Annotated in this window: 47 protein-coding genes (1 of these 47 running past the window's edge); 19 read left to right on the forward strand and 28 right to left on the reverse strand. The window is 41.8% G+C overall.

Translation table 11 applies throughout. From position 1 onward, the window contains the following. Window positions 1–777: 777 nt before the first annotated feature. The 4 genes from PASHI_RS09265 to PASHI_RS09280 form a co-directional block, all read right to left on the reverse strand. Window positions 778–3,321 (reverse strand): TonB-dependent receptor plug domain-containing protein, encoded by a 2,544-nt coding sequence (locus PASHI_RS09265; RefSeq protein WP_062564744.1) that lies wholly within the window; start codon window positions 3,319–3,321, stop codon window positions 778–780. A gap of 316 nt (window positions 3,322–3,637) precedes the next feature. After that, the gene (locus tag PASHI_RS09270) at window positions 3,638–4,288 is read right to left on the reverse strand and encodes a UPF0149 family protein (RefSeq protein WP_062564745.1); all 651 of its coding nucleotides are present in this window, start codon (window positions 4,286–4,288) and stop codon (window positions 3,638–3,640) included. An 82-nt stretch (window positions 4,289–4,370) separates the two neighbouring features. Continuing rightward, window positions 4,371–4,646 carry a sensor histidine kinase gene (locus PASHI_RS09275; protein WP_082710865.1) on the reverse strand — a complete coding sequence of 92 codons (276 nt, stop codon included), beginning with the start codon at window positions 4,644–4,646 and terminating at the stop codon, window positions 4,371–4,373. 30 nt (window positions 4,647–4,676) lie between these two features. Then, entirely contained in the window at window positions 4,677–5,345 is a 669-nt protein-coding gene (locus PASHI_RS09280) for a sensor histidine kinase (protein WP_062564747.1), read from the reverse strand. Between the two features lie 80 nt (window positions 5,346–5,425). Between PASHI_RS09280 and nosR the strand changes: the two genes are divergently transcribed. Together nosR and hemH are read left to right on the forward strand one after the other, a co-directional pair. Continuing rightward, window positions 5,426–6,733 carry a response regulator c-di-GMP phosphodiesterase, NosR family gene (gene nosR / locus PASHI_RS09285; RefSeq protein WP_062564748.1) on the forward strand — a complete coding sequence of 436 codons (1,308 nt, stop codon included), beginning with the start codon at window positions 5,426–5,428 and terminating at the stop codon, window positions 6,731–6,733. 78 nt (window positions 6,734–6,811) lie between these two features. Next, window positions 6,812–7,834 carry a ferrochelatase gene (gene hemH / locus PASHI_RS09290; RefSeq protein WP_062564749.1) on the forward strand — a complete coding sequence of 341 codons (1,023 nt, stop codon included), beginning with the start codon at window positions 6,812–6,814 and terminating at the stop codon, window positions 7,832–7,834. Window positions 7,835–7,894: 60 nt separating this feature from the next. On the opposite strand, the gene PASHI_RS09295 is transcribed toward hemH, so the two are convergent. Both PASHI_RS09295 and PASHI_RS09300 read right to left on the reverse strand, forming a co-directional pair. After that, window positions 7,895–9,043 carry a benzoate/H(+) symporter BenE family transporter gene (locus tag PASHI_RS09295; protein WP_062564750.1) on the reverse strand — a complete coding sequence of 383 codons (1,149 nt, stop codon included), beginning with the start codon at window positions 9,041–9,043 and terminating at the stop codon, window positions 7,895–7,897. 142 nt (window positions 9,044–9,185) lie between these two features. Then, complete coding sequence (locus PASHI_RS09300; RefSeq protein ID WP_062564751.1) at window positions 9,186–10,133, reverse strand: ATP-grasp domain-containing protein; 948 nt, start codon at window positions 10,131–10,133, stop codon at window positions 9,186–9,188. A gap of 195 nt (window positions 10,134–10,328) precedes the next feature. Here PASHI_RS09300 and PASHI_RS09305 point away from each other — a divergent pair, with 195 nt between their 5' ends. Then, complete coding sequence (locus PASHI_RS09305) at window positions 10,329–10,865, forward strand: hypothetical protein (protein WP_055199089.1); 537 nt, start codon at window positions 10,329–10,331, stop codon at window positions 10,863–10,865. A 1,042-nt stretch (window positions 10,866–11,907) separates the two neighbouring features. Here the strand turns inward: PASHI_RS09305 and PASHI_RS09310 are convergent. From PASHI_RS09310 to PASHI_RS09325, 4 genes are read right to left on the reverse strand one after another with little or no spacing between them, the layout of a single operon-like run. Next, entirely contained in the window at window positions 11,908–13,101 is a 1,194-nt protein-coding gene (locus tag PASHI_RS09310) for an alkaline phosphatase family protein (RefSeq protein WP_062565378.1), read from the reverse strand. A 12-nt stretch (window positions 13,102–13,113) separates the two neighbouring features. Next, the gene (locus PASHI_RS09315) at window positions 13,114–14,871 is read right to left on the reverse strand and encodes a hypothetical protein (protein ID WP_062565379.1); all 1,758 of its coding nucleotides are present in this window, start codon (window positions 14,869–14,871) and stop codon (window positions 13,114–13,116) included. Window positions 14,872–14,888: 17 nt separating this feature from the next. Continuing rightward, on the reverse strand, window positions 14,889–17,204 hold the full coding sequence (locus tag PASHI_RS09320; protein WP_062565380.1) for a PEGA domain-containing protein: 2,316 nt from the start codon (window positions 17,202–17,204) through the stop codon (window positions 14,889–14,891). Between the two features lie 10 nt (window positions 17,205–17,214). Continuing rightward, window positions 17,215–18,627, reverse strand: a complete 1,413-nt coding sequence (locus PASHI_RS09325; protein ID WP_062565381.1) for a glycerophosphodiester phosphodiesterase — start codon at window positions 18,625–18,627, stop codon at window positions 17,215–17,217. Window positions 18,628–18,845: 218 nt separating this feature from the next. On the opposite strand from PASHI_RS09325, the gene dgt reads away from it, so the two are divergent. Then, window positions 18,846–20,303 carry a dGTPase gene (gene dgt, locus PASHI_RS09330; protein ID WP_062565382.1) on the forward strand — a complete coding sequence of 486 codons (1,458 nt, stop codon included), beginning with the start codon at window positions 18,846–18,848 and terminating at the stop codon, window positions 20,301–20,303. 109 nt (window positions 20,304–20,412) lie between these two features. Next, a complete protein-coding gene (locus PASHI_RS09335; protein ID WP_062565383.1) occupies window positions 20,413–22,821 on the forward strand; it encodes a hypothetical protein in 2,409 nt (802 codons plus the stop codon). Window positions 22,822–23,195: 374 nt separating this feature from the next. On the opposite strand, the gene PASHI_RS09340 is transcribed toward PASHI_RS09335, so the two are convergent. From PASHI_RS09340 to PASHI_RS09350, 3 genes are all read right to left on the reverse strand, one after another. Beyond that, window positions 23,196–23,888: a hypothetical protein gene (locus PASHI_RS09340; protein WP_156426473.1), complete on the reverse strand. Its 693-nt coding sequence runs from the start codon at window positions 23,886–23,888 to the stop codon at window positions 23,196–23,198. Window positions 23,889–23,966: 78 nt separating this feature from the next. Then, window positions 23,967–25,277, reverse strand: coding sequence for a BamA/TamA family outer membrane protein (locus PASHI_RS09345; protein WP_062565385.1), 1,311 nt, complete (start codon window positions 25,275–25,277; stop codon window positions 23,967–23,969). A 75-nt stretch (window positions 25,278–25,352) separates the two neighbouring features. Continuing rightward, on the reverse strand, window positions 25,353–26,261 hold the full coding sequence (locus PASHI_RS09350) for a LysR substrate-binding domain-containing protein (protein ID WP_062565916.1): 909 nt from the start codon (window positions 26,259–26,261) through the stop codon (window positions 25,353–25,355). Between the two features lie 113 nt (window positions 26,262–26,374). On the opposite strand from PASHI_RS09350, the gene PASHI_RS09355 reads away from it, so the two are divergent. Further along, on the forward strand, window positions 26,375–26,680 hold the full coding sequence (locus PASHI_RS09355) for a hypothetical protein (RefSeq protein WP_062565386.1): 306 nt from the start codon (window positions 26,375–26,377) through the stop codon (window positions 26,678–26,680). 274 nt (window positions 26,681–26,954) lie between these two features. On the opposite strand, the gene PASHI_RS09360 is transcribed toward PASHI_RS09355, so the two are convergent. Beyond that, window positions 26,955–27,236 (reverse strand): putative quinol monooxygenase, encoded by a 282-nt coding sequence (locus tag PASHI_RS09360; protein ID WP_062565387.1) that lies wholly within the window; start codon window positions 27,234–27,236, stop codon window positions 26,955–26,957. Further along, the gene (locus tag PASHI_RS09365; protein WP_058584444.1) at window positions 27,233–27,454 is read right to left on the reverse strand and encodes a DUF2798 domain-containing protein; all 222 of its coding nucleotides are present in this window, start codon (window positions 27,452–27,454) and stop codon (window positions 27,233–27,235) included. Before PASHI_RS09365 ends, PASHI_RS09360 begins: the two co-directional genes overlap by 4 nt. Before the next feature lie 81 nt (window positions 27,455–27,535). Here PASHI_RS09365 and PASHI_RS09370 point away from each other — a divergent pair, with 81 nt between their 5' ends. Beyond that, entirely contained in the window at window positions 27,536–28,390 is an 855-nt protein-coding gene (locus tag PASHI_RS09370; RefSeq protein ID WP_062565388.1) for a LysR family transcriptional regulator, read from the forward strand. A 62-nt stretch (window positions 28,391–28,452) separates the two neighbouring features. Here the strand turns inward: PASHI_RS09370 and PASHI_RS09375 are convergent, their stop codons facing one another. The 3 genes from PASHI_RS09375 to PASHI_RS09385 all read right to left on the reverse strand — a co-directional run bounded on the left by PASHI_RS09375 (window position 28,453) and on the right by PASHI_RS09385 (window position 33,528). Beyond that, complete coding sequence (locus tag PASHI_RS09375) at window positions 28,453–29,178, reverse strand: hypothetical protein (protein WP_062565389.1); 726 nt, start codon at window positions 29,176–29,178, stop codon at window positions 28,453–28,455. A gap of 58 nt (window positions 29,179–29,236) precedes the next feature. Next, window positions 29,237–32,347 (reverse strand): SIR2 family NAD-dependent protein deacylase, encoded by a 3,111-nt coding sequence (locus PASHI_RS09380; RefSeq protein WP_062565390.1) that lies wholly within the window; start codon window positions 32,345–32,347, stop codon window positions 29,237–29,239. A 92-nt stretch (window positions 32,348–32,439) separates the two neighbouring features. Further along, a complete protein-coding gene (locus tag PASHI_RS09385; protein WP_082710928.1) occupies window positions 32,440–33,528 on the reverse strand; it encodes an HNH endonuclease in 1,089 nt (362 codons plus the stop codon). 462 nt (window positions 33,529–33,990) lie between these two features. Between PASHI_RS09385 and PASHI_RS09390 the strand changes: the two genes are divergently transcribed. Next, on the forward strand, window positions 33,991–34,251 hold the full coding sequence (locus PASHI_RS09390; RefSeq protein ID WP_062565392.1) for a hypothetical protein: 261 nt from the start codon (window positions 33,991–33,993) through the stop codon (window positions 34,249–34,251). A 61-nt stretch (window positions 34,252–34,312) separates the two neighbouring features. Here PASHI_RS09390 and PASHI_RS09395 read toward each other — a convergent pair whose 3' ends face one another. Further along, window positions 34,313–34,909, reverse strand: a complete 597-nt coding sequence (locus PASHI_RS09395; protein WP_062565393.1) for a class I SAM-dependent methyltransferase — start codon at window positions 34,907–34,909, stop codon at window positions 34,313–34,315. A gap of 279 nt (window positions 34,910–35,188) precedes the next feature. Here PASHI_RS09395 and PASHI_RS09400 point away from each other — a divergent pair, with 279 nt between their 5' ends. From PASHI_RS09400 to PASHI_RS09415, 4 genes are all read left to right on the forward strand, one after another. After that, on the forward strand, window positions 35,189–35,959 hold the full coding sequence (locus tag PASHI_RS09400; protein WP_058584440.1) for an EAL domain-containing protein: 771 nt from the start codon (window positions 35,189–35,191) through the stop codon (window positions 35,957–35,959). Between the two features lie 437 nt (window positions 35,960–36,396). Then, window positions 36,397–37,398: an alpha/beta fold hydrolase gene (locus PASHI_RS09405; protein WP_062565394.1), complete on the forward strand. Its 1,002-nt coding sequence runs from the start codon at window positions 36,397–36,399 to the stop codon at window positions 37,396–37,398. 324 nt (window positions 37,399–37,722) lie between these two features. Beyond that, window positions 37,723–39,321 carry an ABC-F family ATPase gene (locus PASHI_RS09410; RefSeq protein ID WP_082710896.1) on the forward strand — a complete coding sequence of 533 codons (1,599 nt, stop codon included), beginning with the start codon at window positions 37,723–37,725 and terminating at the stop codon, window positions 39,319–39,321. Window positions 39,322–39,459: 138 nt separating this feature from the next. Continuing rightward, window positions 39,460–41,385, forward strand: coding sequence for a hypothetical protein (locus PASHI_RS09415; RefSeq protein ID WP_062565395.1), 1,926 nt, complete (start codon window positions 39,460–39,462; stop codon window positions 41,383–41,385). A 718-nt stretch (window positions 41,386–42,103) separates the two neighbouring features. On the opposite strand, the gene katG is transcribed toward PASHI_RS09415, so the two are convergent. Continuing rightward, window positions 42,104–44,281: a catalase/peroxidase HPI gene (katG, locus tag PASHI_RS09420; protein WP_062565396.1), complete on the reverse strand. Its 2,178-nt coding sequence runs from the start codon at window positions 44,279–44,281 to the stop codon at window positions 42,104–42,106. A gap of 264 nt (window positions 44,282–44,545) precedes the next feature. On the opposite strand from katG, the gene PASHI_RS09425 reads away from it, so the two are divergent. Continuing rightward, window positions 44,546–44,803: a hypothetical protein gene (locus tag PASHI_RS09425; protein ID WP_062565397.1), complete on the forward strand. Its 258-nt coding sequence runs from the start codon at window positions 44,546–44,548 to the stop codon at window positions 44,801–44,803. A 64-nt stretch (window positions 44,804–44,867) separates the two neighbouring features. Here PASHI_RS09425 and PASHI_RS09430 read toward each other — a convergent pair whose 3' ends face one another. Further along, window positions 44,868–46,241: a GAF domain-containing sensor histidine kinase gene (locus PASHI_RS09430; RefSeq protein WP_062565398.1), complete on the reverse strand. Its 1,374-nt coding sequence runs from the start codon at window positions 46,239–46,241 to the stop codon at window positions 44,868–44,870. 303 nt (window positions 46,242–46,544) lie between these two features. On the opposite strand from PASHI_RS09430, the gene PASHI_RS09435 reads away from it, so the two are divergent. The 3 genes from PASHI_RS09435 to PASHI_RS09445 all read left to right on the forward strand — a co-directional run bounded on the left by PASHI_RS09435 (window position 46,545) and on the right by PASHI_RS09445 (window position 49,200). Beyond that, on the forward strand, window positions 46,545–47,402 hold the full coding sequence (locus tag PASHI_RS09435) for a tetratricopeptide repeat protein (protein ID WP_425272497.1): 858 nt from the start codon (window positions 46,545–46,547) through the stop codon (window positions 47,400–47,402). Between the two features lie 297 nt (window positions 47,403–47,699). Continuing rightward, the gene (locus PASHI_RS09440; protein WP_054553620.1) at window positions 47,700–47,999 is read left to right on the forward strand and encodes a helix-turn-helix transcriptional regulator; all 300 of its coding nucleotides are present in this window, start codon (window positions 47,700–47,702) and stop codon (window positions 47,997–47,999) included. Continuing rightward, the gene (locus tag PASHI_RS09445) at window positions 47,989–49,200 is read left to right on the forward strand and encodes a HipA domain-containing protein (RefSeq protein ID WP_062565400.1); all 1,212 of its coding nucleotides are present in this window, start codon (window positions 47,989–47,991) and stop codon (window positions 49,198–49,200) included. Before PASHI_RS09440 ends, PASHI_RS09445 begins: the two co-directional genes overlap by 11 nt. 322 nt (window positions 49,201–49,522) lie before the next feature. Here PASHI_RS09445 and PASHI_RS09450 read toward each other — a convergent pair whose 3' ends face one another. The 4 genes from PASHI_RS09450 to PASHI_RS09465 all read right to left on the reverse strand — a co-directional run bounded on the left by PASHI_RS09450 (window position 49,523) and on the right by PASHI_RS09465 (window position 53,295). Beyond that, window positions 49,523–50,341, reverse strand: a complete 819-nt coding sequence (locus PASHI_RS09450; RefSeq protein WP_062565401.1) for a nuclear transport factor 2 family protein — start codon at window positions 50,339–50,341, stop codon at window positions 49,523–49,525. Between the two features lie 71 nt (window positions 50,342–50,412). Further along, on the reverse strand, window positions 50,413–51,153 hold the full coding sequence (locus PASHI_RS09455; RefSeq protein ID WP_062565402.1) for a ferredoxin--NADP reductase: 741 nt from the start codon (window positions 51,151–51,153) through the stop codon (window positions 50,413–50,415). Window positions 51,154–51,364: 211 nt separating this feature from the next. Further along, the gene (deoD, locus tag PASHI_RS09460; RefSeq protein WP_036972525.1) at window positions 51,365–52,066 is read right to left on the reverse strand and encodes a purine-nucleoside phosphorylase; all 702 of its coding nucleotides are present in this window, start codon (window positions 52,064–52,066) and stop codon (window positions 51,365–51,367) included. Continuing rightward, complete coding sequence (locus PASHI_RS09465) at window positions 52,066–53,295, reverse strand: phosphopentomutase (protein WP_062565403.1); 1,230 nt, start codon at window positions 53,293–53,295, stop codon at window positions 52,066–52,068. The genes deoD and PASHI_RS09465 overlap by 1 nt, the downstream gene beginning before the upstream one ends. A 191-nt stretch (window positions 53,296–53,486) precedes the next feature. Here PASHI_RS09465 and udk point away from each other — a divergent pair, with 191 nt between their 5' ends. From udk to PASHI_RS09480, 3 genes are all read left to right on the forward strand, one after another. Further along, window positions 53,487–54,116, forward strand: coding sequence for a uridine kinase (udk, locus tag PASHI_RS09470; protein WP_054553619.1), 630 nt, complete (start codon window positions 53,487–53,489; stop codon window positions 54,114–54,116). 18 nt (window positions 54,117–54,134) lie between these two features. Next, window positions 54,135–55,358, forward strand: coding sequence for a NupC/NupG family nucleoside CNT transporter (locus PASHI_RS09475; RefSeq protein WP_054563193.1), 1,224 nt, complete (start codon window positions 54,135–54,137; stop codon window positions 55,356–55,358). A 157-nt stretch (window positions 55,359–55,515) separates the two neighbouring features. Next, window positions 55,516–56,247: a substrate-binding periplasmic protein gene (locus tag PASHI_RS09480; protein WP_062565404.1), complete on the forward strand. Its 732-nt coding sequence runs from the start codon at window positions 55,516–55,518 to the stop codon at window positions 56,245–56,247. Here the strand turns inward: PASHI_RS09480 and PASHI_RS09485 are convergent. The 3 genes from PASHI_RS09485 to PASHI_RS09495 all read right to left on the reverse strand — a co-directional run. Beyond that, window positions 56,244–56,939 (reverse strand): substrate-binding periplasmic protein, encoded by a 696-nt coding sequence (locus tag PASHI_RS09485; protein ID WP_082710930.1) that lies wholly within the window; start codon window positions 56,937–56,939, stop codon window positions 56,244–56,246. The two genes, PASHI_RS09480 and PASHI_RS09485, sit on opposite strands and share 4 nt — an antisense overlap. Before the next feature lie 171 nt (window positions 56,940–57,110). Beyond that, window positions 57,111–57,320: a cold-shock protein gene (locus PASHI_RS09490; protein ID WP_062565406.1), complete on the reverse strand. Its 210-nt coding sequence runs from the start codon at window positions 57,318–57,320 to the stop codon at window positions 57,111–57,113. A gap of 253 nt (window positions 57,321–57,573) precedes the next feature. Next, window positions 57,574–57,671, reverse strand: partial view of a hypothetical protein gene (locus PASHI_RS09495; protein WP_062565407.1) — the end only. It continues 607 nt past the right edge of the window; the window shows 98 of its 705 coding nt (coding positions 608–705); the start codon falls outside the window, past its right edge; the stop codon is at window positions 57,574–57,576.

Here is a 57,671-nt window from a genome sequence, read left to right on the forward strand (position 1 = left end):
GCGTGAAATTTATTTCGCGCGCCATGCAAGCATAACGCCTACGTAGCAGCGGCTTTATTCCGCGCCATTGGTGAGGGATGTGAATTATGAGATGAGATGTTCGAGGTGTTAGGAGCTAGGAGCTAGGTGCGAGATGCGTGGTGAGAGATACGAGATACGAGAGTAAACGCGATATAAATCTGATGCGTTCGTAGGAATGGCTTCAGCCATGAGCTCTCAAACACCACACCTATGTAAAACGATTAGACGTAGGCGTGAAATTTATTTCGCGCGCCATGCAAGCATAACGCCTACGTAGCAGCGGCTTTATGCCGCGACATTGGTGATGGATGCGAATTGCGAGTTGCGAGTTGCGAGAGTAAACGCGATATAAATCTGATGCGTTCGTAGGAATGGCTTCAGCCATGAGCTCTCAAACACCACTCAAATGTAAAACTAGTAGACGTAGGCGTGAAATTTATTTCGCGCGCCATGCAAGCATAACGCCTACATGGCTAGGTTCGAGAGAAACGCGATATAAAATCGCTGCTACAGACTCGTGTCTCGCATCTCATGTCTCGTATCTCGCACCTCGAAACTCGCTAACTTTCCCCTTTACTCTCGCTAACTTTCCTCTTTACTCTCGCTAACTTTCCCCTTTACTCTCGCTAACTTTCCCCTTGCAACTTTCTAATTAAAGACAGCTGTCATTAATTAGAGTGAAAAATGTCGAATACTACAATTAAGCAAAAAAATAGCGCCGTTAGGCGCTATTTAAGTTTCATATCAACTTAGGAATTAAAAACTAAAACTTAATTTTGCGTAGTAGGTCATACCATCAAAGCCATAAGGTAGTGCTCGAACAGGGTATTTAAAAGCTTTATTCGTAATAAAATCAAGCGCTTCATCTTCACCTAGCTCGTCTGGCGTTACATCAAAGATATTATCAATACCCGCCGATAGCATGAGTTCGTCTGTTAGCTGATAGCCCACGTTAACATCCACTAATACCGCTGATTCTACCGTGCTTGTGTCTTTAAACTCACCGGTAGGTGATAACTCATCAGGTAAACCAATGTGGTCATTACCAAAGTATTTAACGTCTGTTTCACCATAGTAGTTAAAGCGTAGCATGCTGTTGAAATCGCCACGATCGTATTCAAACGTTAGCGTTGCACGCTCACCAGGTTGACCGTCTGTTAAGAAACTACGTTGTAAATCATCAAGGGCGATTGACTCAGGAATCCCCTCAGGTGCATTTACATCATCAATTTCAGTTTCGTTAATGTTACCCGCAAAGGTTGCTGAGAAATTACCGTCATACAAATCGGTGCGGTACGAAGCAATAATATCAACCCCTTTGGTGGTTGAATCAACTGAGTTTGAGAAGTAGTTAGCTTGCTGTGCTCCTGTTGCATTAAGCGCGGCCACGGCCTCGGCACTAAATGAAACATCGTCCGCCGACATTAAGCTGCCAAGGGTAATTCTGTCTTTAATAGCAACATGGTAAAAATCAACGGTTAGCGATAAATCGCTAGTTACGTTGTAAACAAAACCTGCACTTAAGTTTTCTGAGCTTTCAAGGCCAAGGCTATCAACGCCAAGTGCTGATGGGAAATCAGAGCCCGCTGTTGCTGTGAATGATTGCAATAACACGCCACCAGCACCTAAGTTGGTGGTGTAGGCTGTATAGGCACTTTGTTGCAGTGATGGTGCTCTAAAGCCAGAAGAAATCGCACCACGCACGGCAAAGTCATCGGTAATTTCATAGCGCGTTGCTAGCTTACCAATGATGTCATCACCTGCATCAGAGAAGTCTTCATAACGAAGCGCTGTACTTACTTGCCATGCGTCCGTGATCAGCGTTTCGGCATTTACATAAAATGCATAGCTGTGACGGCTCTCTTTGTTTGACGCTTCAGGGCGTAAACCGTTATAAGCTTGGAAACCACACTCAGCGAATACGCTGCTGTCGTTTACCGCAGGGTATGAGGTATCTGAATTAGCTAAACCACATGCATAAGAGGCTTCTTCGCCCGGCACGATTTCATAATTTTCTTTACGGTACTCAGCACCCACAGATACGTATAATGGCTCGCTGCGACCAATATCTACAATACCATTAAGGTCTGCATTAACGGTTGTTTGATCAAATCTAAAGCCACCTGAGTATCCGCCTGAAGGGCCCGCATTAGCAGCAATATCAGCATCACTTGCATCTGGGTTATTCGCCACATATTCAGCAGCATACGACGCATTTAGAGTATTTTTTGAAGTGAAATCATAGCTATTCTCACCATATACGGCAGATACGTCATAGCTCCAATCTGGATTTAGCTCTCCGCGCAAACCAAGTGAAAACGAAATATCTTCGGCTTCGTTATCGATACGAGGTAAAAAGCCATCGCCATATACTTGCACAACGTTCTTCGCTGCTTGGTCAAAGTTACGGTAAAAACCATTACCTAGGGCAGTACGGTTTGAGTATCCGCCAAATGAGTAAAGCTCGGTCTCACCAAATGGTAATGCCATGTTATAAAACACAGAGGTAAATTCGCTATCAGCATTCCCCTGTCCCCAACGAACTTCGTCAGACAGCGTACCGGCTGGTACATCAACTGAGCCTCCAGTATCACGTTCAGCTCGGTTGGTGCCATCAGCATCACGGTATTCTAAAGAAAAGTTAATGAAGCCGCCTTCATCACCTAAATCAAAGCCACGGTTTAAACCCATTGAAATAGTGTCACCATCGCCTTCACCCGTGCTACCCGCTTGCACATAGCCCGTTGTAACACCCGTTGAATCGTTTAACGATAAGTTGATAACACCGGCTATCGCATCAGAACCATATTGCGCAGCAGCACCATCACGAAGTACTTCAACGCCTTTTAACGCAGTAAGCGGAATCGCATTCATATCGGTACCCGCAGCACCGGCACCTACAGTACCATTTAAACCAAAAATAGATTGGTTATGGCGGCGTTTACCATTTATAAGCACTAACGTTTGGTCTGGCTGTAAACCACGAAGAGTCGCAGGTCTAAATAAGTCAGAGCCATCTGACACTTGCGTACGAGAAAAGTTAAATGAAGGAGCCGTCGCTTGCAGACTTTGGCCCAGTTCAGTGAAACCACCTTTGTTTAAGTCGTCAGCATCAATCAAATCAACCGGCGATGTTGATTCGGTAGCCGTACGATTGGCAACTCGTGAGCCTAATACAGAGATTTGTTCGATGTTTTTATCTGCTTTCGCAGCAGATGCTTGCTCTGCTGCCTGCACTGAAGTCGCAGAAACAGCCACACTAACCGCAACGGCCAGCATACTTAAAGAATGTGTTGTCATGTGTATCCTGTTGATATTCAGGCTTTCCTTAAAACAAAAAGACGCCCCTTTTGGAGAAATTAAGAAAAGCACTAAGCACGTGTTGTTGATTTTAGAAATCACGATTTTTGAAAGTTAACTCAAGCCTGCGAGTTAACTCTTGCAAAACATCCTATCAACAAATACACAAAATGAAAGAAAAATCAGGTACGACTTAGGTATAAATTTTTCCATTTGTAGTATTAATGGAATTTTTACGGTTGGAATTATTCGTTTTTCAGTAGAAACAAGCAAAATAATGCAACTATCAGCTTATCTCTACTGAGGAGGAAAATGTTTACTGATCTTGCTCAAGCATCGCCAGCTTTTCATCTTCAAGCATTAACGCCATAGTGGCAATCTCAGATAAGCTCTCGTCTAGCGCATTAAAGAAGGTGACAAACCCTTCGCCTAGTTTTTCTGGTTCAGGATGATTTGCCAGCGCCTGATCCCACATTGCAAAAGTAGTAAGTAAATCGAGTGTTGCTTCAAAATTATCAATAAACAACTGGCCATCTTCGCTTTCGTTTTCTTGCTGCGAATCAGCCTTGAGTAAAAATTGTAAATCGCTGTGCCAAATATCTTGGTTCACAATGTACGCTGCAATATACCCGCTACAAAAGTCTTGTAGTGCTTGGCTTGGTTCATTGCTGTTAACTTCATTTGGGTATAATTCGGCTAAGATTTTCTTTTGTTCAACTTGTGCTTCGGTTACGTTGTCGAGCAGTTCAATCATTGCATCGCGCGGCTCTGAATCTGTCATTAAGGTGTTGAATACCGCTTCATCATTATCGGCAATATAATTTGCTAACTCTGACTCACCAAAAAACTCTGAGCAGGCTAACAAACCAGACATATAGCCAATCACTTGATCCAAGCTGACTTGATTAGTTTCTCTTTGACTAGCGAGGTAATTTTTAAATACATCCGAACTTTGTTGGTTAAGCATATTGAGCCTTTACATGTTGTTTTGGTAAGGGTGTATTCCTACCCTAGCGAATTCACAAATTTTTGCAACAACTGAAATACTGTCAGCTAGTTACAGTCTTCCTGACCTGACTTTGTACCGGGAACACGCAGCTAATTCGTGTGCCCATTCCTTCTGTACTTTGAATATCAATACATCCTTGATGTTCATGCACTATGGCATATACCATGGTCATCCCCATGCCGGTGCCTTCACCAACAGGTTTAGTGGTGTAAAAGGGATCGTATATTTTCGCAATGGTTTCTTCTGACATACCGGCGCCATTATCTTCAACATCGATATAAATATGCTGCTCAAGTTCATACACAGCAACGGATATTTCAGCTTTTGCGCTTAAATTATCACAAGCTTATTTGGCATTAATTAAGATATTAACAATCACTTGGCTTATGGCGGGTAAGTTACACCAACTTTGTGATATCGGGCTGTATTGGGTATGCAAATGGCAATTACGAAGTTGATTAGCAAGTAGTTTAACGGCACTTTTTACCGCCTCCGTCATATCGGCAAATTGCTTGTCGTGACTTTTAGGCCGCGAAAAATCCAGTAAATTAGCCACAATTTTACTGATCCTTTGCAAGCCTTGTGAGGTGTCGCTTATTAGTTCAGGTAAATCATCAGCCATAAAGCGAAACGAATGTACTTTATTAAGCTCTGTTAACTGCTTACAAAACGTGGCTTTATCAGTATCGTTGCAGGCAAATTCATCACATACAGCAAGTAACTCGCTAAAGTAATTACAGTAATTTTTTAAACAATCAACATTACTAATGCTATAGGCAAGAGGGTTATTTATTTCATGGGCAACCCCAGCACAAAGAGTGCCTAAAGTGGCCATTTTTTCGGCTTGAATGAACATAGCTTGATGATGCTCTAAGTCAGCAATTTTTTGCTCAAGCTCACTGTTTAATGCGACTAGAATACGGCTTTTGTCTGCGAGCAATTGTTCAGCTTCTTCTCTGGCCGCTTTTTCTAACAAATAGGCTTGCTTAAAGTCATCCATATTCATCTCAAACATTGTTTGTCTCTTTTAAAACCTAGCACAAGGCTTGATTTAAGGCTATGTTATTGATTAACGATGACTCATAGTAAAACGGTATGGCAGAACAAGTTAGCAAACAACATATTCAGGTTTTATGCATAGATGATGACGAAATCGTGCTGCGCACATTGTTACGCTTATTAGCAGCAAGCAACATCACTGCAAAAGCCAGCTCAGATCCACTTGAAGGACTAAAAGTTTTGGCCACTTATAGCTTCGATGTGATCATTTGCGACATGCGTATGCCAAACATGGACGGCGCCGACTTCTTTGCACAAGCACTTAATATAGACCCAGAACCACACCGAATTTTGCTAACCGGTTACTCAGATATCGACAACACCATTGCCGCTGTCAATAAAGGTAAAATTCATGCCTATATCCAAAAGCCATGGCAAAACGAATTACTGCTACGAAACATTAGTGATGGCATAGAAAAAACCTCATTAAAGCGCCAAAACAAGCAGTTAGAGCAAAAAATAAAAGCGCAAAACAGCCAGTTAAAAGAGCTAAACAACAACCTTGAGCAAATGGTAGAAAAGCGTACGTTACAAATTCGAAAAGTGCTCAAACAACTCGAAGAAGTCAACGAGCGTGAAAAACACGAGCACCGTACCACCTTCGAAATCTTATATAACTTTATAAACGCTAACCCCTACCTAGATGGTAACCAAGCGCAAAATATAGCCACAACTTGTAAGCAACTAGCACAAAGCCTTGGCTTAGAAAAACAGCGAATTGAAAGAGCAGAAATAACAGGTTATCTTGCACAAATTGGCTTGCTCGCTATGGAGCCTGAGCTTTATAAAAAGCCAACCAGAGAACTAACCGAAAACCAAAAAAAAATCTTTTACACCCATCCAAGTACCGCGCAGTTAATGCTCATGCCTGCTACCCATTTACATGATGTCTCGGAGGCTATTTATTACCAATTCGAACATTACAATGGGACAGGCCAACCTAAAGGCTTAAAAGGAAAAGAAATTCCGATAAAAGCTATGATATTAGCGGTAGCAAGAGATTTTTGGCTAGCAGTTGAACAATTCAAGAGCGCAGACGAAAGTGACTTTGAAAGAGCACGTGATCAACTACAGCTATATAGCGGAACCTATTATCACCCTAAAATTCTAGAAGCCCTTAACAACATAGAAATTAAGTGTGCCAGCGATCAAAAAGTCGGCACCATGAAAATTATCTCGGCTCAAGATCTTAAAAACGGCATGGTACTTGGGCACGCACTAAGAAGCTACGACGGTATTTTGTTATTACCTAAAGGGCATGTGTTTGGTGCAAAATCAATTGCAAAGCTGCAGCAGCTTGAAGCAAGAAAACCGAATCCTTTCAGGATCATGATCAAAAATTAGCGAATAAAGTGATCACATAATCAGCTTACTTCGTTACAATGTGATTTATATTACGATTACTTCATATAGGAGCACTCAGTGTCGCGATTTTCCGCCATTACCGATAAGCCTCATGACGGCCGATTCAACAAAAAAACGGGCATTTTACTGACCAACTTAGGGAGCCCAGACGCCCCTACTACCGCGGCACTTAGAACTTATTTACGCGAGTTTTTATCGGACCCTCGAATTGTCGAGATCCCACGCTTTATTTGGATGTTCATCCTTTATTGCTTTGTACTTACGTTACGCCCAAAACGCTCAGCAGCACTTTATAAAAGCATCTGGACTGAAAACGGCTCACCGCTCACGCATATTACCCGAGAGCAAAGCAAAAAATTGGCAGCCCTTTTAAAAAACAAAGGACACCACGACACTGAAGTGGTCATGGCCATGCGCTACGGAAACCCTTCAATTGAAGCGGGCCTTGAAGAGCTGCGCGAAAAAGGCATCACTCGCGTGATCGTACTGCCAATGTACCCGCAATATTCAAGCACTACTATTGGCTCAACGTTTGATGCTGTATCGAATGTTCTTCGTAAGTGGCGCTGGGTGCCTGAGCTACACTTTATTAATGGCTATCACGACAACCCAACATACATTGATGCCCTAGCCGCTAGCATTAGCGAAGATCTTAATGCCCATGGCACGCCCCAAAAATTGGTGTTTTCGTACCACGGTACACCTAAACTGTTTTTAGAAAACGGCGACCCTTACTATTGCTTTTGTATGCAAACCACCCGTTTAGTAGCAGAGAAACTTGGCTTTGAGAAAGACTTTGCTGTAACAACTTTCCAAAGCCGTTTTGGTAAAGCTGAATGGTTGAAGCCATACACAGACGCAACCCTTGAAAGCTACCCTGCTGAAGGGATTAAAGATGTTGCAATTCTAAGCCCTGCATTTAGTGCTGACTGTTTAGAAACGTTAGAAGAACTCGAAGGCGAAAACCGCGAAAACTTTGAACACGCAGGCGGTGAAAAGTACCGCTACATTCCTGCATTGAATACCCGCGATGACCATATCAATGCGATGTTTGAAGTGATAAAACCATTACTTAAATAACAAAAGGCCCTAGTTATTATATACAGTAACTAGGGCCTTTTTTAATATTTAAGCGTGTCATTAATCCTTACGTGTCATAACCAAAGTTACCGTGCCAGCAACAATCCCCCAAAACGCAGAACCAACAGAGAACAAAGTTAGGTTTGAAGCTGTAACTAAAAAGGTCACGATCGCAGCTTCGGTATAATACGCCTCTGTTAAGGCTTGCTGTAAGCTGCTCGCAATGGTGGCGAAGAGTGCAATGCCTGCCAACGCCAAAATTAATGCCTGTGGCAAACTTGCTACCAAACCGACCAAGGTTGCCGCAAGGAGCGCCATAATAATGTAAAAAACACCACCAGCAATGCTTGCCCAATAACGTTTGCTTGGGTCTTTATCGGCCTCAGGGCTCATACAAATGGCAGCCGTTATAGCCGCCAGGTTAATGGCATAACCACCAAATGGTGCAATAAATACATTTAAAAGCCCGGTTACATTTAACGCTGCCGATACAGGAGCTTTGTAATGATGTGCTTTTAAAACAGCAATACCCGGTAAGTTTTGCGACGTCATGGTGACAATAAACAGCGGCAAACCAACACTTATCATGGCGTTTAAGTCAAACTCAGGCGCAATGTAAGCAAACTCGCTCATTTTCCACTGCCAGCTAGAGGTATCAATCTGCCCAGTCACACCAGCCATTAAAAAGCCCGCAACAACCACTGCAAGCATAGCAAAGCGAGGAAAATAGCGCTTTCCACATAAATAAACAGCCACCATTAAACCAATGACTAAAGGTAGCTCACTCATAAAGTTGAACACATCAATACCAAAATTCACCAGCACGCCTGCAAGCATGGCACAAGCCAATTGGCTTGGGATCTTGTTCATCATTTTTTCGAACACGCCGGTAATACCAGACAAAAACACCAGCGCCGCCGAGAACATAAACGCGCCAACAGCTTGGTTTAAGCTATAACCTTGGGCACTTGAAATAAGGAGTGCCGCTCCGGTTGTTGACCACGCGATAAGAATGGGCACTTTGTAGTAATAAGACAACGCAATCGAGCTGACGCCCATCGCAAGACCAAGCATTAACACCCAGCTGGCAACTAAATCAGGTGTGCCACCTAACACCATAACAACCTGATAAATAAGCGCGATTGAACTGGTAAAGCCAATAATAACGGCCACTAATCCAGCGGTTGCTCGACTGATGAGCTGACTCATGTACACACACTCCTTGGCAATTAAAAATCTACCATATCCTATGATTTGCCAGATGGCACTGTACACTTTTGTAGTATTTTAAGATTTATTTACTATACAGATGACACAAAAAAGGCGTGTTATAACCACGCCTTTTGAAAGTTTAAACGGCCTCTAAACAAGGCTCTTCGACAACTTTTGGCTTATCAAAAATACCTAAACGAATGCGAATGAAGTGCAAAATCTCTTTGGCTACATCAATACCCAACGCACCTTCTAAGCCTTCAAAACCAGGGCTTGAGTTTGCTTCACAAATTTTAAAGTGCTGCTCATCAAACAATAAATCAATGCCAGCCACATCAAGGTTAAGTACGTTCGCAGTTTGGGTTGCAAGCCATTCGATTTCTGGCGTAATAGGAAATGACTTACCTGTACCACCAGCACTGACATTCGCTTTAAAATTTTTACCCTGTGAGTTACGTTCCATACACGCAACAGCACGGCCACCGATAGTAAGTACTCGCAAATCACGACCATGACTCGACTTAACAAACTGCTGTAAAATGATGTTTGCTTGTGGGTTTGCCGCTTCAATCAGCTGCATTAAGTCATCAAACTCTTCTTTTGATTTTGATAAGAACACGCCACTGCCCTGCGAGCCCGATAACGTTTTAATAACCACAGGAAAGCCAATTTGCTTTTCAACCAAATCAATATTCACCGGAAACTTAACCAACATGGTATTCGGCGTAGGTAAATTACATTCAGCAAGAATTTGCTGTGCAAACAGTTTGTCTTTCACTGTTTCGATTGATTGCGAGCTATTGACACAATAAACACCTAAACGCTCAAGATGGCGGATAATCGCCAGCGCAAAATAGGTTGTACTTGCACCCATACGAGGAATAACAAAGTCCGGTAATTCAACAGATTGACCATCAATTAAGATACTTTTACCGTCTTCACGAGTAATAGTTAGATCAAATTGATCTGGCGAGTAAACTTGTAAATCTATGCCCTCTTCTTTGGCTGCAGCAAGTAAACGTTCAACTTCATAGGTTTCTTGCTTTAACAAGCCTTGGCTATCTTTATAAATGATCCACCCGCGCATGGTAGGTACCTCTAGTCTTGGAGTTTCGGTGACAAAAAAACGCGGATTATGCTCAGCATTCAGAGCCGAGTAAAACAAATTAATTTTATCGACACGATAATAAAAACCACTACTTAGTGATTAACTATTGACCGAGTTGTTAACTTGAGGTAAAAACTAACAATGAGTTAACATAAAAACCCGTAAGAGAAACATGTGAACAGGACGCTTGCATTAATCTTCATTCTGCCACTTACAGCATTTGCACTGAATGAATGGCACATTCAAAGTGATGGTTTTAAAACAAAACCCAGCACACAGCAGTTTGTTGCCTCTTACAAAGCAGAAGCCGACCAAATAGCCCCACAGCCCATTGTGAACTTAACTGCGCCGCTTAATCAGCTATCTAATCACGCGCACGATTACCTATACAAACAAGGCCGTTTGCCTGACCAATTAGCAAACACCGCATTCAGCGAATTTGATTTAGACACCCTAAAAACCCTACAACCTGGCGATCACTTTATTTTAGTCATCGACGAATACCTCAGTTACACCGTCGAAATTAGTAACATCATCGAAGCCAGCAATGGCGATAGAAGTGTATTTGGCAAGGTCAATGATCATGCTAAAGCAGGCCATCAAGCCGTGATGACCCTCACAGAAAACACCCTACAAGGCCAATTTGATGCCGGTAATCAAAGCTACAAGTTTCAAAGCCATGGTGAATACGGGTGGGTAACGAAGTTGTAGGTAACGAGGTACGAGTTGTTAGCTACGAGTTGCTAGTTTCAAGGGGAAAGGGGAAAGGGGAAAGTTAGCGAGTTTCGAGATACGAGGAACGAGATACGAGATGCGAGATACGAGGAACGAGTTTCGAGTCTGTAGCAGCGATTTTACATCGCGTCCTAGAGTCTGAATCCTAGCACCTAATGTTTCCCCGTAGGCGTGAAACTTGTTTCACGCGTCTGAAGGCTGAAGGCTGACCGCTCTCATTTATGTTTGATTCGGCACTAAAGTACCTCCTACAAGAGCTCCTAAAAGGTTAAAATCGCTGAGAAGAACACACGACCTAATCAACCCCACTGATCGACTGACATCTAATATCTGACCTCTAACGACTAAAAGCCAGCGATTTTACATCGCGTCCTAGAGCCTAGTACCTAGCGCCCAACTCCTAGAACCGAATGTCTTAATTCGTAGGCGTGAAACTTGTTTCACGCGTCTGAAAGCTGAAGTCTGAAGGCTGACCGCTCTCATTTATGTTTGATTCGGCACTAAAGTACCTCCTACAAGAGCTCCTAAAAGGTTAAAATCGCTGAGAAGAACACTCGACCTAACCAACCCCACTGATCGACTGACATCTAATATCTGACCTTTAACGACTAAAAGCCAGCGATTTTACATCGCGTCCTAGAGTCTGAATCCTAGCACCTAATGTTTCCCCGTAGGCGTGAAACTTGTTTCACGCGTCTGAAGGCTGAAGGCTGACCGCTCTCATTTATGTTTGATTCGGCACTAAAGTACCTCCTACAAGAGCTCCTAAAAGGTTAAAATCGCTGAGAAGAACACACGACCTAATCAACCCCACTGATCGACTGACATCTAATATCTGACCTCTAACGACTAAAAGCCAGCGATTTTACATCGCGCCCTAACGCCTAGAGCCCAAAACCTAGAGCCCAAAACCTAGAGCCTAGCGCCTAATACCCAGCTCCTAGCGCCTAGTCCCTTTCCAACTTTACTCTTTCCCCTAGAAACTTTCCCCTAGAGCCTTTCCCCCGCTAACTCACACCTACTCCTCAATCGCGGGCCACAAACTTTCACCGTCGCTGTCGATTGGGCTTAAAATCTCAAGGCCTAGAATTTTGGCGATCAGCGGGTACACATCTAAATTACTTACTTCGTCTAAACGAAGGCCTTGTTTAAAGGCGGGGCCGGTGGCGATAAAGGTTGCGGCCATATCTTCGCTATAAGCGTAACCATGAGTGCCTAAATAACCGGCCATTTTACTGTCGGTAAACACCCGAGGCGCGTCGGTTTGTAAAATAATATCGCCAACGCGCGGGCCTTTATCATAGTGATAATCACGCTTTTGCTGCTCACTTAACACGATATAACGACCATCTGCAGCTTTAGCGAGCTTTTTAGTGAATCCGCTGATGTCTGCTTTGCTATCTGGTTTTGCATAATATAAAACCCGAGGGCCGGTGTTTTGCACAATGAAGTTTTGGTCTTGCGGCAAGCTATCAATTTTAATACTAAGGCTTGGTTCTACAGACGCCATACCGTGATCAGACACAATCACTAAGTTAATGTTTTCATCAAGCGCTTTTAAACGGCTCGATAAATCAGCCATTAAACCATCAAGCTTTTGCACTGCGTCATAAGTTTCTTTAGCATCAGGGCCAAACTCGTGCCCCATGCTATCGACCAACGAAAAATAACTTATCACTAAACGTGGGCGCTGTGCTTTTGGCAAGCTCAACCACTGAATAATTTGATCAACACGCTTTTGGTAATCGCTATGTTTCGAATAATGATAAAAGTAATCAGGCAGCATGCCGTTAAAGCGCGCATCTGATTCAGGCCAAAAATAGGTGGCGGCTTTTAAGCCTTGCATTTGTGCAAGGTTCCAAAGCGGAATGCCATTTACCCAAGTGCTATCGTCTTTCCCTTTACCCATTTTGTAGCAGTCGTTACGCTCAGTATCACAAAAGCGGTTCTCGACAATGCCATGATTAACAGGCAATAAGCCGGTTATAATCGACAAATGATTCGGAAAGGTTTTGGTCGGGTAAACAGGGCGCATTTTGTTTGCTCTCACGCCCTGTTCACTGATTGCTTTTAAGTGCTTTGCATGGTGTTTTTCAATGTAATCCCAGCGAAATCCATCTATCGAAATAAGTACCACAGATTGCTCTTGGTCCGCTTTTACAAGAGAGCTGAACGCTAATAAACCCGCTAAAACTAATTGCCAAATACGCATGCGAAACCCTTTTTAGTTCAATTTGTTAATTTGCTCAGAAACTTTACCAAACTGTTTTGAAAATTTTGTGATCATGCTTTCGAGCTTTTTCACACTACGCTTTAAACGTGAGCCGTTTATTTGGCTATAAATAAAGCCCCAAACGCCTGTAACCACACTTAACACAATAAACACAGCAACGGGTAGGCCATCTAAGTGTTCAACCACTTGCGGGTTATTATTGAGTAAATCAATGCCAGCATCTGGTACAAGTGTATTAACTAGTGGGTAAAAATCTTGGGCATCAAAGTACCACGCTAGCCCTACTGACGTAAGACCAAGCAATACCATACGGTTAAAGCCATGTACCATGCCAAAATTTCTGACAGAAGAGTTGTTGTACTTAATGTCTTTACTCACATTAACCGCATACTCACGGTAATACTCAGAGTAACGCTTAGTATCAACACTGCTGTAGGCGTAATACACCCAATCACCAATATCAACAGAGCCCAGTAAATCTTCACCCGCTTTAAAAATAAATGGCTCACCCGATGCGGTTTCGAGCATGATTTCACCTTTTAAAGTGGTGCTACGATTACGATAAACCTCAACGCGCTCTTTTACATCGCTACCAACATACATGCCACCTCGATAGGTGGTTGTGGTTTCTGTGGTGGTCACGGTTTGGCGGGTTTCATTGGCATGTGCGCTTTGCTCTTTTTCTAATACTTTGCCAAGCACTGCACGGTGATGAATAGTGCCTTTTTCGTTACGTGCCCAAACATTTTTATGCACATAATCGTTTTCATAAGCAAGGCTATACTCATCCATAATGGCATGCTCAAGCTGGGCAATACTGGTTGGTTTTGTTATGCTTGGCTCTAACGCTTTTTGAATGCTAATGGCTTGCTCATCATCTTTTGCAAGTGACTGTTCTTTTTCAGCAATCGCTTCAACGTGTTGCTTAGCGCCACAGCAATAACAATGTGCAGCATCTTGGCTAATACGCTGCTGGCACGAAATACAAATAACATCTGACTTACTTGGCGTTCTTGCCAGCATGTTATAACCCAATTGATTTAGGGTGGTCGATAGCATCACATCTGTTGCCGCTAAAATCGCATCATACTTTGCTTCTTGTTTGGCTTTGGCTTTTTTATGGTAGTTGTGCTCTGCCATAAACACCCCAATTGCCACAGGCAACGACGCAAGTAGCGCAGGCAAAAACTCAAGCTTTGCAGCAAACAACATGATTAAGAATGTAATAACACTTAGCACCAGCCACAATATCGTTCCGCCAGTGTAGTTTCGGCTAATGGTTTTGTCCCAGCTGCGATATTGTTGATCGGCAAAATGCACAATCACAACTGGCATAAAGCGGTCATTTTTAACTACCCGCCTAGCATTGCCATCAGCAATTCGATAATTAAGCGTTAACGGTGTTTCCTGAAAAGCAGTGATCACATTGCCCTTTTGTAGGTTAGCAATTACATCTTTTTCTGCATCAACACTAAACTCATGAATAATGCCGTCTTTGTCTTCTACTTCTAGCCACCAATAACCATATAGCATGTTGTCTTTATTGGTTTTATAGCGGCGCTTATAGTAATACATTGATTTCACAACGCCTGTGATCGTACTCGCTTGTGGCGCATAGTTTTTTACATCAACCAGCAAGTCAGGGCTGAGTTCTTCAACCGTGTGCATTTGTCTTTTTTGCTCAAGAGCTTCTCCACAATCACAACAGTGAAGATCGGTGGCATACACCGTATTTTGGCAATGTTGCATTTTCATTCCTTGCTTAATTAATTGCTTAAATCAATGGTTAATGTTTGTTCGCCAGCATCTACTTGGTGCCAACGTCGATACGTTTTATACCCAGGCGCCGACACTTGAATATCATAAGCGCCAGTTTTTAATGTCATGCCGGGGCGATATTTAGGGCCGATATTCATAATGCGAATAGTGGCGTTCGCCGGGTTTGTAGTAATGGTAAGTTTAGTTTTTTGCTCAACCAGATATTGTCTACGCTGTTGCTGCTCAGCACTTAAACTGGCATCGCCGTGGCGCAAAATATCAACCTTGGCTAAAGCATGGCTGAGCGGGCTAAAGCTCTCGTAAATATGCAGTTTTTCTTCAAACTTTAAACCAAGCGGATGCAGCAGAGGCTGCGCATGCAAAGTCCAACGAATCGCATAGCTAAACACCGGATTGCTCGACTCATCGACCTTGTCTAAAAAGTAGTTAACAGGGCTTTGATCGTCTTCGGTAAAGGTGTTATGCACAAACATTACTGGCACTATCAAAATCAGCGCAGGCATAATCAGCTTTTGCAAAACAGATACAGCAGTGGTTGGTTGCTTTTCTTGCTTAGGTTTAATCAATTGCCACAGTTTTAACGGCAGCTTGCTAAAGGTTAAGCAAATCAAAAACAGTGACAACGACATCGAGATAGGCGGAATAATCACCGAACGCAATGCTTGTTTACCGTACTCGGCATACTCGCCACCATCAGCAAATTTACCTTCGGAGCTATTGAGCATGGCAAGGTATTTGTCGGTGCGCTTTGCAATGTTTGGATCAAGCACCTTGTCTTTAAAGTTCTTTTTATTCCAATCGGCGCGAATGTTTTTTACGTATAAGTCACCCATTCTATCTGCAATTTTTGCTTGAATTTGTGGGTGTAGCTGAAACGCAACCCAGCTTAAGTTTGGCTTTAAACTCATGCCGCGTTTGCGCATTTCGCTTTGCCATTGTGCATTAGCTTCACTTGTAACCTTATTGGCTACAGCATTAGCAAATGCTTGGCGTTGATTCACATTCCAGTTGCTTTCAAGCTGTAACCCTTTGCTGGCAAAATGTGCTCTAAGCTTCTTTTGTGTTGTTTCGTGAGCACGAAACGCCATTAAGTTTTCGATTGTAAATGGGTAGCCCGTTTCACTCACAAACATCTTATGAAAGTTCGGGTGCTGTAAAAAACGCAGCTGGTAATGATCTGGGTCATCGGTGTATTTGTATCGCTTGTCTTTAAAGCCGCCATCACCACCGGTTGCTAAACTAGCAGCCTGTAGTGCGGTATAAACACCACCAGTAAGCACCCCCATTAAAATCGTGCCTGCAGCATTTTCAGCAACCGAAACATCTTCTTCAATAAGCCAGTAATCAGGCTCAATGTAGCCAATACCGGCTTTTAAAATATTGCTTCGGTAGTCTGCTGCTTCGCGTTCATAACAACGATTTCGGCGGTCTTTTTCGCTGCTTTTGTCATAACGCTCGCGGCATTTTGCAATGCTGTGGTGGTAATCATAAATCTTCGGGCCATACTTTTGTGCACGTGCTGACGCTTTTGCAATATGGGCTTTTTGCGCTTGCTGGTATTTGCTCCAACCACTATTGATCTCTTGCTCAACTTGCTGCCAATAACCTTGCTCGCGCTCACCGATACTTGCCAAAGTGCTGTTGTACTTTTTACTGCCATCAGCATAGGCTTTGTATTTAACCACCAGCTCATCATATAACTGGCTGTAGTTTTTATAATGTTTATCAAAATCTTGATACGCTTTTTTCTGTACAAAGGCAGCAATAATCTTTCGCTTATCTTGCTCTAAGTTGTCTGAAAGGGCGGCATCGCTATACAGTAAGCCACCAAACAGCGCCAAAAAGGTCAGGTTTTCTGAGCTATGTAATTGCTCAGGGTTGTAATCAAGGTCGTTCACTTTAATCGAGTTAATCGCCAGCGCGTCTCTAAGTGCTGCACTGTAGGTAGCAAACTGGCGCTGCTCTGCAGTTGAAGGCTCAATTAAGGTTTTTTCAATGGCATATTTTTGGCCAAAAAACACCACCGGCCAAACTAAGCACAATAAAGCGATAAACGAGATAATGCCACGGCCTACTTTGGCAACCATAGCTTTTGGTAAAAAGTCAGCTAACAGCAGTGCAACACCCACCCCAGAGACAGCTCGGCCATAAATTTCAAGGTGTTCAAGATCTTCTGCCGAAGGGGTACCTAAACCGACTAAAGAGACTAACTGGGCATTAAAAATTGCCTCGGGTAATAAATATAAAGTAGCTAAAACAAGTAGCAAACAGCGCCACCAAAACGGCTTTATTAAATCAGTCATAATTTTATTCTTATTGTTTTTTACGCAGTTCTAGTTCAACAGCAGGATCTGTTTCTAGGCTAAAATCTTCATCGGCTTGGCGAGTCCCAATTTCTAAATTAGGTGCTGAAGGAGTCGATGTTACTTTTGGAATATAAGTTTTTTCTTGAGTTGATTTGAGCGTGCCGCCCACCGCAGGGTAAAGCTGATTCCCTTTATAAGCATACAGCTCATCAAGGCGCTCTAAATCAAGGTCAGCAGGCATGCTGGCAATCAACTTAGCGCCTGCTTCATCGCTAAAATACGGCTGCATTTTTGGTAATTCAAACACAGAACAAAAGCCATAAACGGTATCGTCCATAATTACAGAGTCAGGGCGAAGAGAACGCGACTGCGCTAATAGGCTACGCTCATGATAGTCGTGGCCGTTAATAGAATAAGTGGCAATCATAATACCGCGCGCTTTAGCAACCGGCTTTAAGCGTGCTGCACTTTGCTTGTAATGACGAATATCAAGTACATAACCAAAGTTACGTTTTAGCTGTTTTGCTAATTTATCGAGCTTAACTGGGCTGTCGTAACGTTTTTCACGATGATAGCGATTACCAAGTGCTTGTAAGCTCTCAAGCTCTTCTTTGTTGCGCTCGTAAATTGGGTCGCTACCAGCGCCGCGTTTTAGGTCACTTGCTAACTTATTCATTGAGGCTTTTGCCGGCGACTGAATAAATGCCAAGTAAATATCTGGGTTAATATCGCGCATACGAGTCAGGTTGCGCATTTCTAAACTGCTAAAAAAGTAGTTACCACCGCCAACAAACTCATACGCTAAATAATCAAGCATTTTTAAATCGTTAACTGAGGCATTTGATTTTATCTCAATATTCAATTTTTGATGAGGCTTACGATAGCGCGCAAATGTGGCAGCAAGCTCTCTAAATGAAGGTGGCATATCATCAGTAAGTAACCCGGTATCTTGGTTACGATGACGTAAATAGCCCCACTCTTTTTTATAGCTCATCGACTCAATTTTGCGGCGCTTATTGTCAACTGTGCCTGTTTCGCGACCTGTACGGGCATCATGATGCACAACCCACACATCGTCACGGGTAATTCGCACATCAATCTCAACAACGTCAAAATTGTTGTCGATGGCATCAATTACCGCGTTAAGCGAGTTTTCTGCATAACGAATTGAGCCACGGTGGCTCTGCAAATTAAAGTTACTGCATTGCCTAGCAGAGGCGTAGTTGATATTACCAAGTTGGCTTTCATAAAACCCTCGTGCATATAGTGCACCCTGCTTGGCCTTGATGGCATTTTTTTCGGCCACCGTTAAGGTGCTTTCAGCGCTTGGCTCTGGGGTGCTCTTACAAGCCGTTAAACCAATACAACACAGAAGAATACTGGCTAGTAGCCATGGTTTTTGAGACAAAGTTTGCATCATTGCTATACAGCCAAAAGGCTTTCCTTTCTAATACAAGATAATGAAGAAGTGCGTAAAACTGAATAATATATGAATAAAGGCCACGATTTAAAGTAATAACTTTAATAAAAATGAATATTTTAATTTAAGATACAAGCTGTTAGATTTAATTTAATAAATGGCAAAATGTTGCTAACAAAACGCAAAAGCCCGATTTTACCGCTTTGTGGGAATATAAAATGATCGATTTTGGTAAAAAAATAACGCCTGCGCGCGAAATGCGCTCTACCAATAATTTACACACTGCGCTTGAAAGTGATCGGGGCCGCATTATTAACAGTGCTGCAATTCGCCGTTTGCAACAAAAAACCCAAGTTTTTCCACTCGAACGTAATGCTGCAGTGCGCTCAAGGCTTACCCACTCGCTTGAAGTACAACAAGTGGGCCGGTTTATTGTGCAAACCATTTTTAATAAGCTTAGTGATGCAAAACAAAAAGAATATGGCCTTGCTGGGCTTGAGCGCCCGCTAGAAAGCCTAGTAGAAATGGCGTGCCTAATGCACGACATAGGCAACCCACCGTTTGGTCACTTTGGCGAAGCAGCCATCAACCAATGGTTTGATAAACACTTAGACGCACTGACTCCTGAGCGCTGTAAAGGCATTGGTATTAGTGTGATCTTTAAACACCTAGCCCAAGACATAAGAAGTTTTGAAGGGAATGCCCAAGGTATTCGCATAATTCATTCATTACTTTCTCTAAACTTAACCTACAGCCAAAGTGCCGGAATTTTAAAATATACACGCCCGGCCAGCATGGCGAAAATAGACAGCCCGCAAGATAAAAACTACTTGATGAAAAAAGTGGGTTACTACTTCAGCGAAAAGCCGTTTATTGAAGCGCTGCAAACTGAACTCGAAATTGAGCAATACTGCCGTCATCCTGCTAGCTACATTATGGAGGCTGCTGACGATATATCGTATTGTTTGGCCGATATTGAAGATGCGGTAGAAAAAGGCATTATTAGTGTTGAGTCGCTTTGCGAAAAACTAAAAGAGCAATACACCCGCACACTCACAAACCTAACCATAGACGATACCAAACACAGCGACTTTGCCGAAAAAGCCATTGATTATGCGTTAAGTAAAGCGCAAGAGCAGCCGTACAATTTTAACAGCGAATTTTTTATCTACCTGCGCGTGACCTTGCTACACCCATTAGTAAGCTACGCAGCAGAGCGGTTTATTAATAATATTGAAGCCATTTACCACGGTGATTTTAATCAGGCTTTATTAGAAGATCGCAGTCACTTGCACGCCGTCACGCTCACCTTAAAACAAGTGGCATTAAAGCATGTATTTTGCCACAAAGAAGTAGAGCGATTAGAGCTACAGGGTTACCGTATAATTAGCGGTTTACTTGACTGCTATAAACCTTTACTAGCCCTTGATGCTGATGCTTTTAAACGCGTGTTAAAAGGCGACCAAAACTATTTAATTGAAACTCGTCTGGTTAAAAAACTATCTAATAAACATTTAAATAGCTACCAAAAAGCCATTGATGCCCTAAAAGCAGAACCGGATCATTTTGCCGCTTACGAGTTCTATTATCGCTGCCGCTTAATTCAAGATTACATAAGCGGAATGACTGACCAATTTGCTTACGACGAATACCGTGCGCTCATGGTAATTGATTAACCACTACGAATACGCTTAATTTGTTAACCAAATGTGGATAAATTACTCGTCTCAGCTTAGAATTAATTAACTGTTAGGTCATCGACTAAACCTTACTGGTCCGGAACTTATGCCAATTATAAAAACAACTTTTCTCTTATTACTCCTAAGCTTAAGCTTTACGAGTAAAGCGCAGTACAACGAAGCCATGTGTATTTTGTTAAAACAGCAAATGCATGAATACCGCTTTAACACCAGCAATAAAAACTATCGCTCAGCTGCCAGAAACTATGAGAAAAACTGCAAAAATCCAACGCCAGTAAACAATGCAGCTGCTTTCGAAAAACTAGAACAACAAACGAAAGAAACAGCCCCAGTTAATTCAACTGCAGCAGCTAACCCTAGAGTGCACTCAGGCGCTATTCAAGCAGAACCTGAAGAAACTACGGCACCAATTGCAGAGCAAACCGTTGAACCTATCGAACAGCAAATGCCAGCAATTGAGCCTGAAGTTCAAGAACCAGAGCCTGCCGAACAAACAAGTGCCTCTGCAGAACAAACCGAAATACCAGCAAAAGTTGACCGTATTACGATTTCTGATGCTCCTAAAGAGCCTGTAGTAGAATCAACTACTAGCCCTGCTATTCAAAATCAAGCCGCTGAAGTTAAAACCCAAAGTGCTGAGACTGCAACTGCTGAAAAACCAGCTGAACCTGAAGTAAAAGCAGAACAGGCACCAAAACCTGCGCCAACACCCGCACCTATGTCAGAACCTATTCCTGCAAGCAGCGATAGCTCTTCAAGCTCATTATTAATGCCAAGCTTAATTGTGTTGTTGGTATTACTTGTTGCAGGTTTAGTGATTGTGCGTATTCGTCAAAGCAAAAAAGCAGACGCCGATTCAGAACTTGAACAAAGCCTAATGCAAGCTAAAGCCCTTAAAGCAGCTGCAGAAGCACAAGCAGCTGCTGAAAAAGAAGCTGAGGAACTCAAAGAAGCAACAGCCGCGGTGCTGGCTGAAGAACAAGAGCACCCTCATGAAGACAGCTACCCGCTTGCCAACGATACATTTACTGCAACCGAAACAGATAATAATGACGAGCTTTCTGAGCTTATGCACTTTAGTGCTCAGCGTGATAAAGAAGAACAAGAGTCTGAAACTTCACCTGAACAACCACCAGCAGAAGACTTTGCTGATGCCCATCAATTTGAAGATCTTGAACTTGGTTACGACGAGAAAAATACAAACGACGCTGATGACGACTTTTTGGATGAGCAGCGCGGCCTAGAACAAGAGCTAAAATTAGCAAACCTTGATTCAACGTATAGCATCAACGAGGAAGCTGAGCCGCAAGCTGATGACGTTCAGCAAGACGAGCCTGAAACACAGCCGGAATCAGAAGAACCGAGTTATACTGCTTCGTCATCATTTGGCTTTGACGAGTACACAACCAAAGAGCCTGTTACTGAACCTGAGCCATTTGAAGAGCCGAAATTCGAGGCCCCTGAAATAACTGAACTTGATGAGCCAGAACTTGAAGAGCCAAGCTTTACTGCATCGTCGTCATTTGGTTTTGATGAGTACTCAACAAAAGAGCCGGTTGACGGCGATGACCCTGTTTTAGCTGAGATTGAAGAACTCGAAAAGCCGGAAATCGATGAGCTTGAAAAACCAGAAATCGAAGAGCCTAGCTTTACGAGTTCGTCATCATTTGGTTTTGATGAGTATTCAACTAAAGAGCCTATTGCCGACGGTGAGCCAGTGTTAACTGAGATCGAAGATCTCGAAAAGCCTGAAATAGATGACCTTGAACAGCCAGAAATTGAAGAGCCAAGCTTTACGAGTTCGTCATCGTTCGGTTTTGATGAATACGCAACAAAAGAGCCTATTACCGACGATGAGCCAGTGTTAACTGAGATCGAAGATCTCGAAAAACCTGAAATCGATGAGTTTGAGAAACCAGAATTTGAAGAGCCAAGCTTTACTGCATCTTCATCTTTCGGTTTTGATGAGTATTCAACTAAAGAACCTGTTGCTGACGATGAACCTGCTAAAGATGAAGTACCTGAATATGACTTATCGTCACTGATGGGTGATGATTTATCGTTTGCCGATCATTTTAATGAAGACGAGCACACAGTCACAACGCCAAACACCGCAGACGATAACGACGATATTAACGATGATGATTTAGCAAAAGCCTTACAAGCGCTTGAACAAGAGCTACAGGATGAGCCAGCTTCATTTAGTTTAGAAGAGTCAACACAGCCAACGGTAGAAACGGTTGATTTGTCTGGCGAACTGAGTGACGACGATAAGCTTGAAGAGATTGATAGCGACTCTGACAACGACGCAGATAAAGAGCCAGAGCAACAAGACGATAAGCCGAATAATCCATTTGCTAACTTATCACTTGATCCAGCCTGGGACCCAAATTCAGACGAAAAACCTGTGATAGAAAGCAAAAACAAACAGCCAAAATCACAAGCCTTAATTGACGCAGAAGAACGCGCCAAACAGTTTAAAACGGATGAGTGATTAAGTTACGAGGTACGAGGGGAAAGGTACGAGGGGAAAGTTGCGAGAAACGAGAAGAAAGCCCGTAGGACTGGCTTTAGCCGGGAATGGTTTGAGTAAGTAACGAGTAATGAGTTTCGAGGTGCGATCTCACATCGCGTCATAGCGCTAAAGCCCAGCGCCTATGTTTCCCCCCGTAGGCGTGAAACTTGTTTCGCGCGAAATAAATTTCACGCCTACAGTATCGTATTTTACCTAAGCAATGTGCTGGCACAAACTAACTTAAAGCTTAGAGTTTTCTTTCCACTTTCACTTTTACTCTCGCTAACTTTACTCTCGCTAACTTTACTCTCGCTAACTATACTCTTTCCCCTTTCCCCTCGCTAACTAAACACTCACTTAACCACTGACCGTGGGCGCATTAACCAATGGAAAATAAATATCAAACCAAAAAACACCGATACGGCTAAAGCACACAACACAATAATATTGGTTGGTAAAAACGAGTCTGTGCTGTAGCTGTAGCGTTTTAATTCTTGCTCAGCGCTTAACTTAGCTCGTTCGGCTTTGCTAGGTAAAACAAACTCATGAAACGAATCTGTTGGTTTTGCTTCTGTACGGGCAAGTTGCGCACTTTTTTGCTGCCATAACATATCAAATTGCTGAAACTGAATTTGCTTATTTTCAAGACACGACTCAAGGTTTTGCAGCTGTAACGAACGAGCAGCACAACGTGGCGGCATAACATAAAAGCGCTCCCATGCAGCTTGTTTGCTGATGTAGGCTTGCTCAGTTAATGGCTTTGCCAAGCTGTTTTCGAGTTCTGCAATGTCAGGGTTATACAACGACGATTTAAGCTCAGCAATTTGCTCTTCACTAAAGCAGGTTTCAGATATTCGTGCTGACAAGCTTTGAATGCGCTGTTTATAGGCTTCAATTTTGTCGAGAAGATTGGTTTTACGCAGGGCTATTTGTAGCTCGATACGTTCGGCTTGCATGCTTTGACATGCTTCTGAAGGAGCACTTTGCTGCGCCCAAGCAAAAGCGGGCAACAACAAGGCTGTTGTCATTAAAATCCGTTTAATCATTAATTTACGTCACTGTAAAAGTTAGAGGTACAGATTATCAGTTTCTAGTAAAACTGCAACAAATCTGAGCCAAATTCACTAAAAAGGCTGATCTATCATTACCCAAAAATTGGCCCCTTCTTTTGAATTAGCAAGCTCTGTTCGAACGACTAATCCCGACATCATAGCTCTTAACGAAACACCATAGTCATAATGGTAGTCTTGCAATAATGCATCAAAGGTTAAATGAGGTGCCACTCGACCCGCTTCTACAAAGCCAACTAACTGAAACCAATCCAGCTTCAAAAACTTTAACCAATTTACATCTGCTATTGGGTTATATTTAAGGGTATAGCGATATTCGAATGCCCCATAAATAGCGGCTTTGTCATGAAACCGATAAAAGTCATAACCCCGTAAACGCTTAAATCCTCCTAATGTAGCGCCTTCGTTATACGGTGCAGCATCAGAGATAAACTTAGTGCCATCAAGAGTGTGATTAACTTGCCAGCTAGGTGAATAAGCAGCCCAAAAATTAAATGCTAAAATACGCTGATGAGCAAACTCACTTGCCCCTAAAGAAATAAACTTACTGCCATTAAACTGCCACAAATCCCAATCATAAATATCGTCACTCCCTGGCATTGATTGGCTATAGGCAAGATACTGTCTGCTTCCGTAACTTGGGTTAGTTGCAAAATCGGTGTTGTCATAGAGCAGACCAAATTCCATTGCTGAAATACTGCCATCTTGTGTACCCTCATTAAATTCAAAGCTTTGCGAGCGCCTAAAATAGCGTGCAGTTGCAACCATTACTCCCGATTCCAACGGGTTCCACTGTGCCCCGCCCGATGGGTCAGAAACCAACAAGCCGTTTTTAAGCTGGTAACGCACCATACCTGTTTGCGATGTTGCGCCAAACGGTAAAGCGTATTCGATGCGAGCATCAAACCAATTAGAGCTACCATCGGCTTCTAAATAAACCTCGTTTGAAGAGTCATTACTACCGGGGAACACGGCGTTGTCTGCAATGGGCACTTTATGGCCTCCGGTATAAGCTCGCTGATCAGGAAAATATGCAGCCATGCCACTGGCACTAAAATACCAGCGTTCTGAATCTAACACCTTATAGTTAAACAGACCTGCCCACGCGCCTTCGCTCACATCACCTTTAAATGCAGTAGCGCCAACGGTCATTTGTGGTTGATGGTAACCTTTGATCATGCCACCCACACCAAAGTTAAGCCCCATGGTATCGGTGCTAAATAAGTAGGGAAGCACTAAAGACTCGTGCTTTTTATTCGCGCTCTCAACACGCTCAATACTTGCTTTTACACGGGAAATATCAGCATTGGCCGTTAGGCTTGCAGCCACACAAACGACACAAAAAATAACTTTAAAGTTAAGCATTACTAGCTCCTTTAGTAAGCGACTTAAATAAGCATAGCTGGTGCTTAAAAACTTTAAAATGATTTAACGCAAATGTTACTGATGAAGTTGATAAAACTGCTGATCATCTAAAGCAAATTGAGCAAGCAACCAATCTTTAAACAGCTGCACTTTTTGCCATTTAAAATGTTCGGGCGGCGCAGCAAGGTAGTACTTATATTGGCAGTGATACTCATAGTTTGGATAAATCTCTAGCTGACCAAGTTGCAGTTGAGTTTCGATTAAGCGCCGCCTTACCATTGCAATACCTTGCCCTGCTAACGTGGCTTGAATAACCAGTGCAGCGTTATCAATTTCAAGTGCGGGGAGCGCATCTGGGCTTACAGCTAATTGCTGAGCCAAAGTTAACCAACCGCGCTCTGCGTCTGGGCACACATCTTTAATTAGTTTTTGTGCCAGAATCTGCGGTTTAAGGGGTTTATTAACATCAATGGCACCGGGTTTATAAGCCAAAAATAGGCTGTCGTCGCTGATAAGCTCACTGTGCAAACCTGGGTAGTTTCCTTGACCAAATCGAATGCCTAAATCAACTTGCCCCGCTGAAAAGTCGGCAAGTTGATCGCTTGGCTCAATACGCACTTTGATATTGGGGTATTTGTTTTGAAAATCACTAATACGGCCCAGTAACCAACCACTGGCGAACGAAGGCAGCACAGTTAAGTTTAACGTATTCGGGTGGCTATCTTGGCTAACAGCCTGCACACCTGCCTGTAAATGACTAAAGCCCTTAAGTACATGGGGTAATAGCTGTTCGCCTTGGCGAGTCAGCTCAACATAACGGGTATGACGAGTAAACAAGCTGCAATCAAGCTGTTGTTCTAACAAGCGAATTTGTTGGCTAACCGCAGCTTGGCTAACAAACAACTGCTCTGCCGCAAGCTTAAAACTACCTAACTCTGCCGCGTGTTTAAAATACCAAAGGCTTTTTAATGGAGGTAACTGCATACGCATTTATAGTTAATAAAAACTTAAGCATAGGTAATTTTTAATCGTTTGTCAGTAGTAGCAACACGAGTAATACTCATATTGCCAACCGCGTTAAGACAAGGACAACCACCATGAAATACTTACTTATTTTATTACTTATATTTGCCTCAAGTTTTAGTTATGCCAACCAACCCGTAATTACTCAGCTTGATACCGATGAAGGCTACCCTTATAAAAACTTAATTAAAAAAGTAGAGCGAGTAGAAATTCGCTATGTAGAAAACAGCCATTCGGTGACCTGCAAAGTCAATGTGCAAACACTGCATAACCAATACATGGGCAAAGAACAAACAGTCTCAGCCAAGCTATTTGCAAAACGCCCAATGGCCGCGTGTTTAACCCGCGAAAAAGCTAAGCAAATCCTGCATATGCTGTAACCATTTCAACCTTGTGAAACTAGGCTACGAATAGCTGTACTTCCCCAGTAGCCTAGTTTTTTTAGCTGACGGCGTGACCTGTTTTGTCTAACGGCTGAACGCTCTTTTATGTTTGATTCGGCACTAAAGTACCTCCTACAACACCTCCTACAAGATTGTTATTGCAGAGAAGAACACACGACCTAACAACCCCACAGTTCGACTTTCCCCTAGCTCCTTTCCCCTCGCACCTCGTATCTCGCAACTTCCCCCTCGCATCTCGCAAACTTTTCTCTCAACACACCTCCACCTTCTCTACCTCAACTGGCTCCGCCAACGCATTTTCATAAAACGCGAACACCGCTTTGGTATAAGGCTGAGCATAATGTTCATCAAGGGCAGCTTGCGATTCAAACTGCTCAACTAAAAATAAACAACGCTGCTCTTTACTTGCAAACAGCTCAAAACGATTACAACCAGGCTCTGCGCGAGTGGCTGCTAAAATGCCCTGTAAACGCCCTTTACAGTCGTCAAATAATGCCGCCTTTGGGGTAATTTTTGCCACGATATTAATCATACTGACTCCTTACTAAATAACTTTAAAACCAATGCCCTAATTGGCGGGGCAACCGTAAAAGCCACCACAAACGCAGCAGGCCACGCATTAGCAAACGCCTTCATCCAACTTAGAAAAAATGTATCGCTTAGCCCTAAGTTGACATAAGTGACCCATGCCGAAAGTAAAAACGACATTAAAAACGAAAATGCCGCAGTAAAAGTAAAATGAATTTTCATATGTCCTCCTTGGCGTTACTATATTTGCATAGGCCAAGTGGCAACAGTCACGAAAATGCAAACTAAGATTGAGGGAGTCGTATGCTGGATGATCTGCATTTATTTATAGAAATAGCGCGCCGTAAAAACATGAGCCAAACAGCAAAAGATTTAGGACTGAATCTATCGACCCTATCAAGGCGTATTCAGGCGTTAGAAGAAAAACTCGCTGAGCCATTACTGCAACGCACAGCCCGAGGCATTGTGTTAACCGCCAAAGGCGAATCACTGTATAACGAGTTAGGCGAACAAGTGCTTGCTCTTAACAGCCAGCTTGAGCAACTAAATAACTCACCCACTGCAAAAGAGTTTTACCTTTTGTGCCCACAAAACATCATTGCGGGCCCACTGATGGGTGCAGTTAATCAGTTTGCGATGGCAAACCCTACGCTAAACCTCCACATTTACCCAAGTAATGCCAATAGCCAGCTAAGCCAAAAACGTTTTGACTTAGCTATTCGCATCGGCGAACAACAAGACTCAAGCTACTTTCAAAAGCGCTTAGGCATGATCGCAATAAAGCTGATTAAAAAGAAAGATGCCCCAACATCAAGGCTTATATTGCCCTATTCAGAGTCACAACTTCCCAGCGGTTTACTAAACAAATTAAAAACCGAGTATGAACACATAAGCTTTTGTTTTGATATTACAATCGCCAGAAAAATGGTTGAAGCAGGCTATGGCATTGGCTTACTACCCATGAGCGAAATTTGCTGTATAGACGACACCAGCGACTTTAGCTATATCGAATCAGCCCACAGTATTCCCGCAAGGCCAATTTACGCCCTATGGCCACATTCACGCACACCATCAGCGAATGCCCAGTTGTTGATAGAACAACTCCAAACCAGTATTGCAGACTCCCCTAGCTTGCAAGGAGAAATATTAGGGCTTTAGTTGCGAGTTGCGAGTTGCGAGTTGCAAGGCATTGTAGGTCGGGCTTTAGCCCGTCAAATAACTCAATCTTTAAACCAACGATAAAGGCCAAACACAAACAACATGGCCGCAATGCCAGCCAAGGCTAATTGCCAAATTTTAAGGTCATTCAACTTTGTTAATTGAGGACCAACACTCTCATTTAAAGGAGTTGAAGCTTGTTTATTGGGTGCTTCGATTATCGGGCTATTTATTGCAACTTGGCTTGTGACTTTGTTTGTATTTATTTCTGTAATGGTTGGCTTTACTGTAATAACAATATCTTTATAGTCTGCTTTAGCTTTACCACTCCAAGCAGATTCAAATAGCGCCTTTTGCTCAGCTTTATTTTCGCTACACCATACAAAATCAGCTTGCTGAATATTCTTCGCTCTACAGCGATCAGGTAATTGATAAAATTGCCCCCAAGCATGGCGCTTTTTATCGTCATTATATGAATTTGAATACACCGTAGAGTTATGTACTTTGGTGTTTAAAAGTGCGGTAGGGTTCGAGCGATACGTATAATTACCGCCATTGCCAGAGCTTCTCTTTGGGTGTTTGCAGTGTCTCGCCAGCAGCGTAAAAAGCTCATCTAAACGTTGATTCCACCGTTCACCTTGCCTAGCCGTGTAGCTACGATTCATTCTTTTACGAATGCTCTCGCGCTCAGCCTCAATGTTATCGCAGCGACTTTTTGAATATTGCTCTTCAGCAAGCGTGTTGAAACTCGCAAGCAAAGTAGCGAGTAATAAAATCCATTTATTCATAACATTACATCTGTGTAATTATTTTGACCTTCAAAAAGCAACTAATTAAAATTTCGCTCTAGTACCTTACTGTAACATCACACCCTACTGGACCTTTTAGTGTAAACCCCAGATTAAAATGTACTAATGAGCGATTAGTAACCTCCTCAAATTCGTCATCTCTAAAATAGCTCTTATGTGCAAAAACTGAAGCATTAAGGTCTGTTGAGTAAATGAAACAAAAACCTCCAGAAGAAAGATTCGTAACAGTTCCTTGATAAACGATTGGCTTACCTTCTGAGCCGTGCTGAATAGTCCTTACCTTTGATTTAAAATTTGGCGCTAACCTGAGAGACTTCAAATGAGCAAACATCTTTTCACCTTCACCTCGATCTCCGAAGATAAACTGTTGGCATGCATAATCAAATTGCGGATCTATATTATTATCTCCAGGGCTAAAGCTTCGCTTCAGATGAGTGACAATTAATTCATGATTTTTAGACCTGTTTTCATTTATCAATAATTTAGCTAACTTGTAATGAGGCCTTTTGATAAATGGGGAATTATCAATACAAAGTTGTAAATATCTCATTGCCTCTTCTTTGTTATCATTTTTGAGATAAAAGTCAGCTAACCTAGAACATAAAAACTCATTTCTTGGGTTTTTCTTAAACGCCTCTTTTAAAATTAATAAAGCGCTATCATGTCCTGATAAATAATTTTCCAACCTAGAGTTAAGAGTGAGTAAATGAGGATCATTTGGGAAGCTTTGCAGGCCATTAATCAATAACTCATCTATATCTTGTATTAAAGACTGAATAACCCTTTTATTAATATTTTCAACATTCTCTAGGTTCTTTGTAGAATCTTCTAGTTCATCAAAAATAATCTCAATCAGAGCATGGTAAGCGTGAGAAGCTTTAGAGGATCCCAGTTGTTTTTCTAATATAGCTTTAGCTTCGGCTCTAAAGTTTCGAACTTCAATATTAGTGTTAGCCAAATTAGCCTTTTGCTTAAAAATTAAAGCCTTGGTATGTTGAACAGCTCTACTATCTGGATTTTCTTTTTCTGCTCTTTGTATCGCAGAAAAGGCAGCATTTATATCACACCCATGGTGGTTTAGCTCAAAAACCGCTTTTTGATGATACAAGTAACCAATATTTGCGCCATCAACTTCAGCTGCTTCATAAATTTGATATACGAGACCTTTATCAGTAAAGCTCTCAGCGAGTCCTCTACCTCGTAGTAATTGTTGGAAGCAATCATTATCGCTCGAATAATCTAAATTCAAACTACCCACAATACGTAAGATTTGGTTTGCTTTATCATGAGGGTTTGATAGCGTTTGCTCAAAAACTATTTGAGAGATAATTTCATGCCTTGAAGTATACGCATAGTCTCTAGTGCGCGCATCATGGATAACCTTGATTACATGTTCTAAGGGCTTAAATAAACGCTCTTCAAATTGATGAAAACCTATCTCTGAAACTCTCGATATTAATCCTGCCCTTACGTTATATCCAAACCTATGTATACTACATATATCCAAGTACAATAATTGTGCTTCTCTTGAGTTTACCCTTCTATATTCATCTATAATTATTTCCTCAAAGGATCTACCAGAAGTAACTTCATGAAGTGCAACTAACAACTGCCTTTCAGCAGACAACTTGAAAAAATTTCTAATATCTTTTGAACTTTTACCTTCCAAGAAGCCTAATGAGTTATTTGTTATTAATTTATCTGTTAACTTACCTATCTCTCTTTCTGATAATGCCCCTAACTCATATTCTAGGTTAATATAGGGATCAATCTCTATACCACCAGAATTCCACTCATTACTTCTTGTCGTAGAGAATAGTGTTAGCTCTACTGAGTTCTTTCTACATAAATCTAATAGTTGTATTATTTCATTAGAATTTTTTAATATTTCATCGACAAATAAAAATATCCTTTCCTTAGATATTTTATATAGTTCAATAATTAGCTCGCATCTAATAATACCGCTAGAGTCCAAATAAAAACTATTTTTATTTAATGTCTTACCGACTTCCCAAGCGAGCCTTTTTAAAGCAATCGTTTTTCCAGAACCTGCATACCCCTTTAACAAACATGTTTTTACACTTTTTGTTGAGTCGTTTAATACAAATTCTAATATTATGTCATTTATAATATCTCTTTCAAAATCCAAAGATTGCTCAAATGCTCCCCAAGAATCATCAAGCCCTTTATAGAAGTGCTCAATTTTAACACCTGAATAAATCATATTTTGATCTATCAACTGCAGCTCATTTTCAATATAAGCTTTTAAATCCTCAGATGCTTTTTCTTGCGTTACATTTATACTCTCTAACCCTTTTATTTTTTTCCTTGATAGTTTCAAGAGCCTCTGATGTACAGGAATCTTAGAATCTATCGCATTCATAAACTCTTCAAAAGTGTTCTTGAATGAATCCATACGGTAGCCAGACCACATTCTCATTTCATATGTAGTTAAACCTGGATTTACAATCATGTATTTTGGTCGGCTTATACCTAAATCTGTTAAATCAAATAGAATTTGATGAATATTTGGATCGCTAATATCATAACCACAAAAAATAATAGGAAACTCCCTTCCCATCTCTTTTAAATGTGCAAAAAGTCTAGATCTGTTATTTTTATGTTTTGCATACTCTTCTGAAGTTAAAATTAATGGTACTTCACTATTCCTTACATCAGAAATACATCCATGAAGTTTAAAGTAGGGCAAAGAGTTTATATCTGATAAATGCTCTTGGAGCTTATCATCATCATGAGTTACTCTAACTAGTTTTTGCAAGCTATTTGAATTAGCTTCATATGCCCTTTCAATAATCAAATCATAATTAGTTGTAAAAATAGCCTTCCATCGAAAGCAACTTATTAACTTGTGGAACTCTGCGGGTTTAGCGGGTTCAAATATTTCTTTAATAAACTCTTGAACTGAAAAAATACCAACTTCATGTTTAGCGCACTCAGCTACTTTGACTAAAGAGTGGCTTTTTAGTTCACCACCTAGATATTTTTCACATAATTTTAATTTAAGCTTATCACCTGAAATATAAGCGTTACCAACTTGATATTTGGCGCCAAACGATGCGCCAGCTCCAAGAAAAAGCACAGCATTCCCAGACTTAATTGAATTTAAAAAAGTTTCACTTATATCCATATTAATTATCCCTTACTAAACTTTCAAAATCGATTTTTAACTGATATAAAAAATTACCAACTTTAGATTATAACCAAATACTAAATTTATTTTTAAATTATATATATTGCTTTTTCTTCCGCCACTAAATCAAGCTCATTATTTTGCTGTTGGTAAACAACACTTTCAGCAAATTCAAAACAATTTATGCCTGCCCATAATTTGGCGTTGTTAGCCTGTGCCACCTGGTAGGCCCAATCGCTTACTGAGCGTGACTTTTCAGCATCACAATTAAAATAATCGCTTAACTCATTTGTTATATGCTGATTATGAACAACTAGGTTTTGCTCTTGCCAACGCTCGCGGTGCTCTTGCGCGGCTAAAAAGTCACGTTTACTGTTATTGCATTTACTATGAGCTGCCACAAAGTTGTGGCCGAGATCGTTGGCGTAACGCGTAAACGGAATAAAGTGATCAACCTCAGTTTTGCTGTTTAGTGCCTTTTGACAATAAAAACAGTGACCACGTTGTAGTTCTATTAATACAGGTTTTGCTTTATTGAGTGCATTGCGATCAAAGCCAAATAAAAAGTCATGAAGTTGGCTCTGTGGACCGATTAGCGCTTGGTTGTATTTAATACTTTGAATTTTTTGTAGCCATGCATTTTTAGCTAAGTACACAACTAAATCGTAAAAGCGTCTAAAGCAACTGGCAATACCTGCATTTAAGGTGATGTATTGCAGCCCTTTAACATGAGGGTATAAGAAGCACTCTTCCTTGCCATTTAACTTCTGTAATAACCATAGCGGTCCATCTTTAATGGTTTGTAACGTTGTTCTGCGTATGTTTCTCCAATCACTGCACTTTTTTAATTGGCTAACTGAATTAATGTTATTTAATTTTGCATCGTGCAGTGTGGTGATTATTTTGGCTTGTTTTTTGGAGTTGGTATTTTGTAAAAGAAGCTGGTCTCTATTATTACCAATGGCACCAAATGGAGATGCTTGATGCCAATACAACGTAATAAACTTTTCGACTAATTCGTCAAAAGTTATTTGTAATTGCGCATTCGGATCTAATTGCTGTTTCTCAATACTTATATCAGCTAACGCATGCAACAGGGCAAACTTATAAGTGGCACTGAAGTCCCCTTCCACCAGCATACGTTGAATATATGCGATAAAGTCGAGCTGTTGTTGCATAGCCATATCCAAACTATGCCTTTACTGCAGACTTTGATAAAACGCTGAGTGCTTCTTTTAAGCGCATAAACTAAATCCTGTTACTGCGGCTTAAATGAATAAACCGCTCCATGGTTATTTCTTGATACTAAATGACGAGCCGTTAAGCCAGCATTAAGTTTAGGAACAATCTAGCATGAATAACCATGAAAAATATAGGTTTTTTCGATGAATGAAATAATAACTCTAATTTATTGAAGAGGATTTTAGTGCAGAAATGCACTGCAACGGGTTACAATCAATTTTCAAGTTTTGTTTTATCAGACTAAAGAACTATCTAAAACTTGAACTCTTTTTTATGATAACCACGTGTTATTGAGCTTTTAAGGATATCAAGCTCTATGCAAATACCTAATATTGAATTTCATCTCCCGATTAGGCGGTTACTGGAAGCAGTAGCCACTTCAAACGTGGAGATAAAATATGAAAAAATCGCGCTCATTAAGGCGTCATCATTACGCTAGATTAAAGAGTAAAGTTGTAAGCCAAACTTACTTTGGTCATAGCAAAAACGATTGGCGTTGTGCACTTGAAAACAAAATTGGTTTTTATGCTAACACTGCAAAGTGCACTTCTTCGGCACTTAGCTCAAACCCAAGAAACAATAAATGGAATTCAAAAAAACATCAATTAACGCTGCAAGAACGCAGAAGTGAACTTGATACAAAAGAGTTTAATTACTAAAGCTAAAAGGTCGGCAATTGCCGACCTTTTTTGTTATTTGCGCTAGAGTTAAGCAGCCAAACTACTTCATCGTTCTTCTATGCAGAATAGCGTTTAGCCATGTTTCTGTGGCGCGCTCTGGGCGTTGGTCGGCGCTTTGCCATGACTTGAGGATAAATAGGTCGGTGCCTTTAATAATGCTCTCAAGGGCTTGTTCGTTTAGGTCGGTAAATTCGCGACCGTTGTGTTCGCGCTCGCCGTCGCCGTATTTAAACGATACATACACGATGCCTTGTGGCTTTAATGCGCGGGCAAGGTTATTGAATGCGTCGGTTAAGTCGTTTTTTGCTACGTGAATAAGGCTCGCGCAGCACCAAATGCCGTCGTATTTGGCAACGTCGTTTAGCTCTAGAAAGCTGCTTACTGCTACGTATTGGTTTAAGTATTCTGACGCCAGCTTTGCCATCGCTGGGCTGATATCGAATGCATCTACGCTATAACCACGCTCTTTAAAGATGAAAGCATCGCGGCCAGAGCCACAACCGGCATCGAGTAAAGCACCTTTTTTTGGGATCAGCGGTAAGAATTCGTCGTAAAGTTCATTAAGGTCTACATCGAGTGTGGCATCAACAAATGCTTGCGCATTTTGGTTGTAGTATTCGACGGTTTTGGATGCCATTTTACTTCCTTTATATTGGCAAGATTGCTTGGCGCTAAAATACCATTAAAGCTAGGTAACGCAAAGGATGAAATGTGATTTTAAATGCTAAAAATCAACGCTTTTAAAGTGGACATTAGAAGTTAGTTGGAGGGAGGAAGAAGGTAGTAGTTACGAGGTGCGAGGGACGAGGTGCGAGATACGAGGAACGAGATTTTATACTTTTAACTCAACAACATTGCACAATTGGCAATTTACTAGCACTATTATGTATTAAGTAGACTTAAGTCTGAGGTAAGCATGCACGACAAGCAAACTCATTGCCAGCCAACAGGTTGTAATAACTGTAAAGACAAATTAGAACTTGGTTTTGATTTTACAATGGCTTTTCAGCCAATTATTGATTGCACCGATAAACATATTTTTGGCTATGAGGCATTAGTTAGAGGGCCCAATAATGAGTCGGCTTATTCTGTTATCTCACAAGTGAACGATGAGAACCGTTATACCTTCGACCAGCTTTGTCGTATTAAAGCTATTTCGCTTGCAGCTAAGCTGAAGCTTGATTCTATTTTGAGTATTAACTTTTTACCTAACGCGATTTACAAGCCTGAGCGTTGTATTAGAACAACCCTTGAAGCTGCTAAACAATATGACTTTCCGGTAGAACAAATTATGTTTGAGTTTACCGAGGTTGAAAAGGTTGAAGACAGTACGCACATCAAACGTGTTGTTGAGTATTACCAATCACTCGGATTTATTACCGCAACCGACGACTTTGGCTCTGGGTATTCTGGTTTAAATTTATTGGCTGATTTTCAGAGCAATATTATTAAGCTCGATATGGAGCTGATACGCGATATTCACCTAAATAAAGCACGCCAAATCATAGTGAACCATTGTATTGCTATGTTTGAAGAGCTCAACATCACCGCCCTTGCCGAAGGCATTGAAACAGTTGAAGAGTATCAATGGTTACGCCAAGCCGGCGTAAGTTTAATGCAAGGGTATTTCTTCGCTCGCCCAGGGTTTGAAAGCCTGCCAGAAGTTGATTTTAGTAAGTTGGATTAAGTACGAGTAACGAGAATCGAGTTGCGACAAAACAAGAGCGGTCAGCTTTCAGCCGTAAGCTCTCAGACGCATGAAGACATTAGGTGCTAGGTTTTGGGCGCTAGGACGCGATGTAAAATCTCGAACCTCGCATCTCGCATCTCGCACCTTTCCCCTCGTAACTTGAGACTCGCTAACTTAAAACACTTCCCGGCTAAAGCCAGTCCTACGCGGGAAACATCAGGTTCTGGGTTCTAGGATCTAGGCACTAGGACGCGATGTTAAATCGCTGCTACAGACTCGAATCTCGCACCTCGTAACTTTACTCTTTCCCCTTGAAACTTGAAACTTATAACTCGTACCTTGCTAACTTCTTCCAGTATTTAATCGTATTTGTATTATAAATTTTTATTTAGGATGCTAGGCTGAATATTCTTTAAGCATATTGAGAAAGGATAATGATGTTTTTACGCATACTGTTAGTCTCAGCACTTGTTTTATGGTCTTCTGCAAGCCTAGCCGCTAAAGAGCAGTCTCTTAGTTTTGATGCTGAGTTAAGCAATTATCAATACGACTTACCTGTACAGTTTTTTAATTTTTCGTCACAAAATACGCCATTAAAAATGGCTTACTCTTACCTTAAACCTAGTAATAATATGCCTACCGCTGTGCTCATGCATGGCAAAAACTTTAACGGCCATTATTGGACTAATACTGCCAAGTACCTTAATAGCAAAGGCTATGGAGTATTGATCCCAGATCAAATTGGTTTTGGTAAATCATCAAAGCCCGCCGATTATCAATTTTCGTTTGCTGTATTAGCCAATAACACTCATCAGCTAGTGTCATCTTTAAATATTGAAAACCCTATTTTACTTGGCCACTCAATGGGCGGCATGCTAGCAAGCCGTTACAGCCTGATGTTTTCTAGCCAAGTTAGTAAACTCATTTTGCTAAACCCAATTGGTTTAGAGAACTATTTAAATTATGTGCAATACAAAGACACTGATTTTTTCTTTAAAAATGAATTAGCTAAAACACCTGAAAAGGTTATTGCTTACCAGAAGAAAAACTATTACGACGGTAAATGGAATAGCTCTTACGAGCAATTAACCCATTTTATTAGTGGTCAAATTCAAGGCCCTGATCATAAGCATATGGCGTGGGTTAATGCTAAAACCTACGATATGATTTTTACACAACCGGTCATAACGGAGTTTGATCAGTTAAGCATGCCTGTGTCTTTAATTATAGGCACCCGCGACAGAACTGGTCCTGGCCGCAATTGGAAAAAAGCAAATGTTGACCATGAGCTTGGCCGTTACGATAAATTAGGCAAAGCCGCGGCAAATATGATCCCAAAATCGCAATTAATTGAATTAGACGATATTGGCCACCTACCTCACATCGAGGATTTTGAACGCTTTAAAGGTGCATTAGACAAAGCGTTATCATTTTAATTTTGGTCGCGCGAAACAAGTTTCGCGCCTACGTGTAGCAGCGGGTTTATCCCGCGTCATCAGATGCTAGGTTCTGGGTTCTAGGATCTAGGCCCTAGGACGCGATGTAAAATCGCTGCTACCTCGAATCTCGCACCTCGCATCTCGCACCTTTCCCCTTTACTCTTTCTAACTCGCTAACTTTCCCCTTGAAACTTTCCTTTTTTAATAGCGTTATTAGGGGCTGATCTGTATAATCCGCGGCCTATTATTTACCCTATTGCTTGTTTATTTTCGCAGTTGCTGCGCCCATAACCCTGTCAGTATTTTTCTAGGAACAATTCGTTGATTTCAACCGCAAATATCACCATGCAGTTTGGTGCAGAGCCTCTGTTTGAGAACATTTCAGCTAAGTTTGGTAACGGTAACCGCTATGGTTTAATTGGCGCGAATGGCTGCGGCAAATCGACCTTTATGAAAATTCTAAGTGGTGCGCTTGTGCCAACGTCTGGCAATGTGTCGATTGCACCGGGTTTAAAGCTAGGTACGCTAAGCCAAGATCAATTTGCATTTGAGCAATACACTGTGGTTGATGCGGTGATCATGGGTGATGCAGAACTATGGAAAGTTAAACAAGAGCGCGACCGTATCTACTCTCTGCCAGAAATGAGTGAAGAAGACGGCATGAAAGTCGCTGAACTTGAAAGCGTTTTTGCTGAAATGGATGGCTACACAGCAGAAAGCCGTGCAGAAGAAATTTTGATCCAAGCGGGTATTGAGCAAGAGTTTCATTATGGCTTAATGGCAAACGTTGCGCCGGGCTGGAAACTACGAGTGCTTTTAGCACAAGCACTGTTTGCAAACCCTGATATTTTGCTACTTGATGAGCCAACCAATAACCTTGATATTCACACCATCACTTGGCTAGCTAACGAGCTTAACCAGCGTAAGTGTACGATGATTATCATCTCGCACGACCGTCACTTCTTAAACTCGGTGTGTACGCACATGGCCGATATCGATTACGGTGAGCTACGAATTTACCCGGGTAACTACGAAAAGTGGATTGAAGCTTCAAGCTTGCAACGCGAACAGCTACTTGCTGAAAACGCAAAGAAGAGCGCCGAAATTGACGAGCTACAAGAGTTCGTAAACCGTTTTGGTGCTAACGCATCAAAAGCAAAACTAGCGAGTTCTCGTGCTAAGCGCATGGATAAAATTAAGCTTGATGAGGTAAAAGCGTCAAGCCGCATTAGCCCATCACTTCGTTTTGACGAAGGCAAAAAGATGTATCGCCAAGCATTAGAGCTTACCAAGCTAGGTCATGGCTTTGATGGCGAAACCCTGTTCAGCGGCGGCGAGCTACTACTTGAAGCCGGCGCTAAACTTGCTGTTATTGGTGAAAACGGTGTTGGTAAAACCACCCTATTACGTTGCCTAGTGAATGAATTACAAAGCAACGAAGGTGTGGTTAAGTGGTCTGAAAATGCCAGCATTGGTTATTGCCCGCAAGACAGCAGTAAAGACTTTGATAACGACTTAACTTTATTTGATTGGATGTCGCAGTGGCGCACCGCTAAGCACAACGATTTAATGGTGCGTGCTATGTTAGGCCGTTTATTATTCACCGCAGACGACGCTAACAAAAAAGCTCGTAACTGCTCGGGTGGTGAAAAAAACCGCCTATTGTTTGGTAAGTTAATGATGCAAGACATCAACGTGCTCATTATGGACGAGCCAACCAACCACATGGATATGGAAGCCATTGAAGCACTCAATAACGCATTAAAAGATTACCAAGGCACGCTGATTTTTGTGAGCCATGACCGTGAGTTTGTATCGTCTTTAGCGACTCGTATCATCGATATAAAAGATCAACAGCTTATCGATTTTCAGGGCACGTTTGACGAATATATGGACCATGTTGCGCAACAAGCGCAATAAGCCCTTCCTAGAAAAGGTGAGCAAGTTAGCTCACCTTTTTTGTTTACGTTCAGTTACATATTCACTTTACTGAATTACCCATTTTAGGTAACTTAAATTTCTGTGACTTCAATAGAACAATAAATTTAAGGGACCTAAATGAAAAAGCTCCTCAGCGTATCGGCACTGACTCTGGCTCTAACAGGCTGTGGTGGCGGTTCATCTACAGATAAAACGCCAGATGTAAAAGTAGAGCAAAATACTGCACCGACGCTTTCTGGCTCGCTCACTCTCTCAGCCAAAGCGCTTGAATCAACTAATTTAGTTGTTGATTTAAAAGATGAGCAAAACGACAGTGTGACAACAACGATTATTGATAAACCAGAGTGGCTGACTGTAACCACCAGCAGTAATCAAGTAACTTTTAGTGCAGAGCCAAGCTTATTCGAAGTAGCCAACCACGCTTTTACTTTAGAAGTCTCTGATGGTAAAGCGAGTAATCAATATACCCTAATCGTTAATGTCGCCGAAAACCGTGCAGCATGGCAACCTATTGAGCTTAGCAATAGCGAAGTGATGGGGAACTGGCATTCAAGCGATGGTAGTGTGCAGCTTTCGTTTGCCACTGAAGACACTGGTGTGATTGCTCAAAATGGTGAGTTAAGTCGTTTTGATTGGTCGAACCCTGATGTTATTGCACTAAATACTCAAGCGATTGATTGCTTGCATGAATGTAATCAACAAGCCCTTCTTGAAATGGAAGTATTAGCTAAGCGCGATGATGCTATTCGTGTTGAGCTTTTTAATGTTTCAACCGATAAAGGCGAAGTAGTTACCCTTTATAAATCAAATACAGAGCTTAGCTCTGCGTATTATGTTGATATGGACGACAATACTTTTCACATGGTGAATCATTTAAACACCGAAGGTGAAGAAAGCTATTTTGAAGTATCGATAGCAAGCTATATTCCAACAGCTTCAGGCAGTACCACATCATTCCCTTATGCAGAGTTTTCGGCGATCTTAGAAGGTAAAACGTTAGCGATTAATGGCGACAAATTTATTACGAACAGCTATGCAAATCAGCTAAATAAAGAAGGCTACGAGGTGAATGTAGAGTTTGACCTTAACCTCGTTAATGCCGAAGTGGTTGCGCAGTTCGATAATTTTTCGGTGCTAAAACTGCAACATGTTCTTAGCTATCATGATGAAGCTGACGCTGCGAATATTGTTGAATCAGAAGAGCTAACTGAAGCTATGAAAGTGCAAACGTCAGTTGTTGCATTACAAAAACTGACACCGATTGCGGTTCCTGAGCTTAAAGTGGGTAAAACGTATACTGGTCGCTTAAATAATAAAAATTCAGATACAGGTGAAGGATTAACGTTTCGCTATTTACCATCATATTTCACTATCACAGCAGCCGACACTGCAACGGTAACATTCAATACGCCTATAAGTACCGACTCGTTCAAGTGGCATTACAACTTAGACAATAATGGCGAAACCGTTAAGGTAACCGGCAATGGCCTAGATACCAGCTTACAATTTTTCACTCAACCTGATGGTAAAACTCTCATGGTGCGCGAGCGAAATAAAGAAGAGCGTCAGGCTCGCTTAGGGTATGAATTTTTGGAAGTGATTGATGATTCAACTATCACTCTTGATGACTATAAGCATCTATTTAGCTACTTACGTCAAGACTACACCAGCGGCAACCTGAAAACATACTGGTTTATAAATGATGATGGTAAAGGCAGCTTCTATTATGCTGATCAATATGGCCTTGAAAACAGAGCTAACTTTACGCCAAATACCTATTGGCAATTTGAAGCTGATAACAGTATTAGTTTTGCAATGATGTCTCAGTGCCCAAGTGCATTTGATTACGCTAGCTGTAAGGATGAGGTGTTAGGCGATGATGAAAATTTATATGCCTCTTTAATTAATTTTAAAATTATTCATAAAGAAGCAGATAAATTCATTTTCGACCGCCTGTTTTGGCAGCGTATCTATAACTACAGCGATAAAGAAGTTGAAGAAAACATATACCAAAACAGTTATTGGTTAGGGATTGAAAAGTAAAGGAGCTTGCAGCGGTCAGCCGCGCGAAACAAGTTTCAAACCTACATGTAGCAGCGGGTTTATCCCGCGTCATCGGCGAGTTCTTGGCGCTAGGATTTAGGTTCTAGGCTCTAGGCTCTGGGACGCGATGTAAAATCGCTGGCTTTTAGTCGTTAGAGGTCAGAAGTTAGATGTCAGTCGATCTGCTGGGTCGGTTAGGTCGAATTTTCTTCTCAACAAAAGTGCCTCTTATGCAACATTGTAGGAGGTACTTTAGTGCCGAATCGAACTTAAAGAAGAGCGGTCAGGTTTCAGGTCAGACGCGCGAAACAAGTTTCACGCCTACGAATGAAACATAGGCGCTAGGATCTGGGTTCTGGGTTCTGGGTTCTAGGCGCTAGGACGCGATGTAAAATCGCTGCTACAGACTCGCATCTCGTTACTCGCACCTTTCCCCTCGTAACTTGAAACTCGCTAACTTAAGACATTTCCCGGCTAAAGCCAGTCCTACGCGGGAAACACCAGCTGCTAGGTTCTAGGCGCTAGGCTCTAGGACGCGATGTAAAATCGCTGCTACCTCGTATCTCGTATCTCGTATCTCGTATCTCGCATTTCGTATCTCGAACCTCACATCTCGTAACTTTCCCCTTTCCCCTTGAAACTCGCTAACTTTCCCCTCGTAACTAAAAAAGGCCACACAGTTTAACTGTGTGGCCCTTGTACTTAACGGAATTTTAAATTAAATATCGAAGCGATCGGCGTTCATTACTTTCACCCATGCGTCGACAAAGTCTTTTACAAAACGTTCGTTGTTGTCGTCTTGTGCGTAAAACTCTGCGTATGAGCGTAGGATTGAGTTTGAACCAAACACTAAATCAACACGTGTTGCTGTCCATTTAGTTGCACCTGTGCTGCGCTCAACAATATCGTAAAGACCATTGCCTGTTGGCTTCCATGTGTAAGCCATGTCAGTTAGGTTTACAAAAAAGTCAGTGCTAAGTGTGCCTACATTATCTGTAAACACGCCATGCTTTGAGCCACCGTGGTTAGTGCCAAGTACACGCATACCACCAACAAGAGCGGTCATTTCTGGTGCTGTTAAGCCCATTAATTGCGTACGCTCTAACATTAGCTCTTCTGCTGAAACCACGTAGTCTTTCTTCAACCAGTTACGGAAACCATCGTGAATTGGCTCAAGTACGTCGAACGAGTCTGCATCTGTCAGCTCGTCTGTGGCATCACCACGACCAGGCGCAAATGGCACGGTTATATCAACACCCGCTGCTTTTGCAGCTTGTTCAACCGCAGCTGAGCCACCAAGTACAATTAAATCAGCGAGACTTACTGGTTTACTTAAACCCGCTTGTACAGATTCAAGTGCGCTTAATACTTTAGCTAAACGCTCTGGTTCATTACCTTGCCAATCTTTTTGTGGCGCTAGGCGAATACGAGCACCATTTGCACCACCGCGATGGTCTGAACCACGGTAAGTACGCGCGCTATCCCATGCTGTTGCGATTAAGTCTGCTTGGCTTACACCACAGTTAAGTAGCTTGGTTTTAAGTTCGCTAATTTCGCTGTCTGATAAGGTGTAATCAACCGCTGGGATCGGATCTTGCCAGATCAGATCTTCGCTTGGTACATCGGCACCTAAATAACGTGATTTAGGACCTAAGTCACGGTGCGTTAGTTTGAACCATGCACGTGCAAACACATCACTAAAGTATTCAAAATCATCGTTAAAACGCTCGATAATTTTACGATAGGTTGGGTCCATCTTCATCGCCATATCGGCGTCGGTCATAATAGGATTTAAACGAATTGATGGATCTTCTACATCAACTGGTTTGTCTTCTTCTTTAATGTCGATTGGTTCCCACTGCCACGCACCTGCCGGGCTCTTCTTAAGTTCCCACTCGTAGTTAAGCAGTAAGTAGCAATAGCCGTTATCCCACTTAGTTGGGTGAGTTGTCCATGCGCCTTCGATGCCAGACGTCATGGTATCGCGGCCAATACCACGTGAATTGTGGTTGTTCCAGCCAAGGCCTTGCTCAAATACATCAGCTGCTTCTGGCTCAGGGCCAACGTTTTCTTCGCTACCATTACCATGGGTTTTACCCACGGTATGACCACCGACTGTAAGCGCTGCAGTTTCTTCGTCATCCATTGCCATACGGGCAAATGTTTCACGAACTTGTTCTGCAGTTTTAAGCGGGTCTGGGTTACCATTCACCCCTTCAGGGTTTACATAAATTAAGCCCATTTGTACCGCTGCCAATGGATTTTCCATGGTGTCTGGTTTAGCTACATTTGAATAGCGCTCATCACTAGGTGCTAACCATTCTTTTTCAGCGCCCCAGTACACATCTTTTTCTGGGTGCCAAATATCTTCGCGGCCACCGGCAAAGCCAAAAGTTTTTAAACCCATTGATTCGTAAGCCATATTACCGGCTAAGATCATTAAATCAGCCCAAGAAAGCTTGTTACCGTATTTCTTTTTAATTGGCCAAAGTAAACGGCGTGCTTTATCTAGGTTAGCGTTATCTGGCCACGAATTTAATGGCGCAAAACGCTGATTACCTGTACCACCGCCACCACGGCCATCTTCTAAACGGTATGAACCCGCTGAGTGCCATGCCATACGGATCATTAAACCACCGTAATGGCCCCAGTCAGCTGGCCACCATTCTTGGCTTTCGGTCATTAAGTTTTTTAAATCGGTTTTAACGGCTTCAAGGTCAAGAGATTTGAATGCTTCTGCGTAATTAAAGTCTTTGCCGTAAGGATTCGTTTTGCTGTCGTGTTGATGAAGAATGTCGAAATTGAGTGCGTTCGGCCACCAGTCGGTATTTGATTGAGCGGTGACAGTGTTACTACCATGCATTACCGGGCATTGGCCCGTTTTTCCATTACTCATTATATGCTCCTCATAAGCTAAAAATATGACGAAACGCTAAAAAGTCGCTTTTATCCCTTTCGTCATAAAGAGAGATTTTCTAATAGTTATGAATAACTAATAGCGAATAAGTTCCTGTTGTTTAAAACTATAGGAGCTGTATATGAATAAAGCTAGATCCAGATCATAGTTTTAAATCGATTGCACCGATAGAAAAATCTGATTTGATTCATTTTATAAAACCGTCCATTTTATAAGGGTATTTTTAAACAGCGAGTAGCCCTTATGAAAACCATTAATCCTGACGTTGCTAGACAACTAAGCATTAACTTTTTTATCGCCAACTTACCTATTTTGATGTTAACAGGGCTGGTAGTCGCATCGCTTGTGGGGCTAGCCTTTAGAAGCTCGGTGTTGTTTTGGCTAGCGCTGTTAATAACGCCTTTGAGCATTAATTATTTATATTCTAAAAAACGTATTAAACAGTTTTGCAAAGACAACAAATGCACTGATATTTCTTGCCTTGCTAAGCAAACTGATTAATTTTTAATTTTATTACCCAGTCACCAGATTATTTAGCCAACAACTTGTATAAAATATTAATTAGTTATGTGAGCTTTTGCGGCAATTTGAAGGTGACAGTAACGCCGTTATCAGGTTTGCTATCGATGCTCACTTCACCTTGCAGCGCTTGCGTTGCAAGGTTATAAACTATCGACATACCTAAACCACTACCGCCATTGCCTCGCTTAGTAGTGAAAAATGGCTCAAATACCTTGTACATTACATCTTCGGTCATGCCATGACCGTTGTCTTTATAGGTTATGGTGTAACTATTGGTGTCGTTATCGATACTTACAGCGATATCGATGCGGTTTTGCTCACGGCCAACAAATCCGTGCACACAGCTGTTATTTACAAGATTTAAGAATATTTGGCTAAGCGCCCCCGGAACGGTTATAAGCGAAAAGTCATCAACACAGTTGATGTTTACTTCAACATTATGACTTCGTGTAAGTGGCATTAAGCTATGTAAAATATTTTCAAAGTAATCTTTAATGTTGGTTTCAAGTAAATTAAGCGATGATTGATCAACCGCCGTTTGTTTAAAGTCACTGATGAGCTTTGCCGCCCGTTCAAGGTTGGTAAACGATATTTTGATACACTCGTTTAAATGATTCATGCCTTCAAGTAGGGCTGCTTTTGTTAAGGTATTTGAATCTATGTGTTTATTAAGCGTATTTAGCTTATCTTTTGCCGAGCTATTTGCTGTGACTGCGATGCCGATAGGCGTATTTACTTCATGGGCAATCCCCGCAACAAGATTACCTAGTGAAGCCATTTTTTCGGCTTCAATGAGTTTTTCTTGCATTGCGGTCAGTTCAGATAAGGTTTTTTCAAGCGTACGAGTACGTTCTGCAACACGTTGTTCTAGATGCTGATTAGCACGCTCAAGTTCAGCATTGATACGTTCGTTTTCTTGTGCCGAGAGCGCTCTGCCATAAAGATCAGCCAAAGCACCGATGAATGAGCATTCATCTTCTGTCCATTGCCGTTTACCACCTATGTGCTCACAGCAAAATATTCCGATCATTTTTCCTTTATAGCGAATTGGCGCATCGAGCATTGCACCTATGTTAAGAGGTGTTAAGTAACTTTCGCTAAATTCAAAGGTGGCAGGGTCGGTATGAGCATCTACTGCGGTAATCGTACGTTGGGTGTCGAGCGCTTTAAAATAGGCAGGGTATGCATCACGAGGGAGCACTAACATTTGAATTTCTTTGCCGTTTTCTCTATCAAGTAATAAACGGCATTCAATTGCGGTGTTTTCTTCATTTAACAGCCAGATCCCAGCTCGGCCAATTTCTAGGCCATCAAGTACAGCATTCAGAATTAAGCGTTCAGCTAATTCAACATTGCCACTATCAAGATCAGAAGAAATCGATACTTCATACAGCAGTTGGACTAGTTGTTGGCGCATACTCTCACCTTTTAGTTTTACGACTCCTTAAGTCTAGACGAACATTGTGATTCTGACAGAACGAATATAAGTTTTTAAAAACTCATTAAGTATTAAGTAGTTGTTCAGATTAAAATGGGTATATTGTACCTAACTCCTGTTGATACCCCTTACGACTTTATGTTGTTTAAGCAGTTTGGCCAGCTCTCCCCCGAGCTGGTTTTTTTTGCCTAGTCCACAATGCTCACGCATGTTACAGTTACCTCAGAAATCACTAAAAATTAATATGTCATGCGTTATACCTTAATTTTAATCACTTTTTTAATGAGCTTTAGCACATTTGCAGCAGCTCAAAATGAGCCAGAAAACCGCCCAGGTTTAACCGAAGCAGAGCAACAACAAGCTCTCAATAAGCTTCAAGAACCTATGTATAAGCCATTGTTAGAGCGCTATATTCTTGATGAATTAAAAGCTGTGCGCCAAGATCAACAAAAACTGCGCGAAGATGTGACAAAACAAGTTGCTCATACGCAACTTGATACTGCCGACCGTGCATTAACTTATACAACAGATACTATTAATAATGTGTTTTTCATTATTACGATTACCGCGTCAATTTTGGTTTTAGTCGGTTGGAATTCACTGCGTGATGTTAAAAACAAAGTAGAAGATATTGTTAATACACGCGTCAGTGCGATTACAAAAGAATATGAAGAGCGCCTAAAAGTACTTGAAGAAAAACTACGTGAGCGATCTGAAGAGATCCTATTAAACCAACAAAAGATCTCAATCACCAATGAAGTTCATTCTTTATGGATGCGTGCCAATTTAGAAAGCGATGTTGCGAATAAGATTGAGATTTTTGACGAGATCTTAAAACGTAAACCAGAAGACGTAGAAGCCATTGCCTACAAAGCAGATGCACTGTTAGAAATAAACGAAACAGGTGAAGCTATCGAGCTTTGTAATCAAGCATTAGAAATTGATAGCGACTACGGCTATGCATACTGGCAACGTGCTTGTGCATATGCGTTACTGCACAAACACGCCGATGCAATGGCTGATATTCGTATGGCCCTTGAGTATTCTCCTAACCTACGTAACGAGCTATTACACGAAAGTGCATTTGCCAGCCTACACGACAACGACAGCTTTAATTCGTTGCTAAACGAAACGGCTTAGCCGAACCCCATGTAGCAGCGGGTTTATCCCGCGTCATTGGCGCTCGGGTTTAGGTTTTAGGTCCTAGGCTCTAGGTCCTAGGCGCTAGGACGCGATGTAAAATCGCTGCTACAGACTCGCACCTCGTTACTCGCACCTTTCCCCTCGAAACTCGCTAACTTTACTCTTTCCCCTTGAAACTCACTAACTTTACTCTCGCTAACTTTACTCTCGCTAACTTAATCCCCCTCTATTGCAAAAACACCAAATACCGCTAAACTAATCATTAAATACCTAATGATTATAAAAGTAATCAATATGCGTTCTGAACAGGCTGCAAAAATGGCACAAAAGCTGGGAGATTTGATTCGCCAGCACCGAACTCTTCATTATACGCAAAGTACATTTGCGAAAATGATTGGGGTATCACGTTCGACTGTACAAAAGTTGGAGCAAGGTGATGTTGTGAAAAGTGACATTCTTTTTGAAGCGCTGGTAGTACTTAACTTACAGGGATCGCTTCTCGATGAAATAAATGAATTAGCGGCCGACGTAGGTGGATACAATGCTCGCCAACGCAAACGAAATTCACCACAGGAAATCAATGATGACTTCTGAGTGCTATATTTTTATAGATGGTTTAGAAGAAAAACCCGTTATCTGTGGTTACTTTAAATTAGATAATCAATCAGGTCGAGGTGAGTTCAACTATGGTAAGAGCTATTTAGCCCGAGACGATGCCTTTGCTCTAGATCCAATACATCTGCCACTAAAATCGGGGGTTTTCAGTTACAGCGCAAACAGAGGTGTATTTGGCGTATTGAGTGATGCCGGAGCTGACTCGTGGGGACGTAAGTTAATTCTTTCGCTTCATAATACAAAACCTAAAAACGAGTTAGAGTTTTTATTAGCTGGCTCTGGGTATGGTGTCGGAGCTCTTGTTTTTAGCCTTTCGCGAAGTGCCTCAAAACATAAAACTAACAAAAACACCTTGTCTGATTTAGCCTTGCTAGATCAAGCTAAAGATGACTTGCTAGCGAATAAAACAATTTCAGATGAAGCTAAGAAAGCATTTGAGTTTGGCCAAAGCATGGGGGGAGCTAGGCCAAAGACCTCTATACAAATTGACAACAAACTCTACTTAGCAAAATTCAATCGCCAAGATGACTTATTCAATCTAGTCAGAGCCGAGCATGCTGCAATGAAAATGGCGGAACATCTTGGTATTCGAACGGCTCCTACCTTTATTCATAAAACACATACCGGTGATGTGCTACTTGTTGAGCGGTTTGATGTTAGTAATGGGTTACCAACACACCACTTTTTAAGTGCAAATAGCTTACTGCAAAAACCCAAAGTTGCTATGAGTGATCTTTCAAGTGACTACTCATATGGTCAGTTAGCTGAATTTATTAGGCATCAAACGATGCAAAATGCAGGTGATGCTGAAGAGTTGTTTAAGCGAATGGTGTTCAATGCGTATATTGGTAATACAGATGATCACACTCACAATCATGCATTCCTATATTCATTTTCACAAAAAAATTGGCGATTAAGTCCAGCCTATGACATCACTCCAATCAACAACTCAAAACAACATGGTTTGGGCTTTGGCGATGATGGGCGTTATGCAAGTAAAAGCAATTTTTTATCTCAGGCTAAGCGATTTGGACTAGCAACTTCAGCAGCAAAAAAGATCATTAAAGAGATTGAAGAATATTGCAAAGATTGGCCGATTCACTTTAAACATTTTGCAGACGTTAGTGATGAAGATATCACCCGTTTAAAAGGTGTAATTCCTGAAATAAATGAAGAGTAATAGCGCGAAACAAGTTTCACGCCTACGTTTTATCCCGCGTCATAGGCGCTAAGCTTTGGGTTCTAAGACGCGATGTAAAATCGCTGCTACCTCGAATCTCGTTACTCTCACCTTTCCCCTTGTAACTCGCTAACTTAAGACAATTCCCGGCTAAAGCCAGTCCTACGGGGGAAACATTAGGGTTTAGGTGCTAGACTTTGGGCTCTGAGACGCGATGTAAAATCGCTGCTACCTCGAACCTCGAACCTCGCATCTCGAAACTTGCTAACTTTACTCTCGCTAACTTTCACCCATAAAAAAAGCAGCTGGGCTGCTCTTTTTTCTAACGGAAGAATAACACTTTGGTTATTTTGCCATTTTCTATTTTGTAGCTGGTAACGAACTCAGAGCGCTTGTCGACGACTTTAGGGTCTTGTGTACAGGTTTCAGAGAGTTCGTGATCAATCACGATGTTGCCAAGTACAATGCGTTTAATTGGCGATGATTTAATGCACTTTAGCTTTTTAAACATGATGCCGTATCGTGCAATGAGTTTTTCTTTACCGGTGAACATCAACTCATTCGGGAATGTATAAAACTCAACGTTTTCATCGTACATCTTAATAAAAGCATCAATGTTACGAGCATTATAAGCTGCAATCAGCTGTTCAATAACCGCCATCGATTCACGTGACTGACGTGCTTTTTCTTGCTGCTTCGCTGTTAGTGCTTCTTTAGCTTGGTTAACGGCTTTTTCTGCTTCTGCAACGGCTTGCTGTTTTTCGGCAACTGTTTTTGGTTGCTCTGCAGGTGCAGGGGTTTGTGTACCGAGTACTTTGCTATCATCAACTTCTGCAACCGCTTTTAAGGCTGCGGCTGTCGCTTTTTGTTCGTCGTTGCTTGCGGTTGTTTCACTCGTTGTCTTCGCAGCTTCTTCAGCTTTTTCTCCTACTTGAGCGGCTTCTACAGTCGCTTTTTCAGTTTCAGACGCTGATTTTTGCTCTGTAGCTGGCTTTTCTTCAATAAACTCTAAGCTAGGTACGTCCTTCTTTTCGGCTTTTTGTTCATTGCTTGTTTGAGGTTGGGTTTGTTCGGTGGTTTCGTCACTTGCAATTGACTGCCAAGAGAGTAATAAACTGATTGCAAAAAATAACGGTTTCATACTTTTCCTAAATGCATCATTCCTGATTTGAGGCGCTAAGGTAGCAAATTCTAGCTGTTTGGCATAGTTTTTTACCAATATTGCTCTACTGTGATCTGCCCTGGTTCACGGCGTCTGTTGCGGCTAAAACCAAGCTCTAACAAAATAGCCGTAGTATCTTTTACCATTTGTGGGTTACCGCAAATCATAAATTGTGCGGTATCAGGTACAGTTGGGCGCCCTATTACATCAAATAAACGATGATCTTTAATTACGTCTGTGATCCGGCCATTAAAACCGATAGTGGCTGACTCTCGGCTGACTACAGGCGAATAGTAAAGATTTGGGTACTGCAGCTGTAGCGCTTTAATGCGCTCTTGATAACTTAAGTCCTCGTTAAGACGCACTCCATGCACTAAATGAACATGCTCAAACTTTTGCCACACTTCGCCCTGCTCTAATATTGAAATAAAAGGGCCAAGCGCAGTACCTGTACTCAGCATATAAAGCTGCTCACTGCTTGGTACTTCATCAAGGGTAAAAAAGCCTGTCGCGCGGCGCTCTATAGTCACTGAGTCACCCGGCTTTAATTGTGCGAGTTGCTGAGAAAGTTGTCCGTCTTTCACATTAATAAGATAAAATTCGAGGTCGGGATTGTTCGGCGCATTTACATAAGAATATGCACGAGCTACACGTTTATCACCCACTTGCATCGCAAGCTTTGTAAACTGCCCCGCCGTGAATGGCTCGACATCGGCATTAACGATTAAGCTAAATAATGAGTCGGTCCACCATTTAACGTCTTTTACCTTAGCTTCAACCCAATTAGACATACACATCCTCAATTGTTGTTCCTCTATTAAAGGTGGCAACAATTGCTTGAATTTTCAAGTTTTAAGAGGCGGATGCGAGATGCGGACAGGATTTTACGCGAGGTAAATAAGTAGCTATAAAAAAAGCCGCATAAATGCGGCTTTGAGGTTAGTCTCACTTCACTTTGGGCGTGTTTCCAAATTTCAGTGAATACGTTACCAAGGAACTTATTTAAATTGATTCTAAAGCAATTTTAACCATTTCGTTAAAAGTGCTTTGGCGCTCTTCACTTGGTGTCGCTTCACCAGTGATTACGTGGTCACTCACAGTAAATAGTGCCATCGCTTTTGCGCCGTATTCAGCGGCTACGCCGTACATGCCAGCTGTTTCCATATCAACAGCAAGTACGCCTAGCTTGTCTAATTCTTGATAGAATGTATTATCTGCTTGGTAGAATGTATCTGTTGTAAATACATTACCTACCTTAGCTTCAATGCCTAATTCTTTTGCTGCGTTTACGCCGTTAAGTAGTAAACCGAAATCAGCAATTGCGGCAAAGTCGTAACCACGTACACGCGCACGGTTTACGTTTGAATCTGTGCTTGCACCTTGTGCAAAGATAACGTCACGAATTTTGATATCGCTACCAATACCGCCACAGGTACCAATACGAATTAGATTTTTAACGCCGTAACTAACGATCAATTCACGGGCATAAATTGACATTGATGGAATACCCATCCCAGAGCCCATAATACTCACTGGTTTACCTTTGTAGGTACCGGTAAAACCATACATATTACGAACGCCTGTTACTTGTTTTGCGTCATCTAAAAAGTTTTCAGCAATGTATTGAGCGCGAAGCGGATCACCCGGCATTAATACCGTTTCTGCAAATTCGCCTACATTGGCGCTGATATGAGGAGTACTCATTATTGGTTTCCTTTTTTGTTCGCTAATAGCTTGTCGTTAAAACTATCACCGTATTCAAGTGCAGGAAGATTAAACCACTGGGCAAGGGTTTGACCTATGTCTGCAAAACTAGCTCGTTCTCCAAGCGGGGTGTTTGTCATTCCCGGTTGGTATGCAAGTACTGGCACGTATTCACGTGTATGGTCAGTGCCTGCTGCTGTTGGATCACATCCGTGATCGGCAGTGATAATTAACACATCATCACTATTTAGCTGATTTAAGATAGTCGGTAGATAATCATCAAACTCTTTTAATGCTTTAGCATAGCCAACTGCATTACGGCGATGACCGTACTTTTCATCAAAATCAACTAAGTTTGTAAAAATCAAACTATGGTCAGGTGCGCTTGCAATTACTTCTGAGGTTTTCTCAAGTAAGTTCATTAGCCCTGGCGCTTTGTGTTTTTGGGTGATGCCTTGGTGCGCATAGATATCGGCAATTTTACCAATACTGATCACTTCACCGCCGTCTTGCGATAATTTATCAAGCAAGGTTGGCGACGGTGGCAGCACCGAATAGTCACGACGATTGCCTGTACGGGCAAAATCGTCACGGCTCGAACCCAAAAATGGCCGCGCAATCACTCTTCCTATGTTCATTTCATCAAGCAGCGCCCGTGCGATTTCGCAAACCTGATAAAGTTTCTCCAGTCCAAATGATTCTTCGTGCGCGGCTATTTGAAACACGCTATCAACTGAGGTGTAGCAAATCGGCATACCGGTTTGCATGTGTTCTTCACCTAGCTGTTCTAAAATGGTTGTTCCTGAGGCATAACAGTTACCTAAAATGCCAGGAATCTCAGCGCGAGCAATTAGCTCATCAACAAATTCTTGTGGAAAACACGGCTGTGTATTAGGGAAGTAACCCCAATCAAATAACACAGGTACACCGGCCATTTCCCAGTGCCCTGAAGGCGTGTCTTTACCACTTGATAACTCTTTAGCGTAACCCCATGCGCCAATAGGTGCTTGGCGGTCACTAACTAAACAAGGCTCTTTGCCTGCGGCTTCGCATGCATCAGCTAAACCTAAACGGGTAAGATTAGGTAGCGATAAGTGCTCACCTGTTTCTTCTGCATAGGCTTTAAGTAAATGAGCAAAGGTATTTGCGCCTACATCACCAAACTTCTCTGCGTCAGGTGCTGCGCCAATTCCTAGGCTATCTGCCATTAAGATGAGTGCTCTTGCCATGGGTACCTCGTTATCAATATGTGAATACTTTATATGCTCTTCGAATTTTTGGTACAGGACATAAGTCCTGTTTCATAAAACAGAAACATTATAAATTTGCATCTCTAAGCGAAGCAAAAGAGATTAATCGTGTCTTTTTTGCTATTGTGATCTACCTAACAATGTTTCCTTCTGTGTGGGCGAGAACTTTAGTGACACGAACAATTATAGCTATTGCTGGCGCATCTGCGTCGGGCAAGTCTCTTTTTAGCAAGACAATTTATAACGAATTAGTCAATGAGCTTGAACCGGGCGCGATCGCAGTGATCGAAGAAGATGCTTATTACAAAGACCAGTCGCATTTGCCGTTTGACCATCGAACGCAAACCAATTACGACCATCCTGATGCTTTCGAGCATGAGCTTTTGCATGAGCACTTACTTCAATTGCGCGCTGGAAAATCAGTAGACGTACCAACTTATGACTATGCAATGCATACCCGTAGCGATGAAACGCGTCGAGTGGCACCTGCAAAAGTACTTATCGTTGAAGGTATTTTGCTATTGAGTGATCCGGCACTTCGAAAAGAATTTGATATTAAGGTGTTCATTGATACACCGTTAGATATCTGCCTTATGCGCCGTATGCAACGAGATATGGAGCAGCGTGGCAGAACATTACAGTCCGTTGTTGATCAATATCAAGCGACAGTGCGACCTATGTTTTATCAGTTTATTGAGCCATCAAAGCACAAAGCTGATCTCGTAGTCACACGCGGCGGTATGAATCGCGTTGCCATTGATATAATTAAAAGTAAAATAAAATATTTACTGCAACAATAACAACGGGAAACAGTCAGTATGACAACATTTATGAGCTTAGTAGGCATTGTTGTGCTACTAGGCATTGCTTTTGCGGCTTCTACGAACCGTAAAGCAATTAATTTAAGAACTGTAGGCATCGCCTTTTTACTTCAAGTGTTAATTGGTGGCTTTGTCTTGTTCTTTGAAGTGGGCAAAAACGTACTGGCAAGTATGTCGCGAGGAGTCTCATCAGTTATTGGTTATGCCAATGACGGGATTAGCTTCTTATTTGGCTCACTGGCATCGCAAGATACTTTAGGGTTTATTTTTGCGATTCAAGTATTGCCCGTTATCGTGTTCTTCTCAGCACTCGTAGCTGTGTTGTATCACATCGGGGTGATGGATTGGATAATCAAGATTCTAGGCGGTGGCTTACAAAAGCTATTGAAAACCTCGCGCCCTGAATCGCTTTCTGCAACCGCCAATATTTTCGTTGGCCAAACAGAAGCACCATTGATTGTTAAACCATTTATCGCCAGCATGACTAAGTCAGAGCTATTTGCGGTAATGGTAGGTGGTCTTGCTACCGTGGCCGGGTCTGTTATGGCAGGTTACGTAACAATTGGTGTAGAGCTTAAATACTTAATTGCAGCCAGCTTTATGGCAGCACCAGGTGGTTTCTTAATGGCAAAAATGATTGTGCCAGAGACCGAAACACCGAAAGAAGATTTAGCTGATTTAGACGTACAAGAAGAAAAACCGGTTAACGTAATTGATGCAGCCGCATCAGGTGCCGCAAACGGTATGCAACTAGCACTGAACGTAGGTGCGATGTTACTTGCTTTCGTAGCACTTATTGCACTTCTAAATGGGTTATTAGGCGGTATTGGTGGTTGGTTTGATCATCCAACATTAACGCTACAAGAAATTTTAGGTTACGTATTCGCTCCAGTTGCATGGTTATTAGGTGTACCGTGGAACGAAGCTGTAATCGCAGGCAGTTTTATAGGTCAGAAGGTTGTAGTTAACGAATTCGTTGCTTACCTCGACTTTATTAATTATCGCGATACGTTAAGTGCGCACACACAAGCGATTGTCACATTCGCGTTATGTGGGTTTGCTAACTTATCATCGATAGCAATTTTACTAGGTGGATTAGGCGGTATGGCGCCTAGTCGGCGAAAGGATATCGCACGCTTAGGGCTCAGGGCAGTGTTAGCAGGATCTATGGCTAACCTCATGAGTGCAGCAATTGCAGGTTTTTTCCTCTCGCTAGCTTAGAAACTTAATGAGATGAGCCGTAGTTGCAAAACAATAGGATAGGACTTTAAGGGGTTAAAGGTCTATCTGACTTGAACGATACTTCACCAAGGGCCGCAAGGCCCTTTTATCGTTTTATGTGCTAAGATTTAATTACTAAGTCCTTTTAAGTACATAAATGAACTATTTACGACTTTATTTACTAATTCTTTTCTTTAGTTGGCCAGCACTGAGTAAGCCGACCCTAACCGTTGTGACTGAACTGTCGCCACCTAATCAAACTCTAATCAATAACCAAGTTGCCGGTGAAAGCACCAAGCTTGTGAAAGCCATTTTTGCTAAAGCTAATTTGAACGCGAATATAGAGCTTTACCCTTGGGCCCGTGCTTACAATATGGCACTGAAGAAACCGAATATCTTTATTTACAGTATGGCGAAAACCGCTGAGCGCGAAAAACACTTTCATTGGATTGGTGAAGTGGCAACCTACCAAATGGGCTTTGTTAAGTTGAGCTCTCGCAGCGATATAAACATCACTGAAAACGAGCAAGCTAAGCAATATAAAATAGCGGTTCAGCGTCATGACCTAGCGGCGCAGCGTTTAACAGAGCGTGGTTATACAGTGGTATATACCTCTGATATCAATAAATCGTATCAGCTGTTGATGTCGGGCAAGGTTGATTTAATTATTGATGATAAGAACTATATTGCGGCCATGGCTGAGCAATTAGCACTGGATGAAACTCGTTTCAGCTTTGCTCATGCAATCGACTTTTTAACCATGAAAGGCTATCTTGCCGCAAATATTAATACCGACCAACGTTATGTCGATGCCTTAAAGGCTGCGTTTAATGAGGTGGTTATGACACCAAGATACAATGCAGTGATGATGCTCGCGCAGCGACCTTAATTCGCTTTGTATTGCTCAATATAAGTCTCTAATAACCCTTGTTTACTGAGCTTGTCATAACTTGCCTGTAATCGGCTTACAAGCTCTTCGGGTAAGGCCTTATTTAAGGCTAGAAAGTTTCCTACCGTGCCATTAAGAGGCAACTCAACTAACTTAACCACTTCTCGCCCTTGGTGACCATACTGCATTAATTGGTAATTAAACGACAGCTCCGAGCCAATAATGAGCTCTATTTTATTTTTGAAAAATAAATTAATGCACTCGTAATAGTGGCTTACTTTGAGAAGATTTTTTTCACCTTCAAAGCCAATGCTTTCTACAAACTTTTCGTAAATGCTATCTCTGACAACACATAAGCTATGATCTTTTACTTGCGATAAATCGATTGGATTAATACGGTCATTTGATTGTAAGCGATAAAAAAAGTTACGAGAGGAAGCCATTGGACCAATCCACTTGAATAACTCTTCACGGTCGGGAATACGTGCTGTAGAGACCAGACCTGACAGCGGCTTTTGCTGGGCTAAGTGATACGCCCGAGACCAAGGTAAGAGCTCGAATTGACATTCAATGTCTGCATCAACACACATTGCTTTAACAAACTCGAGGTTTATGCCTTCTAAATGCCCTTTATTTGAGAAGTTATACGGCGGAAATTGCTCGGTGTAGATGGTGACACTATCTTTTGCCAATACTACAGGTGCAAAGCTTAGGCATGCTAACAACAAATATTTTAAGATAATTAATACACTCTAATGACATAGCTGCATTAAATATAGAAATATTCACTAGCTCAGTCAATTTTTAGGCATAAAAAAAGCAAGCCGTAGCTTGCTTCTTCTCAACTTTACTTTTCAGTAAAATTATAGCGGCTTGATGTTGTCCGCTTGAGGGCCTTTTTGACCTTGTGATAGAGTGAACTCTACACGTTGGCCTTCAGCTAAAGTTTTGAAACCTTCAGATTGGATAGCGCTGAAGTGAGCGAAAACGTCTGGACCATTTTCTTGCTCGATGAAACCAAAACCTTTAGATTCGTTAAACCACTTAACTGTACCTGCAACAACGTTAGACATAGTCATATTCCTGATATAAAAAATTAAATATTGCCCGTAGTGGGCGGGTGTAGCAAAAAATCAGATGGAACTTAAAAACTTCAGGACGGTACTACAAGTATTACTTATACAACAACGAAATAAAGATTTATTAATTACACGCTTTTTAGCTACCGCTCACTATATAGAGTTGCCAGAATATGTCAAATACTATCGTTTGCTTAGGCTATATAAACTGGGCACTTGAGCTACATTAAAGTAACTAAAACAATCCTTAAAACTCAAACTCAAGTGCTAAACGAAAGCTGTGATCCTTGCCCGATTGACTAAGCTCACTAATAAAACCCGCTTCCCATTTTAACTGGCGTTTAG

The organism is Pseudoalteromonas shioyasakiensis, assembly GCF_001550135.1.
GTDB lineage: Bacteria > Pseudomonadota > Gammaproteobacteria > Enterobacterales > Alteromonadaceae > Pseudoalteromonas > Pseudoalteromonas shioyasakiensis.

Bases quoted from the DNA above. Each gene is read 5' to 3' on its own strand.
- PASHI_RS09265 (WP_062564744.1), bottom strand. From the start codon at position 3,321: ATGACAACACATTCTTTAAGTATGCTGGCCGTTGCGGTTAGTGTGGCT.
- PASHI_RS09270 (WP_062564745.1), bottom strand. From the start codon at position 4,288: ATGCTTAACCAACAAAGTTCGGATGTATTTAAAAATTACCTCGCTAGT.
- PASHI_RS09280 (WP_062564747.1), bottom strand. From the start codon at position 5,345: ATGTTTGAGATGAATATGGATGACTTTAAGCAAGCCTATTTGTTAGAA.
- nosR (WP_062564748.1), top strand. From the start codon at position 5,426: ATGGCAGAACAAGTTAGCAAACAACATATTCAGGTTTTATGCATAGAT.
- PASHI_RS09295 (WP_062564750.1), bottom strand. From the start codon at position 9,043: ATGAGTCAGCTCATCAGTCGAGCAACCGCTGGATTAGTGGCCGTTATT.
- PASHI_RS09300 (WP_062564751.1), bottom strand. From the start codon at position 10,133: ATGCGCGGGTGGATCATTTATAAAGATAGCCAAGGCTTGTTAAAGCAA.
- PASHI_RS09310 (WP_062565378.1), bottom strand. From the start codon at position 13,101: ATGCGTATTTGGCAATTAGTTTTAGCGGGTTTATTAGCGTTCAGCTCT.
- PASHI_RS09315 (WP_062565379.1), bottom strand. From the start codon at position 14,871: ATGCAACATTGCCAAAATACGGTGTATGCCACCGATCTTCACTGTTGT.
- PASHI_RS09320 (WP_062565380.1), bottom strand. From the start codon at position 17,204: ATGACTGATTTAATAAAGCCGTTTTGGTGGCGCTGTTTGCTACTTGTT.
- PASHI_RS09325 (WP_062565381.1), bottom strand. From the start codon at position 18,627: ATGATGCAAACTTTGTCTCAAAAACCATGGCTACTAGCCAGTATTCTT.
- dgt (WP_062565382.1), top strand. From the start codon at position 18,846: ATGATCGATTTTGGTAAAAAAATAACGCCTGCGCGCGAAATGCGCTCT.
- PASHI_RS09335 (WP_062565383.1), top strand. From the start codon at position 20,413: ATGCCAATTATAAAAACAACTTTTCTCTTATTACTCCTAAGCTTAAGC.
- PASHI_RS09340 (WP_156426473.1), bottom strand. From the start codon at position 23,888: ATGATTAAACGGATTTTAATGACAACAGCCTTGTTGTTGCCCGCTTTT.
- PASHI_RS09345 (WP_062565385.1), bottom strand. From the start codon at position 25,277: ATGCTTAACTTTAAAGTTATTTTTTGTGTCGTTTGTGTGGCTGCAAGC.
- PASHI_RS09350 (WP_062565916.1), bottom strand. From the start codon at position 26,261: ATGCAGTTACCTCCATTAAAAAGCCTTTGGTATTTTAAACACGCGGCA.
- PASHI_RS09355 (WP_062565386.1), top strand. From the start codon at position 26,375: ATGAAATACTTACTTATTTTATTACTTATATTTGCCTCAAGTTTTAGT.
- PASHI_RS09360 (WP_062565387.1), bottom strand. From the start codon at position 27,236: ATGATTAATATCGTGGCAAAAATTACCCCAAAGGCGGCATTATTTGAC.
- PASHI_RS09365 (WP_058584444.1), bottom strand. From the start codon at position 27,454: ATGAAAATTCATTTTACTTTTACTGCGGCATTTTCGTTTTTAATGTCG.
- PASHI_RS09370 (WP_062565388.1), top strand. From the start codon at position 27,536: ATGCTGGATGATCTGCATTTATTTATAGAAATAGCGCGCCGTAAAAAC.
- PASHI_RS09375 (WP_062565389.1), bottom strand. From the start codon at position 29,178: ATGAATAAATGGATTTTATTACTCGCTACTTTGCTTGCGAGTTTCAAC.
- PASHI_RS09380 (WP_062565390.1), bottom strand. From the start codon at position 32,347: ATGGATATAAGTGAAACTTTTTTAAATTCAATTAAGTCTGGGAATGCT.
- PASHI_RS09385 (WP_082710928.1), bottom strand. From the start codon at position 33,528: ATGCAACAACAGCTCGACTTTATCGCATATATTCAACGTATGCTGGTG.
- PASHI_RS09390 (WP_062565392.1), top strand. From the start codon at position 33,991: ATGAAAAAATCGCGCTCATTAAGGCGTCATCATTACGCTAGATTAAAG.
- PASHI_RS09395 (WP_062565393.1), bottom strand. From the start codon at position 34,909: ATGGCATCCAAAACCGTCGAATACTACAACCAAAATGCGCAAGCATTT.
- PASHI_RS09400 (WP_058584440.1), top strand. From the start codon at position 35,189: ATGCACGACAAGCAAACTCATTGCCAGCCAACAGGTTGTAATAACTGT.
- PASHI_RS09405 (WP_062565394.1), top strand. From the start codon at position 36,397: ATGATGTTTTTACGCATACTGTTAGTCTCAGCACTTGTTTTATGGTCT.
- PASHI_RS09415 (WP_062565395.1), top strand. From the start codon at position 39,460: ATGAAAAAGCTCCTCAGCGTATCGGCACTGACTCTGGCTCTAACAGGC.
- katG (WP_062565396.1), bottom strand. From the start codon at position 44,281: ATGAGTAATGGAAAAACGGGCCAATGCCCGGTAATGCATGGTAGTAAC.
- PASHI_RS09425 (WP_062565397.1), top strand. From the start codon at position 44,546: ATGAAAACCATTAATCCTGACGTTGCTAGACAACTAAGCATTAACTTT.
- PASHI_RS09430 (WP_062565398.1), bottom strand. From the start codon at position 46,241: ATGCGCCAACAACTAGTCCAACTGCTGTATGAAGTATCGATTTCTTCT.
- PASHI_RS09435 (WP_425272497.1), top strand. From the start codon at position 46,545: ATGAGCTTTAGCACATTTGCAGCAGCTCAAAATGAGCCAGAAAACCGC.
- PASHI_RS09440 (WP_054553620.1), top strand. From the start codon at position 47,700: ATGCGTTCTGAACAGGCTGCAAAAATGGCACAAAAGCTGGGAGATTTG.
- PASHI_RS09445 (WP_062565400.1), top strand. From the start codon at position 47,989: ATGACTTCTGAGTGCTATATTTTTATAGATGGTTTAGAAGAAAAACCC.
- PASHI_RS09450 (WP_062565401.1), bottom strand. From the start codon at position 50,341: ATGAAACCGTTATTTTTTGCAATCAGTTTATTACTCTCTTGGCAGTCA.
- PASHI_RS09455 (WP_062565402.1), bottom strand. From the start codon at position 51,153: ATGTCTAATTGGGTTGAAGCTAAGGTAAAAGACGTTAAATGGTGGACC.
- deoD (WP_036972525.1), bottom strand. From the start codon at position 52,066: ATGAGTACTCCTCATATCAGCGCCAATGTAGGCGAATTTGCAGAAACG.
- PASHI_RS09465 (WP_062565403.1), bottom strand. From the start codon at position 53,295: ATGGCAAGAGCACTCATCTTAATGGCAGATAGCCTAGGAATTGGCGCA.
- PASHI_RS09475 (WP_054563193.1), top strand. From the start codon at position 54,135: ATGACAACATTTATGAGCTTAGTAGGCATTGTTGTGCTACTAGGCATT.
- PASHI_RS09480 (WP_062565404.1), top strand. From the start codon at position 55,516: ATGAACTATTTACGACTTTATTTACTAATTCTTTTCTTTAGTTGGCCA.
- PASHI_RS09490 (WP_062565406.1), bottom strand. From the start codon at position 57,320: ATGTCTAACGTTGTTGCAGGTACAGTTAAGTGGTTTAACGAATCTAAA.